General features: G+C 59.3%; 34 protein-coding genes. 18 read left to right on the top strand and 16 right to left on the bottom strand.

The genetic code is table 11. The features are described from left to right. Nucleotides 1–408: 408 nt before the first annotated feature. The 3 genes from BN1117_RS10955 to BN1117_RS10945 form a co-directional block, all read right to left on the bottom strand. Nucleotides 409–1,455 (bottom strand): NAD(P)H-dependent flavin oxidoreductase, encoded by a 1,047-nt coding sequence (locus tag BN1117_RS10955; protein ID WP_040097326.1) that lies wholly within the window; start codon nucleotides 1,453–1,455, stop codon nucleotides 409–411. Beyond that, entirely contained in the window at nucleotides 1,452–1,730 is a 279-nt protein-coding gene (locus BN1117_RS10950; RefSeq protein ID WP_040097324.1) for a Pathogenicity locus, read from the bottom strand. The genes BN1117_RS10955 and BN1117_RS10950 overlap by 4 nt, the downstream gene beginning before the upstream one ends. Before the next feature lie 78 nt (nucleotides 1,731–1,808). Beyond that, on the bottom strand, nucleotides 1,809–2,450 hold the full coding sequence (locus BN1117_RS10945) for a ribonuclease T2 family protein (RefSeq protein WP_040097322.1): 642 nt from the start codon (nucleotides 2,448–2,450) through the stop codon (nucleotides 1,809–1,811). A gap of 196 nt (nucleotides 2,451–2,646) precedes the next feature. Here BN1117_RS10945 and BN1117_RS10940 point away from each other — a divergent pair, with 196 nt between their 5' ends. Beyond that, nucleotides 2,647–3,207, top strand: a complete 561-nt coding sequence (locus BN1117_RS10940; RefSeq protein ID WP_040097320.1) for a gamma carbonic anhydrase family protein — start codon at nucleotides 2,647–2,649, stop codon at nucleotides 3,205–3,207. A 71-nt stretch (nucleotides 3,208–3,278) separates the two neighbouring features. Here the strand turns inward: BN1117_RS10940 and BN1117_RS10935 are convergent, their stop codons facing one another. The 3 genes from BN1117_RS10935 to BN1117_RS10925 form a co-directional block, all read right to left on the bottom strand. Then, nucleotides 3,279–6,317, bottom strand: coding sequence for a cytochrome c peroxidase (locus tag BN1117_RS10935; protein ID WP_040097319.1), 3,039 nt, complete (start codon nucleotides 6,315–6,317; stop codon nucleotides 3,279–3,281). A gap of 205 nt (nucleotides 6,318–6,522) precedes the next feature. Continuing rightward, nucleotides 6,523–8,457 carry a PhoX family protein gene (locus tag BN1117_RS10930; protein WP_244463538.1) on the bottom strand — a complete coding sequence of 645 codons (1,935 nt, stop codon included), beginning with the start codon at nucleotides 8,455–8,457 and terminating at the stop codon, nucleotides 6,523–6,525. Nucleotides 8,458–8,621: 164 nt separating this feature from the next. Then, on the bottom strand, nucleotides 8,622–9,527 hold the full coding sequence (locus tag BN1117_RS10925; protein WP_040097315.1) for an SAM hydrolase/SAM-dependent halogenase family protein: 906 nt from the start codon (nucleotides 9,525–9,527) through the stop codon (nucleotides 8,622–8,624). Nucleotides 9,528–9,790: 263 nt separating this feature from the next. Between BN1117_RS10925 and BN1117_RS10920 the strand changes: the two genes are divergently transcribed. Further along, a complete protein-coding gene (locus tag BN1117_RS10920) occupies nucleotides 9,791–11,032 on the top strand; it encodes a DEAD/DEAH box helicase (RefSeq protein WP_040097314.1) in 1,242 nt (413 codons plus the stop codon). A 60-nt stretch (nucleotides 11,033–11,092) separates the two neighbouring features. Here BN1117_RS10920 and yfbV read toward each other — a convergent pair whose 3' ends face one another. Next, nucleotides 11,093–11,533 (bottom strand): terminus macrodomain insulation protein YfbV, encoded by a 441-nt coding sequence (gene yfbV / locus BN1117_RS10915; protein ID WP_040097312.1) that lies wholly within the window; start codon nucleotides 11,531–11,533, stop codon nucleotides 11,093–11,095. 304 nt (nucleotides 11,534–11,837) lie between these two features. On the opposite strand from yfbV, the gene BN1117_RS10910 reads away from it, so the two are divergent. The 5 genes from BN1117_RS10910 (at nucleotide 11,838) to BN1117_RS10890 (ending at nucleotide 18,593) form a co-directional block, all read left to right on the top strand. Then, nucleotides 11,838–13,040, top strand: a complete 1,203-nt coding sequence (locus tag BN1117_RS10910) for an acetate kinase (RefSeq protein ID WP_040097310.1) — start codon at nucleotides 11,838–11,840, stop codon at nucleotides 13,038–13,040. A 54-nt stretch (nucleotides 13,041–13,094) separates the two neighbouring features. After that, the gene (gene pta / locus BN1117_RS10905) at nucleotides 13,095–15,275 is read left to right on the top strand and encodes a phosphate acetyltransferase (RefSeq protein WP_040097309.1); all 2,181 of its coding nucleotides are present in this window, start codon (nucleotides 13,095–13,097) and stop codon (nucleotides 15,273–15,275) included. Nucleotides 15,276–15,654: 379 nt separating this feature from the next. Continuing rightward, nucleotides 15,655–15,975 (top strand): ComEA family DNA-binding protein, encoded by a 321-nt coding sequence (locus tag BN1117_RS10900; protein ID WP_040097307.1) that lies wholly within the window; start codon nucleotides 15,655–15,657, stop codon nucleotides 15,973–15,975. Nucleotides 15,976–16,070: 95 nt separating this feature from the next. Further along, on the top strand, nucleotides 16,071–16,982 hold the full coding sequence (gene galU / locus BN1117_RS10895; RefSeq protein WP_040097306.1) for a UTP--glucose-1-phosphate uridylyltransferase GalU: 912 nt from the start codon (nucleotides 16,071–16,073) through the stop codon (nucleotides 16,980–16,982). A gap of 213 nt (nucleotides 16,983–17,195) precedes the next feature. Beyond that, complete coding sequence (locus BN1117_RS10890) at nucleotides 17,196–18,593, top strand: peptide MFS transporter (RefSeq protein ID WP_040097304.1); 1,398 nt, start codon at nucleotides 17,196–17,198, stop codon at nucleotides 18,591–18,593. Nucleotides 18,594–18,666: 73 nt separating this feature from the next. Here BN1117_RS10890 and BN1117_RS10885 read toward each other — a convergent pair whose 3' ends face one another. Then, nucleotides 18,667–19,638 (bottom strand): response regulator, encoded by a 972-nt coding sequence (locus tag BN1117_RS10885; RefSeq protein WP_040097302.1) that lies wholly within the window; start codon nucleotides 19,636–19,638, stop codon nucleotides 18,667–18,669. Between the two features lie 242 nt (nucleotides 19,639–19,880). Here BN1117_RS10885 and BN1117_RS10880 point away from each other — a divergent pair, with 242 nt between their 5' ends. From BN1117_RS10880 to BN1117_RS10870, 3 genes are all read left to right on the top strand, one after another. Then, entirely contained in the window at nucleotides 19,881–20,579 is a 699-nt protein-coding gene (locus BN1117_RS10880) for a DnaT-like ssDNA-binding domain-containing protein (protein ID WP_040097298.1), read from the top strand. 71 nt (nucleotides 20,580–20,650) lie between these two features. Then, the gene (locus BN1117_RS10875; RefSeq protein ID WP_040097296.1) at nucleotides 20,651–21,505 is read left to right on the top strand and encodes a DnaA ATPase domain-containing protein; all 855 of its coding nucleotides are present in this window, start codon (nucleotides 20,651–20,653) and stop codon (nucleotides 21,503–21,505) included. Between the two features lie 133 nt (nucleotides 21,506–21,638). Next, complete coding sequence (locus BN1117_RS10870) at nucleotides 21,639–22,274, top strand: SDR family oxidoreductase (RefSeq protein ID WP_040097294.1); 636 nt, start codon at nucleotides 21,639–21,641, stop codon at nucleotides 22,272–22,274. Between the two features lie 110 nt (nucleotides 22,275–22,384). Here BN1117_RS10870 and BN1117_RS10865 read toward each other — a convergent pair whose 3' ends face one another. The 4 genes from BN1117_RS10865 to BN1117_RS10850 all read right to left on the bottom strand — a co-directional run bounded on the left by BN1117_RS10865 (nucleotide 22,385) and on the right by BN1117_RS10850 (nucleotide 27,234). Beyond that, nucleotides 22,385–23,581 carry an ABC transporter permease gene (locus tag BN1117_RS10865; protein WP_040097292.1) on the bottom strand — a complete coding sequence of 399 codons (1,197 nt, stop codon included), beginning with the start codon at nucleotides 23,579–23,581 and terminating at the stop codon, nucleotides 22,385–22,387. Continuing rightward, nucleotides 23,581–24,735, bottom strand: coding sequence for an ABC transporter permease (locus BN1117_RS10860; RefSeq protein WP_040097291.1), 1,155 nt, complete (start codon nucleotides 24,733–24,735; stop codon nucleotides 23,581–23,583). Before BN1117_RS10860 ends, BN1117_RS10865 begins: the two co-directional genes overlap by 1 nt. After that, nucleotides 24,735–25,739, bottom strand: a complete 1,005-nt coding sequence (locus BN1117_RS10855) for an HlyD family secretion protein (protein WP_082032591.1) — start codon at nucleotides 25,737–25,739, stop codon at nucleotides 24,735–24,737. Before BN1117_RS10855 ends, BN1117_RS10860 begins: the two co-directional genes overlap by 1 nt. Nucleotides 25,740–25,812: 73 nt before the next feature. After that, nucleotides 25,813–27,234: a TolC family protein gene (locus BN1117_RS10850; protein ID WP_040097289.1), complete on the bottom strand. Its 1,422-nt coding sequence runs from the start codon at nucleotides 27,232–27,234 to the stop codon at nucleotides 25,813–25,815. A 292-nt stretch (nucleotides 27,235–27,526) separates the two neighbouring features. Here BN1117_RS10850 and dusB point away from each other — a divergent pair, with 292 nt between their 5' ends. The 3 genes from dusB (at nucleotide 27,527) to BN1117_RS10835 (ending at nucleotide 30,751) form a co-directional block, all read left to right on the top strand. Beyond that, entirely contained in the window at nucleotides 27,527–28,492 is a 966-nt protein-coding gene (gene dusB / locus BN1117_RS10845; protein ID WP_040097287.1) for a tRNA dihydrouridine synthase DusB, read from the top strand. Nucleotides 28,493–28,518: 26 nt separating this feature from the next. Further along, on the top strand, nucleotides 28,519–28,815 hold the full coding sequence (fis, locus tag BN1117_RS10840; RefSeq protein WP_005309538.1) for a DNA-binding transcriptional regulator Fis: 297 nt from the start codon (nucleotides 28,519–28,521) through the stop codon (nucleotides 28,813–28,815). Between the two features lie 511 nt (nucleotides 28,816–29,326). After that, a complete protein-coding gene (locus tag BN1117_RS10835; RefSeq protein WP_040097286.1) occupies nucleotides 29,327–30,751 on the top strand; it encodes a DASS family sodium-coupled anion symporter in 1,425 nt (474 codons plus the stop codon). A 104-nt stretch (nucleotides 30,752–30,855) separates the two neighbouring features. Here the strand turns inward: BN1117_RS10835 and cphA are convergent, their stop codons facing one another. Then, nucleotides 30,856–31,620, bottom strand: a complete 765-nt coding sequence (gene cphA / locus BN1117_RS10830; protein WP_082032590.1) for a CphA family subclass B2 metallo-beta-lactamase — start codon at nucleotides 31,618–31,620, stop codon at nucleotides 30,856–30,858. Nucleotides 31,621–32,184: 564 nt separating this feature from the next. Here cphA and BN1117_RS10825 point away from each other — a divergent pair. Beyond that, the gene (locus tag BN1117_RS10825) at nucleotides 32,185–32,943 is read left to right on the top strand and encodes an anion permease (protein ID WP_342027635.1); all 759 of its coding nucleotides are present in this window, start codon (nucleotides 32,185–32,187) and stop codon (nucleotides 32,941–32,943) included. A 280-nt stretch (nucleotides 32,944–33,223) separates the two neighbouring features. On the opposite strand, the gene BN1117_RS10820 is transcribed toward BN1117_RS10825, so the two are convergent. Further along, a complete protein-coding gene (locus BN1117_RS10820) occupies nucleotides 33,224–34,681 on the bottom strand; it encodes a DUF2235 domain-containing protein (protein ID WP_040097283.1) in 1,458 nt (485 codons plus the stop codon). A gap of 671 nt (nucleotides 34,682–35,352) precedes the next feature. Here BN1117_RS10820 and BN1117_RS19460 point away from each other — a divergent pair. Together BN1117_RS19460 and BN1117_RS10815 are read left to right on the top strand one after the other, a co-directional pair. Continuing rightward, complete coding sequence (locus tag BN1117_RS19460) at nucleotides 35,353–35,724, top strand: hypothetical protein (protein WP_156129956.1); 372 nt, start codon at nucleotides 35,353–35,355, stop codon at nucleotides 35,722–35,724. A gap of 69 nt (nucleotides 35,725–35,793) precedes the next feature. Then, nucleotides 35,794–36,306, top strand: a complete 513-nt coding sequence (locus BN1117_RS10815; protein ID WP_040097281.1) for a DUF2971 domain-containing protein — start codon at nucleotides 35,794–35,796, stop codon at nucleotides 36,304–36,306. A gap of 86 nt (nucleotides 36,307–36,392) precedes the next feature. Here BN1117_RS10815 and BN1117_RS10810 read toward each other — a convergent pair whose 3' ends face one another. Together BN1117_RS10810 and aguA are read right to left on the bottom strand one after the other, a co-directional pair. Next, the gene (locus BN1117_RS10810; protein ID WP_040097328.1) at nucleotides 36,393–38,096 is read right to left on the bottom strand and encodes an amidase; all 1,704 of its coding nucleotides are present in this window, start codon (nucleotides 38,094–38,096) and stop codon (nucleotides 36,393–36,395) included. Between the two features lie 281 nt (nucleotides 38,097–38,377). Further along, nucleotides 38,378–39,475 carry an agmatine deiminase gene (gene aguA / locus BN1117_RS10805; protein ID WP_040097279.1) on the bottom strand — a complete coding sequence of 366 codons (1,098 nt, stop codon included), beginning with the start codon at nucleotides 39,473–39,475 and terminating at the stop codon, nucleotides 38,378–38,380. 155 nt (nucleotides 39,476–39,630) lie between these two features. On the opposite strand from aguA, the gene BN1117_RS10800 reads away from it, so the two are divergent. Both BN1117_RS10800 and BN1117_RS10790 read left to right on the top strand, forming a co-directional pair. Beyond that, complete coding sequence (locus tag BN1117_RS10800; protein WP_040097277.1) at nucleotides 39,631–40,584, top strand: LysR family transcriptional regulator; 954 nt, start codon at nucleotides 39,631–39,633, stop codon at nucleotides 40,582–40,584. Nucleotides 40,585–41,853: 1,269 nt separating this feature from the next. Beyond that, nucleotides 41,854–42,189 (top strand): endonuclease domain-containing protein, encoded by a 336-nt coding sequence (locus BN1117_RS10790; RefSeq protein ID WP_040097274.1) that lies wholly within the window; start codon nucleotides 41,854–41,856, stop codon nucleotides 42,187–42,189. Nucleotides 42,190–42,368 lie beyond the last annotated feature (179 nt).

Genomic DNA, 42,368 nt, shown 5'->3' with positions numbered 1-42,368 from the left:
TTAAAGAGCGACGCAACAGTGTGTTGCTGCGGGAGTGGAATTCTACTCAACCGCCTTCTCGAGTCAAGCCTTATTTTCAAGGGCTTTTCGAGGTTACCGACGAGGTTGTTTGCGTTGCCGCTTGCCCTGTCGATGGAGGCGCATTATAGGGATCCAGCTCACATTGGCAAGGCTTTACCGCAATAAAATTGCAAAAAACAGCACTTTTTTAGTTATTCATATCAATACACAACCTTTGTACAGACTTATCCACAACCAAGGGTGGAGTGAGGACGTTTTACACCGGATAAATGCCTTACAAGGGTACTGGCTTGGCACTCATCCACCATTGCCGCACTGTCGCGTCTAACGCGCAGCGCCCTCGACATCTTCTATATAAGAAAGCGTATGAGGCATATATAGAAGCGCTTATCCCAATCCAGCCTCTTTGACCCAGCACGCTATCATCTCGCTGGCAGGAAGATCCCGGCAGCCAGAGACATTCTGCCCAGCCCAGAGCGGAGAGAAGCCACTGTCCCCCGCCTTTTCGGCGGCAACGCGCAGCGGTGCCAGTGCGCCACTGGCATAGGGGAAGTGAGGGGCAAGATCCGAGAGTGGGCCCAACTCCCTCATCAGACGGTTGACGATACCCCGCGCCGGACGACCGCTAAACAGATTGGTCAGCGCAGTCTGCTGGCCTTGGGGCGAGTGGAGGACAGCGCGATGCAGCGCCGAGGTGGTCGCTTCATGGCAGCAAAGAAAGGCGGTCCCCATCTGTACGGCATTCGCTCCCATTGCCAGCGCATTGGCGATCCCCTTGCCATCGACGATACCACCAGCGGCAATCACCGGCAGATTGGTCGCTGCCAGGATCTGCGCCAGCAGGGTCAAGGTGCTCTGCTGTAAGACGAGATCATCAGAGAGAAAATGACCGCGATGACCGCCCGCCTCCAAGCCCTGGGCGATGATGGCATCGGCACCGTGGTGATCGAGCCATACAGCCTCCGCCACCGTAGTGGCGCTGGCAAATACCTTGGCCCCCGCCGCTTTCACTCGGGCCAGCAGCTCGGGCGCGGGCAAGCCGAAGTGGAAGCTGACCACCGCCGGTCTGAACTCGGCCACCATGGCGGCATGCACCTCATTGAAAGGGGCACGGCTTGGCGCCGTCGTAACAGCCGAAGGCTCCAGACCAAACTCTGCGTAGTAGGGTGCAAGGCGCTGCTGCCAGCGGGCCAGTGCGACGGGATCCGACTCCCGTTGCCGATGGCAGAAGAAGTTGATGTTAAATGGCCCAAGACCACTTTGCGCAAGACGCTCCAGTTCGCCGCGCAGCTCCGCAGGCGAGAGCATGGCGGCAGGCAAGGAGCCCAAACCGCCCACACCGGTTACAGCCAGCGCCAGTTCGCTGCCCTGCACACCGGCCATCGGCGCCTGAATAATGGGATAACGCATCCCCAGTTCGCTAAAGAGACTCATCCATTCACCCCACTTGTCGCATCGGCGGCCAGATGTGCACGGGCCAGTGCGAGGGCGCCGTCGATGGCACTACGCGCCTGGGGGCTATTCTGCCAGCAAGTCGAGCCCAGCATGCTGGCCACCAGCTGGACGATGTGGCTGGTGTCGGCCTCGGCCAATCCGGGCAAGGTATGGTAGCCAAGCTGTTCAAGCCGCCCGATAACGGTCGGCCCCACCCCTTTCACCGCGAGCAGCATTGCCCGCTCTGTCGGGACAAACCGGTTGTTGTCATCCATCTATCAGACTCCTTTCCAATAACAGTGGTTGCACATCAGGCCCGCAAAGGGCCCGATGAAGATGAAGAGGGTGAAAACTTAACGCACGCTGCGCAGCAGGAAATCCGGCTGACCGCAGGAGCGGCGCTCGCGCTTTTGCATCTCGGCGGAGCAGGTGACGGCATCTATTCCCTCCTTATTAACGCAGATATAGATCTCCCGCAGGAAGCGGCCACCATCGGCGCAAGCCACCGTGATGTTGTCGGGAGCCAGCCACTCATTGACGTTCGCCAGATCGGCCTTGAGTTGGAAGCTGGTTTTGCGCAGCGGCTCCTCCGGGGATTGGTAGGCCGCCGGGATCTTCACCTTATTACGCAGATCGCTGGATAACTGATGATATGCCTGCTGGCTCAGCCCGGAGCAGGTACCATGTTTTTGCCACTCATGACGATAGAGAAAACGGCTGGGATAGAGGTCGGCAAACTTGCTCTCCATATCGGGCTCGAACCGTTCGCGGGTACAGTTGCTGGGGTAACTGCGATCGTACTGGGGCCAGAGCCCGTGCAGCACGAACCCCAGCTTGCGGGAACACTGGTCCCGATCCGCCGGTTTGACGGCGCAATGCTCGGGCGACCAGGAGAGCGCCATGGCATAATAGTCAAACGCCCCTGCTACCCCTTTGGCCTGCACGGCCGAGGAGAGCAACAAACCACCCGCCAACAGGGCAATCATCTTCTTCATCTTTACATATCTACCTAACGCGACTCGGGATGACGGCCATGCTCCCATATTCCGACAGGCGGAAATAGCGATCTCACCAGGACTTGCGACAGGGGTCAGACCACTTAAGGGTTTCCTCGGGTAATAACGAGGCGTAAGCTGGCCCCCTGGCGCTGTGTACGCCCCCGTATCATTTCAAGTAACCACAGGATGTAACATGATCCGCAAAAATCCCTCAGGCCATCTGCCTGTCATCGACGAATCCGCCTATATCGACAAGACTGCCATCATCTGTGGCAAGGTGATCATCAAAGAGAATGTCTTTGTCGGCCCTTACGCCGTGATCCGCGCAGATGAAGTGGATGAAAGTGGCGATATGGAGCCCATCATCATCGGCGCCAACTCCAACATTCAGGATGGCGTAGTGATCCACTCCAAATCAGGCGCAGCCGTTACCATCGGCGAATTCAGCTCCATCGCGCACCGCTCTATCGTGCATGGTCCCTGTGAAGTGGGCAACCGGGTCTTTATCGGCTTCAATACCGTTCTTTTCAACTGCCATATCGGCGATGGAGCCGTGGTGCGTCACAACTCGGTAATCGACGGCTGCGACGTTCCGTCCGAGTTTTATATCCCCTCCACCACCCGTATCAGCCAGCAGAGCGATCTGGCCGACATCCCCAGAGTGTCGGTGGATGCAGCCGAGTTCTCCGAGGATGTGGCCCACACCAATATCGATCTGGTCAAAGGGTACAAGGCGCTCTCCAACGAGTTTTGATCCCTTTCTTTATTACCAGACAACAAAACGGGCGCCGAGGCGCCCGTTTTTCATCTGACTCTATATTAAGGCTAGATTGCCCTGACGCAAGTGGCGGCATGGGCCTCATCCGCCAGATCCCACAGCGGATCACCAGTGCTCAGGTCGAGCAGCGGCAGCTCACCATCGTCATTGGTAGTCCCATCGCTGCTCCAGTAGCGGTTGTAGAGCGGCCACCCCTGCTGCTGAAGCAACTGCTCCGTCGCGCCATCCTTGTTGTAGGCAGCAAACAGCGCCTCCAGCTCGGCCCGGGTCGGCAGACGCCAGTCATCGTGGCCGCGAGCCACCAACTGCTGGCAGTAATCCCGCGCCCGCGCCTGCCCCATGGTCACATACTCCAGCGGGAAGGGATTGTAGTCACCATCGCTGTCACTGCTCACACCGTCATAGGAGATGGACAGACGCTCCGCCTCGTCCTTGGTCAACTGGCAGACAAAGGCAAGCTTGCCCGCCACCAGCTCGGGTTGACGACAGCCCCGGGCAAAATCGGGCTGGGCATCCACCACCTGCACCGTCACGGTCAACGTGTGACGAGCCGTGGTCGCCACCAGTCGTGCCGTACCGACCGCCACACCGCGTAACTCGCCCTGCGGACTCACGGTAGCGAACTCCGGCTGTTCGCTGCGCCACTCTACAGGCCCATCGAGCGGGCCGAGAGAGCCATCGCTCAGTTGCCACTGCAGTTGCAGAGGAAGCGTCCGCCCCATTTCCAGCTGAGGCTGGGCAGGCAGCACCGCCAAGCCGGTGATCACGGCTCCCACCGGAGTAGGGTCATCCACCTCACTCACCCCCAGCTCAGCAACCGTGGCCGGGGTGCGGCGCGGCTCGGCCGAAGCACTGCGCAAAAACTCGCCAATGGCATCGAGCTCGTCATTGCTGAGGCCAAGAGCATGCAGGTGAGCGGAGGCTTTGGGGAAGAAGGGATCATATTGATCCGCACCGGTCGGGAAGCCGACCCCGCTGCTCCACTTGGTCACGCCAAAGTTGTACATGGCCACCACCCCCTGCACCGAGCCGCCGATACGTTGGGCCAGGATCGGGAAGATGCCGTTGTGCATATAGGGGCCGGTAAAGGCGACGTCCCGCAAGCTGGGGGTCTTGAAGCGACCGATGTCTGCCTTGTTGCGGGTCTGCAGGAAGCGCCCGCGATCTTCCAGCTTGCCACGACCGTAATAGGTGAGCCCCACACTCTCGAACCCGTGCTGACTCAGCAGCGGGCCGGAGTGGCAGTTCATGCAGCGGCCATCGGTGCGGTAGAGGTGCATCCCCCACAGCGCCTTGTCACTGAGTGCCTGACTATCCCCTTTGACGAAGCGCTCAAAATCGCTGTCGCGGCTGATGATGGTGCGCTCGAAGGTGGCGATAGCCTTGGCGATCCGCTCCAGCGTGATCCCCTGATCGCCAAAGGCGGTGGCAAAAGCAGCCTGATAGTCGGGGCTGGCCTGCAAGCGGGCCAGCAGTTCGTCATGACTCAGCGCCATTTCGATGGGGTTCTGGATCGGGTGAAGCGACTGCTCCTCCAGCGTGGCGACCCGCCCATCCCAGAACTGGGTAGAGCTGAAGGCGCTGTTGAGGATGGAAGGAGCATTGCGATTGCCCTTCTGGCCCAGATGACCGACCGAGACACTCAGGCCGTCGCTCCACCCCTTTTGCGGATCGTGGCAACTGGCACAGCTGATATCTCGCCCCTTGGAGAGCTGTTTGTCGAAAAAGAGCTGCTGACCCAGCACCACCTTGGCCCGGCTATAGGGGTTGTCGGCCGGGAAGGGAACCGCCGGCAGCGGCCCCAGCTCCTGCCATTCCACCCCTTCATCCACCCGGGCGGCAGGCCATTGGGCTGGCGCGCCGCTGTATTGAGCGCGCAGGGCCGCCATGTCTGGCTTGCTGCTGTCGCGCACCACGGAGGGGCGCACCGGATAGGGAGCCAACGCATACCAAAGCAGACTCCCCTCTCCCTCATCCAGCCAGATTCGGGTCGCAAGTTGATAGAGACGGGGTTGACCCGCACCATCCTGCAGCCAGAGCTGGGCGGGCAGGCCAACAGCAAAGGTATTGGGATAGCGCCATGCCGACTTGTCACTGCTCAGCAATCTCTCGAACTCGGTGAGGGTCGGCAGGCGCCAGTCGCTGCGGCCGCAAGCGGTCAGCCCCGCGGCCAGTTGTGGCTGGCTGGCGATCTTCAACCCACTGGTGTCACTGCCATAAAGCCAGTACTGGCTGCCCTTGACCCCGCTGACCGTGCGCACATCGTGCAGGCACTGCCAGGGGCCACGCACCACCAGCAGCCCCTGCTCATCAAGGCGCAGCAGATCCGCCGTCTCCGGCTCGTCCGGCTGGCTGGGATTGGCGGGATAGAGCTGGGTGCGGGCGGACTGGATCTGGGCACTGTTGCTGCGCTGATACCAGCTGCGCGCCTGCTTGTCATCGCGCAGGGCCAGCAGCATCTGCCAGCTGTCGGCATAGTCGAGCACGGCACCCGGCTGGCGCTGGGCCAGCAGGAAGGCAGCGTAATCCTGAAGAGCCACCTGTTGTTGCAGGCGGATCTCCTCTGCTCTACCCCACTCGACCTGACTGAGGGAACCATCTCCGCTCTGATCCGCCAGCAGGAAGAGCGCCGTCTCCTCCTCGTTCAAGCCCAACCGCGGCACGCTGTTGCGGCGCGCCAGAGTGATCCCGGCCGAGATATCCGCCACCCGCACCGATACCGCACGCAGCAGATAGCCCTCGTCACTACCGAGCAGCTCCAGTGGCTGATCCAGTTGCAGACCTGCTGGCAAGGTGATGCTTACAGGTTGGCCCGGTTCGATGGCCCGTTGCACGCGGATCCCGGTGGCGACCTGTCTCACCTCGAGCTGTGCTCCCGCCCCTAGCCGATCGGCCACATTCACCTCTATGGTCAGGGGAACCCGGGTATGAGTTTCCGGCGGTACTATTGGCGGCGTGATGGGCGGTTCGGTCGGCTTGACGACCGGTGGGGTCACATCGGGTGAGGGGGTCACCGACGTATTGCTGTGATTGTCATTGCATGCTGTCAGAGCCAGCAGGCTGAGCAGTAAAAGGCTGGTTTTCATTCGGTATGGTTGAGTGATCAGACAAGTGCACGATTATCCAGTCAAACAACAATCATTATCAATCTCATTTAATTGATGTGTCTTTTGACAACAAGCACTTGTTACACAATGAGAGAGGGCAGCCATCCGGCTACCCTCTAGTGCGGCACCATAGTCGGTTCGGCAAGTCAGCTTTTGGCTCAACTCACCCAAGCAGGACACAACATCAGGCCCCTATGATGCCACCATCCTCTCGCGTGATACGCAGCACGGCGGAGCGGGGGATGGTGGTGCCGCCGTCCGGGAAATGGGATGGAGCCCCCTCCTCCCCCGGGTGCTGCACCCCGACGAACATGGTGCGCCAGTCCAGCGTGAAGGTGAGGCCCGTGATCTCGCAGGCCACCGGGCCGGTCAGGAAGCGGCGCACCTCGCCGCTGGCGGGATCGGCGCACAGCATCTGGTTGTTGCCCATGCCGGCAAACTGCTTCTCGTTGGAGTAGTCGCCATCGGTCTGGATCCAGAGCCGCCCGGCCCCGTCGAAACCGATGCCGTCCGGGCTGTTGAACATATTGTCCGGGTGGATGTTGGCACTCCCTCCCATCAACCCCTCTTTGTGGATGGCGGGGTTGCCCGCCAGCAGGAAAAGATCCCACTCGAAGCTGTCACTGCCGTGATCGTCCTCGGCCGGACGCCAGCGGATGATCTGTCCATAGGGATTCTCGGCCCTGGGGTTGGCACCATCCAGAGGCTGGTTCTCCTTGAGGCCGCGGTTTTTGTTGTTGGTGAGAGTGCAATAGACCTCGGCACGATCCGGGTGCACGGCCACCCATTCGGGCCTGTCCATGGTGGTGGCACCAAGCCGGGTCGCTGCTTCCCGGGCGAAGATGAGCACCTCCCCCTGGTCGGCGAAGCCGTTCTCCCGAGTCAGGCCGTGCTGGCCGTGCACCAGGGGCAACCAGGTGCCGGTCCCCTTGAGCTCCCCCTCCCTGGCCTCGAAGCGAGCCACATAGAGGGTGCCCTCGTCCAGCAGATCCCGGTTGGCTGGGTCATTACCCGGCGCTACCTTGTTCTTCGAGACGAAGCGATAGATGTGTTCGCCCCGCTCGTCGTCGCCAAGATAGACCACGGCACGGCCATCCTTGTTGATGGTCAATGCCGCATTTTCATGCTTGAAACGGCCAAGGGCGGTGCGCTTCTTCGGGGTGGAGGCGGGATCCTGCGGATCGATTTCCACCACCCAGCCGAAGCGGTGCGGCTCGTTGGGGTGTCTGGCAAGATCGAAGCGCTCGTCAAAACGATGCCAGCCAAAGCCCGCATCCTCGGCGGCCAGGCCGTAGCGGGCGGCCCGCCCATCCAGCACCGGCTTGCCCGCACTACCGAAGTAGCTGTTGAAGTTCTCCTCGCAGGTGAGGTAGGTGCCCCAGGGGGTCTGGCCGTTGGCGCAGTTGTTGAAGGTGCCGAGGGCGGTGCGCCCCTCGGGGTCGGCCTGGGTCTTGAGCAGAGGATGGCCTGCCGCCGGACCGCTCAATGTCATGGGGGTGGTGGCGGTGATGCGACGATTGAGGGCCCCCTTGGGATTAGCCTGCCACTTGCCATCGATGCGCGCCAGCTCCACCAGCGAGACCCCGTGGGCAGCCTGGGCCTTGGCAACGGCGCCGGCATCAAGCTGCTTGCCACCATCCGCAAACAGATATTCGTAGTTGGTGTATTCGTTGTTGACGGCGAGCAGGGCGCGATCCGGGCCCAGGGGGAAGAAACTCATGCCGTCGTTGTTGTCGCCAAACTGGCGTGCCTGGGCCCGGGCGTCGTTGCTCTGGGCAAAGGCGGGAGCATCGGGGAACAAGGCATCTCCCCAGGCGATCAGCACCTCGGCCTTGTAACCGGGCGGCACCACTATGGTATCGGCCACCGAGGCTGGCACCGCTTCAAAACCGAGCAGAGGCTGGGTCGCGGCGGCCACGGCGCGCGCCACCGGGCTCGCGGCGAAGAAGGCTACCATGCTGGCAGCCCCCATTCCCTTCAAGAACCCCCGACGGCTCAGACCTGATTCGATCAGGCGATTGAACTGCGGCTCCTGCTCGCGGGGATGGTTGGCACGGTCTTTTTCATCGAAACGGCTCATCGGCTCTTCCTTGTTATCGCTGCTGACATCAGGGCTCACGGATTTGATCCGGCCACAGGATGGCGACCGTTTATGAAACAATGATGACAATCGCGCCCACATTGATGGTACTAGCCCCCGCGCAAGAGCCGCTGCGACAGACAACCGACGGCGTGTGTAATGCAAAGGGGAGGCATTGCGCCTCCCCCGTTGTTGATCCTTGATCAGCACTTCTTCAGATTGATATGCCAGTTGGCGCCGGACTGCACCTGATGCTTGGCGGCGAAGCTCTCCATGTTCAGCGCCACCGACACCTGCAACAGGCTGTTGAGGTAAACCAGCGGCTGCCCCTCTGGCACATCACCGAAGCTGCTGACGTAAGGGGCCTTGCCCTCATATTTGACCACATCCCCTTCGCGGATCTTGATGCAAGCTGTATCCCCCTTGTTGATCCCCGCCTTGGTCAGCAGGGCATCGCTGATATTGGTCCAGACGTTGCCGTACTGCACATCAAGGATAGGGATGGTGCCCTTGAGGGTGCCATCTTGCTCGGCGACCGCCGGTTGATAGGGGATCTTTACCACCTCGGCGGGCAATTTCGGGCCGACCTGCTCGAAACTGATGGCGCCGGAGGCGAGCCGTGCGCCAGTGTAGGCATACACATCGCGGCCGTGGAAGGTATAGGATTTCTCGGAGCCCTTGAGGCGGTTGGTCTTCTCGTCGATCTGGCGCACCGCCTCGATGCCGAAGTGCTCGGCCAGCAGGGTCAAGGTGCCGTTATCCGGGCTGACGATGTAGTGGCCGCTCTTGGTCTTGAGCACCACTGACTTGCGCTCGGTGCCGACACCGGGATCCACCACACTGACGAAGACTGTGCCCTCGGGCCAATACTGCAGGGTCTGGTAGAGGCGGTAGGAGGCTTCCCAGATGTTGTAGGCCGGGATTTCGTGGGTCAGGTCATAGAGCGGCAGGGTGCGATCCACCCCGAAGGCAACCCCCTTCATGGCCGACACGGCGCCATCTTTGAGGCCGAAATCGGTCTGGATCACCAGCGCTTCGTTGGCGTTGGCAATACAGCCGGTCAACATAAGGGCGAGCGCGATGGCGCGGGGAGCGGTACGAATATCCATATCTGAACTCCTGGAACGGTGTAAATAAGTGGTCAACCCTACAAATTAGCCATCTAGACTGCCACGAATGATGTTTTTTGCAATGTATTTAACCCATTGTGGCCACTGACATAACAAGCCCTGCATTGTCTCGGTATGGTTACGGTACCCTGTACTTGTTCCTCACCATCTTCTGCCGTTCCCCCTGCATCTGTTACCATCGCGGCCACGATCACTCACTGCATCGTGGCCGCAGGCCGCGATAACCCCGACTGGTGCCTTCTATGTCCATTGCCTCCTTTGCCGAACTGGCCCTCTCCCCCCGTCTGCAGCAGACCCTGACCGAGCTGGGCTATGCCGCGCCGACCCCTGTGCAGGCCAGCGCTATCCCCGTCATTCTGGCGGGGCGGGATCTGATGGCGGGCGCCCAGACCGGCACCGGCAAGACCGCCGCCTTTGTGCTGCCGCTGCTGGAGCAGCTGATGCAACAGCCACAAGCAGAGCCCCGCCCGATCCGGGCACTGGTGCTGGTGCCAACCCGCGAGCTGGCGGTGCAGGTCGCCGAGAGTGTGGCGCGCTACGGTCAGGGCACCGGTCTCACCAGCACGCAAGTCTACGGCGGGGTGAGCATCGCGGCGCAGGTGGAGGCACTTCAAGCCGGGATGGATCTGCTGATCGCCACCCCGGGCCGGCTGCTCGACCATCTGCGTCAGGGGGCATTGAGCCTTGAACACCTCCGCCATCTGGTGTTTGACGAGGCGGATCGCATGCTAGACATGGGCTTTATGGACGAGATCAAGGCGCTGCTGAAACAGATCCCGGCGGGCCGCCAAACCCTGCTCTTCTCCGCCACCTGCGACGACAACCTGTTTGCCCTCTGCAAGGTGCTGCTACGCGACCCCGAGTTGATTGAAGTGGCACCGCGCAACACCACGGCGGCCGAGGTGGAACAGCGGGTCTACACGGTGGACAGCGATCGCAAGCTGGCGCTGGTCGAACACATGCTGAAGGTGAAAGGGTGGGCACCGGCGCTTATCTTCAGCCGTACCCGCCAAGGGGCTGACAAGCTGGCCCAGCAGCTTGGCAAGGCGGGCATCAATGCGCTGGCCTTCCACGGCGACCTGTCGCAGTGCGCGCGGGAGAAGGTGCTGCTGGCGTTTCGCGCCGGCACTCTGCAGGCGCTGGTTGCCACCGACGTGGCGGCCCGCGGCCTCGACATCACGGATCTCAACTATGTGATTAACCTCGAATTCCCCTTTGTAGCCGAGGATTACGTCCACCGTATCGGTCGCACCGGACGCGCCGGCAACAAGGGGCTAGCCATCACATTGTTCAGCCCGGAAGATGCACCGCTACTGGAGAAGGTGGAAGCGGTGCTCGACACTCGCCTGCCCCAGCAATGGTTCCCGGGCTTTGAGCCGGATCTGACCCGCTTCGAGCCCGAGCCGCGCCGCAACAGCAAGGCGGCCCAGAAGCAGCGAGCCAGAAAGCAGGCGCTCGCTGGCAACAAGCGTGGCAAGCGCTAAGCCGCGCCTGCGCAGCCAATAAAAAAACGCCCGACCGGGCGTTTTTACATATGAATCAGATTATTCATAGAGAAAGGATTTATCGAGCAGCTGGAAAGCAGCCTTGAGGGTATCGGCCAGCTCTTCATAGCGCGGTTGTGACACCAGCTGACGGCGACCACCCTGCTCGTTCATCTTGCCGTTGATCTCCCGATACCAGCTCGCCAGCGAAGGGGGCAAACGGGTGTCGGCACGCTGACCGAGCCAGTAGTAACCTTGCAGCGGCAAACTGAGTAGAAACAGTACGGAAGTAATGACAGAGGGCCAGTAGTGCAGCTCGCCAAACTGAAACTGCAGCATCAGGCTGAGTACCGCCAGCGCAGGGATCACCTTGAGAGCGAACTCGGTCGCCTTGATCACCCGATTTTCAGGAAACATCGAATTGAGCTCGGGACGGCGCGGCCAAAGCATCATATAATGGCGGCCTTGCTGTAACTTAGTTCCAAAAATGTTCATGCTCATACTACCTCCGAGCGCTTTTTGAACGTACTAACGGCAAAACCTCGACAAAATTTGATGCAAAGTAACAAAGGTTGAGGATGACTTTGTTATTTTTCAACAATCGGGTTATCCTTTGTACGCCCATTTTTGCGTCAAAAGCTTCTTGCTATTGACCTGTCAGGGACGTCTGGATTTCGGGTCTTGTATCACTATACAAGGGGCAAGCAACAGATTGCCAACCCTCATAAGGATAAGTTGAAAGTTTTTGGCCGCACCGCGTCCAACGCATCCGCCTACACAACCCAATCTGCGATAGGATTTATTCATGAGTAAGCTGGTTCTTGTTCTTAACTGTGGCAGCTCTTCCCTGAAGTTTGCCGTCATTGACGCAACCACCGGTGATGACCTGCTGTCCGGCCTGGCCGAGTGCTTCAACCTCGACGACGCCCGCATCAAGTGGAAACTGAATGGCGAGAAAGGCAGTGCCGATCTGGGCGCGGGTGCCGCTCACCAGGAAGCGCTGGACTTCATCGTCAACAAGATCCTGCCGCTCAATCCGGAACTGTCCAAGAACCTGATCGCCATCGGTCACCGCGTTGTTCACGGTGGCGAGCGCTTCACCTCTTCCGTGGTCATCTGCGAAGACGTGATTGCCGGCATCGAAGCCGCCGTTCCGTACGCGCCGCTGCACAACCCGGCTCACCTGATCGGTATCCGTGAAGCTCGCCGCGTATTCCCGGCGCTGGCTGACAAGAACGTGGCCGTATTCGATACCGCGTTCCACCAGTCCATGCCGGAAGAAGCCTTCCTGTACGCCCTGCCGTACAAGCTCTACAAAGAGAACGGCATCCGTCGCTATGGCGCTCACGGCACCAGCCACTACTACATCAGCCTGGAAGCTGCCAAGCAGCTGAACAAGCCGGTTGAAGAGCTCAACATCATCAACTGCCACCTGGGCAACGGCGGTTCCGTCTGCGCCATCAAGAACGGCAAATCTGTTGATACCTCCATGGGTCTGACCCCGCTGGAAGGCCTGGTGATGGGCACCCGCTCCGGCGATCTGGACCCGGCTATCATCTTCTTCCTGCACGACAAGCTGGGCATGAGCGTGGCCGATATCAACACCATGCTGACCAAAGAGTCCGGCCTGCAGGGGCTGACTGAAGTCACCTCCGACTGCCGTTTCGTTGAAGACAACTACGACAGCAAAGAAGAAGCCAAGCGTGCTATGGACGTTTACTGCTATCGCCTGGCCAAGTACATCGGCGCCTACGCTGCCGCCATGGACGGTCGTCTGGACGCCGTTGTTTTCACCGGTGGTATCGGTGAAAACTCCGCCCCGATCCGTGAAATCACCCTGAACAAACTGGGTCTGCTGGGCTTTGACGTTGATCACGACGCCAACCTGAAGGCTCGTTTCGGCAAGGGTGGCGAGATCACCAAGGCTGGCTCCACCAAAGCTCTGGTTATCCCGACCAATGAAGAGTGGGTTATCGCCCACGACGCGCTGGAACTGGTCGGCGCTTAATTGACGCAGTAACTCGAGGCCGCCCACAGGGCGGCCTTTTCCTGATCCCAAAAAATGAACAAGGGGTATAAAGTGGCACGCACTATTATGCTTATCCCGGTCGGCACTGGTGTCGGCGTAACGTCCGTGAGTCTTGGCGTTGTTCGCGCCATGGAGCGTCACGGTGTCAATGTCAGCTTCTTCAAACCGGTTGCCCAGCCGCGTCCAGGTGAAACCGGCGCCGAGCGCTCAACCGCCGTTATCCGCGCTGCTGCCAACATTAATCCGCCCGAGCCGTTCACCCTCTCCTACGCCGAGAACATGATCAGCTCCAGCAACACCGATATCCTGCTGGAAGAGATCGTTGCCCGCTTCGAAGAGCACGTGAAATCCAGTGGTGCCGAAGTGCTGGTTGTCGAAGGTATGGTGCCGACCGACAAGCAGCCCTTTGCCAACAAGCTGAACTATGACGTCGCCAAAGCGCTGGATGCCGACATGGTATTCGTGACCCACCCGGGCCATGACTCCAGCCAGAAGCTGAAAGAGCGCATTGAGCTGGCCTGCTCCAACTTCGGTGGTGTCAACAACCCCCGTATCGTTGGTTGCGTGATCAACAAGGTTGGCGCGCCGGTTGACGAGCATGGCGTAACCCGCCCTGACCTGACCGAGATGTTCGAAGCCCATCACCACGGCTCAGACTCCGCCCACAATCTGGAAGTGCTGCAAGTGTTCGGCAAGAGCCCGCTGCGCATCCTGGGCTGCATCCCCTGGAACACCCAGCTGATCGCCCCGCGTGCCAAGGATCTCGCCAAGCATCTGGCCGCCAAGATCCTGCACAAGGGTGAGCTGGACAGCCGTCGTCTGCAGACCGTGACCTTCTGTGCCCGCTCCATCCACAACATGGTTGAGCACTTCCGTCCGGGCAGCCTGCTGGTCACCTCCGGCGACCGCTCCGATGTCATCGTCTCCGCCTGCCTCTCCGCCATGAACGGCGTCAAGCTGGGCGCCCTGCTGCTGACCGGTAACTACCATCCGGAGCCGCAGGTCATGGCGCTGTGCCAACAGGCCATGGCCACCGGCCTGCCGATCATGATGACCGGTACCAACACCTGGCAGACCGCCGTCAGCCTGCAGAACTTCAACGTCGATATTCCGGAAGATGACCGCGAGCGTATCGAGCTGGTGCAGGACTATGTAGCTGGCCACATCGACAAGCACTGGATCGAGTCGCTGACCGTCAGCTCTACCCGTTCCCGTCGCCTGAGCCCGCCGGCATTCCGTTATCAGCTGACCGAGCTGGCCCGTCAGGCCAACAAGCGTGTCGTGCTGCCGGAAGGCGACGAGCCGCGCACCATCAAGGCTGCCGCCATCTGTGCCGAGCGTGGCATCGCCCGTCCGGTGCTGCTGGGTAACCCGGACGAAATCCGTCGCGTTGCCGAGCAGCAGGGTGTAGTTCTGACCGATCGTGTCGAAATCATCGATCCGGCCGTTGTGCGCGAGCGCTATGTGCCGCGTCTGGTCGAGCTGCGCAAGAACAAGGGCATGACCGAAGTGGTTGCCCGCGAGCAGCTGGAAGACAACGTGGTACTGGGTACCATGATGCTGGAGCGCAACGAAGTAGACGGTCTGGTATCCGGCGCGGTGCACACCACTGCCAACACCATCCGTCCGCCGATGCAGATCATCAAGACCGCGCCGGGCTCTTCCCTGATCTCCTCCATCTTCTTCATGCTGCTGCCTGACCAGGTACTGGTCTACGGTGACTGCGCGATCAACCCGGATCCCACTGCCGAGCAGCTGGCCGAGATCGCCATCCAGTCCGCCGACTCTGCCGCCGCGTTCGGCATCGAGCCGCGCGTTGCCATGATCTCCTACTCTACCGGCACCTCTGGCGCCGGTGCCGATGTAGAGAAAGTGCGTGAAGCGACCGAGCTGGCCAAAGCCAAGCGCCCCGACCTCATCATCGACGGCCCGCTGCAGTACGACGCGGCCATCATGGAGAACGTGGCCAAGTCCAAGGCACCGAACTCACCGGTTGCCGGTAAAGCTACCGTGTTCGTGTTCCCGGATCTGAACACAGGTAACACCACTTACAAAGCGGTCCAGCGTTCCGCTGACCTGGTCTCCATCGGCCCGATGCTGCAAGGCATGCGCAAGCCGGTCAACGACCTCTCCCGTGGCGCCCTGGTTGACGACATCGTCTACACCATCGCCCTGACCGGTATCCAGGCAGCTCAGGCTGACGAACAAGCTTAATCAGCGCCTGTCTGAAAAAACCGATCACAAAGGCTGCTCACCCCAGGTGAGCAGCCTTTTTTATTGGTTCTCTTTTGAAGACCAGTGAAAGCTGCCATCTGTGCCATTTTTCCGCAGAATAATGTCATCAGCCCCTCCCGTAACAAGGGGGCGATAGCATGTCGGGGCAAGCGAACTTTCCATCGCAAAGCTTTATGTAAAACACATTAAATATCAGAGCATTAATTACAAGTTGGCATTCGTAATGGGGCGCTTATAGCAGACCTGTCCTTCTTGCCCTGACAATTTGACCTGTCAAAAAATGCAGTAAGAAAGACCCGTTCGATACGCTATTTCTCAATGTGCCACTCGGCACAATCCACATCACGGAGGAATGGAAATGCTGATAAAGAAACTCTCAGCCATCATGTTGCTGACCTGCTTACCCCTGTTCAGCCAACCCCTGTTGGCCGCAGATAAAGTCGCACCCAAACAAACCACCACAACAGAGGCCGCCAAGGACGACGGCAAACTGAATCTCAATACGGCCACCCTTGCCGAACTCACCAACCTGAAAGGAATTGGCGACAAGAAGGCACAAGCCATCGTCGACTATCGGGAAAAACAGGGAAAGTTCACTTCGATCGATCAGCTGGCGGATGTTAATGGCATTGGTCCGGCCACGCTGGAAGCCAACAGGGACATGATAATAGTCAAATAAAGTCGAATGGATCAGTTGCAAATGGGGCAGCTTGTGGCTGCCCCATTTTTCTTGGGGTATGATTGCCGCACTTTAATCCCGCTGGATAGTTTTCCATGAAAAAGACTCCTCTTGTTGTTCGCAAGGCCGTGCTCCCGGTAGCCGGTCTGGGTACCCGTATGCTGCCAGCCACCAAGGCCATCCCGAAAGAGATGCTACCGGTGGTCGACAAACCGCTGATCCAGTATGTGGTGCGCGAAGCCATCGCAGCCGGGATCAAGGAGATCATTCTGGTCACCCACTCAAGTAAGAACTCGATCGAAAACCACTTCGACAAGAGCTTCGAACTGGAAGCGACCCTCGAGAAACGGGTCAAACGTCAGTTGCTGGAAGAGGTGCAACAGATCTGCCCGAAAGATGTCACCATCATGCACGTCCGTCAGGGTGAGGCCAAAGGGCTTGGCCACGCAGTACTATGCGCCCACCCACTGATCGGGGACAACCCCTTCGCAGTGCTGCTGCCAGATGTGCTGATCGACGAAGTGGCCAGCGATCCGAAAAAGGACAACCTGGCCGAGATGGTGCACATGTTCGAAGAGAACCAGATCAGCCAGATCATGGTGGAAGCGGTGCCCGAGAGCGAAGTGGACAAGTACGGCATAGCCGACATCAAGGGCGAGGCCCTGAGCGAGGGGATGTCCCTGCCGATGCAGGCCATTGTCGAGAAGCCGCCCCGTGATGAAGCCCCCTCCAATCTGGCGGTGGTGGGTCGTTACGTCCTCTCCTCCAATATCTGGCCGCTGCTGGAGAAGACCCCGGCCGGAGCCGGTGATGAGATCCAGCTGACCGATGCCATCGCTATGCTGATGGAGCGGGAGCAGGTCAACGCCTACTTCATGAAGGGCAAGAGCCACGATTGCGGCAGCAAGCTGGGCTATATGAAAGCCAATGTGCAATATGCTGTACGCCATCATGAGCTGAACGGTGAATTCATTGGCTGGCTGAAGCAGTTCGTCAAACAGTTGTAATCACTAATAAATCTGTTTTTTATAGACGTATTCAAGGAGCATAAAATGATGCTCCTTTTTCATTTTTGCAACAAAAAATCAATCACCGATAAATAAATCCTCAGCAAATCATAATGTTGTAATTTATTAACGCATGCTCTATAAGGATTAAGGCGTGTTTCTCGCCCTTGCATAAAAAACTCAAAAAAATATAAGACACAGGTGGAAGTTCCAATGAATAACCCGTCAAAAGGGACCTTTTTAGGTCACCCTAAAGGGCTTTTTTTGCTCTTTAGTACCGAACTGTGGGAGAGATTCTCCTATTACGGCATGCGTGCCGTGCTGGTGCTCTATCTGACCGACCTGACAGCCAACGGCGGTCTGGGCTGGAGTCAGGCAGACGCCCTCAAGCTTTACGGTATCTATACCGGTCTGGTTTATATCACTCCGCTGATCGGCGGTTGGCTGGCTGACACCTTCTTGGGTCAACGTCGCGCCATCCTGATCGGTGCCGTGCTGATGGCCGCAGGCCAATTCACTCTGGCGCTGCCCCATACCATGTTCCCGGATATGGTCATCACCATGTTCTACGCCGGCCTCGCACTGCTGATCGTGGGTAACGGCCTGTTCAAACCGAACATCTCCACCATGGTGGGTGATCTCTATAAAGAGGGCGATCACCGCCGTGATGGTGCCTTCACCATCTTCTACATGGGCATCAACCTGGGTTCCCTGCTGGCCGGCGTAATCTGTGGTGCTGCCGCTACTGCCTACGGCTGGCAAGCAGCCTTCGTTAGCGCCGGTATCGGCATGCTGCTCTCTCTGGTGATCCAGGCCACCATGGCCCAACGTTTCCTGGGTGATATCGGTCGCGTCACCGCCGCCCAGCGTGCTGCCGCCCTGCGTACGCAGGAGCAGAAAGCACCGTTGACCAAGCAGGAAGTGGATCGCATCAAGGTCATTCTGGTACTGGGTCTGTTCACCATCATCTTCTGGGCCGGTTTCGAGCAGGCCGGTGGTCTGATGAATATCTACACTCAGGAGTATACCGACCGGATGATCGGCAGCTTCGAAGTGCCGACCGCCTGGTTCCAGTCCCTCAACCCCTTTTTCATTATCACCCTGGCCCCGATCGTCGCCGCTATCTGGATCAAACTCGGCAAGAAAGAGCCGAACTCCCCGGTAAAATTTGCCATGGGCCTGCTGTTCCTGGCTGTTGGCTTCCTGTTCATGGTCGGCGCAGTGCTGCAGCAAGGTGGTGACCAGACCGTCAAGACCTCCATGTTCTGGCTGGTAGGTGCTTACCTGTTCCACACCCTGGGCGAGCTCTGCCTCTCCCCGATCGGTCTCTCCATGGTGACCAAGCTGGCCCCGCTGCGTCTGGCCTCCTTGATGATGGGTGCCTGGATGGGCTTTATCGCCATCGCCAACTATGCTGCCGGCTTTATCGGCTCTATCGTTGGGGAAGCAGGCCCGATCGCCATCTTTGGCGGTATCGCCCTGGCGGCGGTACTGAGTGCCCTGATCCTGCTGGCCATGGCCAACCGCCTGGTTTACTGGATGCACGGTGCCGAAGGTCCGGCCAAAGAGCCACAAGTTCAAGAGCAGAAACTGCAGTCCGCCACCGCCTAAACGGTCAGGATTGTAAAAACAAACAGGGCGCCTATCGGCGCCTTGTTTGTTTTGGCCTGTTGATCAGGCGAGATCAGTGATGTCGCACCTGCACATCCAGTGAGCCGCCGCTGTCGCTGCGAAACTGCAGGGCAAACGGTTCATGCCAGCTGCGTTTGTGCAGCGCATAGTGGCTGCTGCGCATCAGGCCAAGGGGCAGGCCGCCGGATCGCATCAACCAGTGGGGAGAGGTAAGGCCGGCATTGGCAAACACCAACCCATCGTGCTGATCAAACAGCAGCGCCGCCATGGCAAAGGAGTGGCGCAGCCCGGACTCGATCAGCTGATGGTTGAGGTAGTCGAGCAACCTGTGTGGCTGGCTCAGCAGGCGGCTCTCATGCCGCTGAAACTGGCGGTAGGGGACGTTCATCAAGGATCGCACCAGTGCGCCACAAAACGCCGCATCCGTCCCCATGATCGGCAGCTCCATCACCAATACCAGCAGCTTGTCCTCCACCTTGAAGGTATCGGGAATAAACAGCTGCCCCAACCCCTTGAAGGTGACCTGCCAGGGGCCCCACTCCTGCAAGCCAGGTGGCTTTAACCCTGCCAACAGACGGCTGGCCGCCCTGTCGTGGGCACTGAGATAGTCGATGTGCGCCATCAACTCCAGCTGCTGCGCCCGGTTGCCGCTGCCGTTGAGACACTGTTCGATGCTGCGCTCGACCTGCGCGTAATCCTCGAGGGGTTTGAGCAGATAATCCCGCGCACCGGCCCGCAAGGCGCTGGCGACCGCCTCCATGGTGCTCTGGGCCGAAATGACGATAACCGGAATATGGGGATAGCGCGTAGAGAGGCAGGCGATCACCTCGTGGCCATCCATATTGGGCATATTGAGATCGCACAGCACCACATCGGGATGGTAGAGGGCCGCCGCCGATAGCCCCTCAATGCCATCTTCGGCCTGAAACACCGTTGCCCCGTCCCGTGCGAGGTAACTCACTAACGAGTGGCGAAAAACAGCTTCGTCCTCCACCATCAGGATCCGTAGCCCGGCTCTTAACATCTTGATAAAGCTCTTATGAGTCAATTGGTTATTTAGGTATTAAGACTAGCTCAAAAGTGCGATATCAGCGGCAACGATGTGTCAAAAATAGACCTTGGTCAGATTCTGAAATACAGATTGCTCTATTAACAACCACATAGCTGCCCCCCCCCCTCTCCCCACCATGTCGCCACCTCCACGCGAATTGTGCAAGCCCCTGCCATAGGAGATAATGGCCCCCACTCCAGCCCGTGAAGAAGACCATGACCCCAGCCGAATACAGCGCCCTTGCCCACCCCAGATTGTCCCATCCGGCACGCAGTCTCTATACCCTGCAGTTGCGCCGACTGGTGCTGGAGAACCACGCAGCTCAACTCAACTATCCCGAGCTGGGTCGGGCGCTGGCGGTGGTCGATCCGGGCGATCCCAGCGGCTTCTCGTTTCAGGTCAATGCCCGCCAGCTCACCGAGCTGTTTGATGAGCTGATGGAGGCGGGCCTGCTGCAGGTCGAGGTTCAGCCCGACAGTGAGCACTACCATCAGTGCCCGTTTCAGTTGCCGCTGCTCACCCAGAAACAGCGCAGCCCGCTGCCGGAGCGCCCCTTCCAGATGCATCTGCAGTGGCGCCCGGACGAAGAGCTGCCCGCCCTCGCCCGTCTGTGCGGGGTGATCGATGCCAGCTACAGCGAAGAGGATCTGGGGGAGTTTATCGCCTACTGGCTGGGGCGCCCCGAGGTGTTCGACTCCCAGCATCAATGGATGCTCAAGTTTATTCGCGCCCTCAAGACCCGCCGCTATACCCGTCGTAAGCCGATGGAGGTGCAGGGCTACCAGCAGGTGACGCCGGCCCCGGCAGAGTCGGGCCCCAGCAAACGGGCCCAACAGATGATTGAAGAGGCCAAGCGGCTGGCCCAACAGCAGACGCAAGAGCCCGCAGCGCAGCGGGAGCCGGATAATGATTGATAGCGGCCCCCGCCTGCAGGCAGAATCAACCCCTTGTCTACCCATCCCTGATCGAGCAGAAGGAGCACTCCATGACTGACCCGCAAGATCCCCTGCGCCAGGAGCTGGAAGAGATCGAAGCCAAGCGCCAGAAGATCGCCAAGGCCAAGCAAGACACCCGTGTTCACGACCCGGAATTGAGCCGCCACGTAGGTGGTCTGCTGGAGCGCATTCGTCGCCTGCAGCAAGAGACCGGTGGCGGCCAGTATGACTACGAGACCCTGCGCAAGGAGTACGACGCCAAGGCCAACGCCGAGGTGCGCGAGCTGCAGAAGGCAGCCCGTCAGGAGCGGATCCAGAAGCTGATCGCCCAGGCCGACCTCAACCCTGACTGGGTATTTGACAAGATGGATGCCACAGACCCGGCGCTGCAATACCCCATCGAAACCGCCCGTTACTTTATCAGCGGCTTCGAGCACTGGGAGAAGAGCGGTGGCGGCTGCATGCTGATCTACGGCGACTACGGTACCGGCAAGTCGACCCTGGCAGGTGCGGTGGCGCACGAGCTGATCGCCCGTCACCAGAAGTCGGTGATCTTCCAGCAGTGGGCCTCCATCGTCGATCGCCTGTTCTTCAACGTGATCCCCGATCAGGATGAGCGCAACCAGTACCGCCGCGCGCTGGAAGAGGTGGATCTGCTGATCATCGATGAGGTATCGGCCAACCGCGCCAAAATGGCGGAGAGCCAGTCCAGCTTCCTCGGCCACTTGCTGCGCCGTCGTCGCAACCTGTCAAAGAGCGTCATCATTATCACCAACCACACACCCCAGAGCCTGCATCAGGCGATCGGTGATTTCAGCTATGAGGCGATCAAGGCGTTCAATCCGGTGGATATCCACCTGAGTGGTCCCAGCCGTCGCCCCAGCATCGGCAACTACAACGGTTGATCCCTCTCAAAGAGTGCGAGTCGCTGGCGGCTCGCACTCTCTCCTCCCTGCCAGCTCACAAATAGAAACAACTCTCATTTACAGCAAGCGAACAAGCCACTAGGCTAGCCCCTTTTGCCAAGGGAGCTCAGCTATGCCAACCACACTGATTTTCGGAGCCAGCCGCGGGCTGGGCCGCGCCTTTACTCACCACGCCCTGAGCCAGGGTCACCGGGTCGTTGCGCTGGTGCGCAGCCCCGAGATGGCCACGGAACTGGGTACACTGGGAGTTGAGGTGATCGAGGGGGATGCGCTGGATCAAGCGGCGGTGCAACAAGCATGTGTTCAGGCGGGGCTAGATGCACAGGTCGTCTCTACCCTCGGCAGCTTCCGTCAAGCCGCGCCGGTGGACTATCAGGGCAACCGCCATGTAATCGATGCCATGGAGCAGGCTGGCCTGAAACGGCTGCTGCTGGTCACCTCCCTCGGCTGTGGCGACAGCTGGCAATATTTGCCGCAGCGGGCCCGCACCGCCTTCGGTCATGAAGTGCGTCTCAAGAGTCTGGCGGAGAGCTGGCTGCAGACCAGCGCCCTCGCATGGACCATTCTGCGCCCGGCGGGCCTTCAGGATGGCGACGCCACCGGCCGCGCCGAGCTGAGTCAGGGCAAGGAGGTACACGGACTGGTACGCCGCGCCGATGTGGCCGCCCAAGGGCTGCGCCTGCTGGCGGATGAGACGGCAGTGGGGCAGATCTACGCCATCGGGGATCCCACGCTCCAGCGCGGCTAAAGCAGCAGTAAAATCGCTCATACCCACCACATACCAAAACGGTCAGCCCAAGGGCTGACCGTTTTCGCTTTACCGCACACGCTATCTCACGGGCGCTTGCCCTATCCCGCTTAACCGGCAGTCGTCTCACTCTGTACGACCGGCTGACTGGCCACCGGCAGTGACTGCTGCCGCCAACGCAGCAACAGGCAAGCCAGCACGCCGTAGAGCAGCGCCAGTCCCCATAGCTGCCACCAGTAGCGGGCAACCTGCGCGAAGTCAGCCCCCATCTGGTTGAGGCGCAGAAAACCCTCGATACCGGGGATAGTGGGCACCCACTGAGCCAGCCAGTTGAGAGGCGCCGGGATCAGCTCGAGCGGCCAGATAAAGCCCGCCAGAAAGACCAGCGGCAGAGAAGAGATGAGCACTACCTGAGTCGGCAGATCCCGCCGGGTAAAGATCGCCCCCAGCACAATCCCGAACCAGCAGGTCGCCAGCAGGAACGGCAGGGCGAACAGCCACAACTCCAGTGGGTCAGCATGGCGAGCGATGTTGTAGTGATCGAAGCAGAAGCCGAGGAAGTAGCTCACCGGCAGCAGGAACAACCCCGCCAGCACCAGGGTTCTGGCCAGCAGCAGCGGCAACACAGGCGCGCTTTGCCAGTAACCATGCTCGCCGCGGCAGCTGCGCTGGTTCTGGGTCGCCCCCAGGATCCCCGCACCCATCAGCAACACCTGATGGAGGATCAGCACGAACACCGCCGGCACCACGTAATTCACATAGCCCATGGTGGGGTTGAACACCGGCACCACGTTGAGGGCCACCGCATTCCAGCCCATGGCCGCTTGTGGCAGCGCCTCGCCGTGGCTCAACAGCCGCGCCACCTTCACCTGGGCGGCGAGAGTGCCGCCAGCCTGCGCCAATCCCTCGGCAATGGTACCGTAGACCAGAAAGTAGGAGGCATCACCGGCATAGCTCAGGGTGACGCTCTTGCCCAGCATCAGATCCCGATAGAAGTGGTTGGGGATATGCAGGATGCCGCTCGCCTCCCCGGCCATCATCAACTGACGCGCCTCGGCCAGCGAATTGGCTCGCGCCACCAGCTTTACCTGCGGCGTGGCATCGGCCATAAACTCCAGCTGACGCGACAGCTGACTGCCATCGTCGTTGACCACCACCACCGCCTCTTCCCGCGGCAGCTGATGCAGATAGGGCTGGGGATAGAGAAACGAGTAGAAGATCACCCCGCCAAACAGGGTCAGCATGATGGCGCGATCCGCCAGCAGGGTGCGCAGCTCTAGGCGCAACAGATCGACAAATCCCAGCATCACTCAGGCTCCTTTTCGGCGCTCGCCACTGCGGCTGATTGACGGGCCAGCTCGGCCTGCTGCTTGTAACGACGTACCACCAGCAGCAGGGGGAGCAGGAACAGCAGCAGCGCCCCCAGTTGCGGCAGCGCCGATGCGAGGGGCAGACCGTAGTTGCTCTGACCAATCTGTAGCTCCACATAGTGAGAGACCGGCAACAGGCTGCGCCAGAAGCGGGCGAAATCCCCCATGGCACTCACCGGAAAGGTGACTCCCATAAAGGCAAAACCGGGCGCAGTGTAAGCCCCTGCCAACGACAGGGCGCGCGCCGGATCCCGGATAATGCCGTAAAAGAAGGCCCCCATGGTGACGCAGGCAGCCGAGGCCAGCCCCAGGCCCACCACCAGCACCAGCCAGCTGCCGTGCATGGGGTAGGAGAAGCCCTTGAACAGCAGCTGCGTCCAGACTATCCCCCAGCCCCAGCCAATCAGCATGTGGGGCAGCAGGGTGCGCCAGAGGCCAAACCAGACCCCGCGAGTGGTCCAGTCCAGTCCCAGCCGATCGGTACGGGCCAGCGCATTGAGGCCGAACAGCACCACCAGGATCTGCCACACCGCGGGCAGAATGGCGCTCAGCAGAAACTGGGCGTAGCTGGAGTTGAGGTTGTAGAGCGCAGTGACCTGACTGCTGATGGGCACTGACTGTCCAATCGCACCGGGCAATGCCTTGCCGTCAGCCATCGCCTCCAGCACGCCCACCTGACCGTTAAGAGTGCCTACCACCTGCGCCAGCGCTGAGTTAACCAGCTTGGCGATCAGGATGAACTGGCCGTTGTTGAACACCGTCACCTGCGGCTGGGTGCCCTGACGGGCATCCCGCTCCAGATGGTTGGGGATCACCACCAGCGCATAGATATCGCCACCGCGCAGGGCTCGGGCACCGGCATCGATGGAGTCAAACTGTTGCGCCACCTTGAGCCCGGCCGAGCCATCCAGCGAGAAGGCGAGCTGGCGCGACAGCATGCTGTTATCGAGATCCACCAGCCCCACCTTGAGATCGCGGGCCAGCCCTGCCGAGAAGGTCCAGCAGAGGATCCCCATCAGCAGCAGCGGTACCCAGCTCATCAGGGCGCGGCTGAACGGGTCCTGCCATAGCAGCCGAAATTCACGTCCCATCAGAGTTCAACCAGCACACTCATGCCAACCCGCAGCCCCTCAACCGGTTGCAGCGGGCGAGCCTCCACCTGGAAGCTCTTCATATCGAAGCCCTGGCGGGTATCGGTGGCACGCCAGGTGGCGAAATCACCCATCACGGCCACATGAGTCACCTTGAAGCGCACCATCTGATCGCCAAGGCCCGGGATGCGGGCATCAAACTCGGCACCAAGGGGGAAGCGGGGCAGCAGATCCTCGCGGATATGGAACTGGGCCCAGGCATCGCTCATATCGAGCAGGGTCACCACAGGGAAGCCTTGTGGCGCCAGCTCGCCGCTGCGCAGCAATACCTGGCTTACCTCGCCGGAGTGAGGGCTAACGATGCGAGTGTCGGCCAGATAGGCCTCTACCTCGGCCACCGAACCCGCCGCCATCTTGGCCTTCTCGCGAGCGGCGATCTTGGTCTCTTCCCGCGCCCCTTCAAGTGCCATCTGGTACTGCTGCCACGCCATTCCTTCGCTGTAGCGAGCGGCTTGCCAGGCGGTCCAGGCCTCGTCGCGCTTTTGCAGCGGCATCACGCCATCCCGGTGCAGGCTGGCGACCCGCTCATAGGTCTTGCCGCGCAGTTGGGCGGCGGCTTTGGCTTTTTGCCACTGATCCTTGGCAGCGGCGATCTGCTGGGCTCGCGCCCCCTTCTCCGCCTCCTGCGCCAGTGCGCCCGCGGCCGCTTCACCGGCCTTGGCCTGGCTCAGCTTGGCCTCAATCTCGGGGCTCGCCAGGGTAAAGACCAGTTGATCCTTGGTCAGCTGATCACCCTTTTTCACCAGCACCTCGTCGATGCGCCCCGGCACCTTGGAGGAGACCGAGTACTGCTGCGCTTCGATCTGCCCTTGCAAACGGACCGGCTCCGGCTGGTAGGCGAGCCAGAAGCGCCAGCCGAGCCAGACCACCAGGATCACCAGCGCCAGCGGCAACAACAGCGGTTTACCCTGGCTCATCTTCTTTTTGATGGGGGGATGGCTCATCACTTCACCTCGACAAACGGGCGACCCTTGGCGGTCGAAACAGACATGAAAAAAGGAACAGACAGGGCCGGCATCATGAGCTCACCTCGATCACCTGACCATGCTGATATTGATTGAAACTGTTCATCTGGCCGGAGAGGGCCAGCAAGCGGGCCAGCGACACCACATATTGATAGGCCGCCGCCGCACGCTGAGTCTTGACCCCCGCCAGCTGGTTGCGGGCATCCACTACATCAAGGGAGGTCGAGAGCCCCTGGCCGAAGGCTTTGTCACGCAGCAGCACGTTCTCCTCGGCCAGCGCCTGGGTGGAGGAGAGGGATTGATACTCTTCAAGCCCCTGCGCCGCTTCGCGCCAAGTCTTCTCTACCAGCAGCTCCAGATCCTGACGGGTCTTGGCCTGCAGCAGATTGACCTGAAGTTCGGCGCTCTTGGCCGCCTGCACCGTCTCGGAGCGACCGTCACGGCTCACCAACGGCATGCTGACCCCCACCCCCACCAGCCAGTCCGGCGTGGTCTTGGAAGCGATCGAATCATCTTCATAGAGGTTGTAATTACCGAACAGGAATACCTCGGGGGCATATTTGCCCTGTTCGACCCGGATCAGCCCCTTGGCCTGCTCCTTCTTGGCGTTTAACAACTTGAGGCCGGGGTGCACTTCCAGGGTCTGGCTTACCAATCCCTCAAGACGCGGTAGCTCCTTGTTGACGAACAGACCATTGCCCGGCTGGGCATCCGGCAGCTTCAGCATACGGCCGAGGGCCAGCTCGGCGATCTCGAGGCTGCGGCGCGCCTTCTGGGTATCGATGCGCGCTCTGTCATAGGCTGACTGGGCGGAGAGACGCTCCACCCTGGCGATCTGCCCCTGGGCTTCCAGCTTCTTGGCGTGATCCAGATGGTGGGCCAGTCCCTCTTCGATCTCCTGTTTGGTCTGCACCACCTGAGCGGCCAGCACCACGCCGAAATAGGTCTGGGAGAAGCTCTCGAAGGTGGCTTGCTGCTTGAGCACCAGCAGCTGCTGCGCCTCGCTCACCTGCGCCTGACGGATATCCTGCGCCGCGTCGATGCGACCACCGGTAAAGAGCGGCCAGAGCATCTTGACCGAACTGGTCACCACATTTTGTTTGGTCAGGGGGGTAACAAAGTCATTGGCTGATAGATGAGGGAGAGGTATTGGCAATTGGCCCAGTATGCCCTGCAACGCCGTGATCATCTCCGGATGGCTGGCAATGGGGTTGAGATCCATCATGTCCAGCTCCATCGGCTGATCGAGGTGGGTATAACTGGCCCCCACATCTATCTTGGGCAGATACATGGCCTTGGCGGCCTCCCGCAGCTGCTTGGCCCGCTCCACCCCGGCCTGCTCGGCAGCCAACCCTTCATCCTGCTGAATGACCCGGGTCCAGGCTTCGCTGAAGCTGACGGTCTGCGCCTGCGCCGACCCCAGCACAGCCCCCAGCAGACACGGCCAGAGTGATGTAATGAACCTTGACGTCATAGATCCCCAATCCGCTTTTGTTGCATAAATGTTTGGAGCATTTGCTCGACTTAAGCCCGCCATCATAACGCAAAGCGGGCCAGCAAGTGGACTGACAATTATGCAGCCGTCCGACCCGAATGGTACAGCGCTCCGCCCCCGGCAATCTGGCCGTTTTTCAACAACTCCAGAATTTGCAAGCCTTGGCGCGACGTTTTTTTCAGAAAAAAATGGCTGACGCTCAAATACTAACCTTTTCTCCTGCCTAAAAAATGCGTAATATACGCCGCCCTAAGCCGATGGTAACCGTGGAATGCAGATAGGTCCCCACACGCTTGAAACTCCCTTGATTGTGGCCCCCATGGCCGGTGTAACTGACCGACCATTTCGTGAACTTTGTTTGCGCTTGGGGGCTGGCATGGCCGTTTCCGAGATGCTGCTGGCCAACCCGGATGTCTGGGATACCCAGAAAACCCGGATGAGGATGGATCACTCTGCAGAAGGCGGATTGCGATCGGTCCAGATTGCCGGAGCCGACCCCGAGATGATGGCGTTTGCTGCCCGCTACAACGTGGAGCAGGGCGCACAGATCGTCGACATCAACATGGGATGTCCGGCAAAAAAAGTGAATAAGAAGTTGGCAGGTTCTGCCCTGCTGCGTGCCCCCGATCAGGTCAAAGCAATTTGCCGGGCCGTGGTGGATGCCGTGGAGGTGCCTGTCACCTTGAAGATCCGCACAGGATGGGATCCAGATAACCGCAATGGCGTGGAGATCGCCCGAATCGCCGAAGATTGCGGTATCGCGGCCCTCGCCGTGCATGGTCGTACCCGTGCCTGCCTCTACAAGGGCGAAGCGGAGTACGACACGATTAAGGCGATTAAGCAGGCCGTATCGATTCCTGTTGTCGCCAATGGCGACATAGACAGCCCGGAGAAGGCCCGGTATGTCCTCGACTATACCGGTGTCGATGCCGTGATGATCGGCCGAGCTGCGCAAGGACGACCCTGGATTTTCCGGGAAATCCGTCATTTTCTTGAGACGGGCACCAAGCTGCCGCCTCCCGAGAGGGATGAGGTTCGCACCCTGATGAACGAGCATGTAACCAACCTGCACCGGTTTTATGGTGCATTTCTGGGAGCGCGCATAGCCCGTAAACACGTGGGCTGGTATCTGGATGAAGAAGAGACGGGCCGAGAATTCCGTAAGCACTTCAATGCCCTGGATTGCGCAGACGCGCAACTTGAGGCACTCGAAGCGTATTTCGATGGATTAGGTTAACAAGATAACTAAAGAGCCGACCGAATATGTTCGAACAAACCCTGACTTCTGATGCATTGGTAACAACTACTCACAATCACGCTGCCGAGCCAACCCAGCGCCCCCTGCGTGACTCTGTGCAACAGGCCCTGCGTAACTACCTGGCCCAGTTGAACGGTCAGGAAGTGATTGATCTGTACGATATGGTTCTCTCCGAAGTCGAAGCGCCGATGCTGGACGTGATCATGCAGTACACCCGTGGTAACCAGACTCGCGCCGCCGTGATGATGGGTATCAACCGTGGCACCCTGCGCAAGAAGCTCAAGCGTTACGGCATGAACTAAGCCATAACCACTAAGCTATTGAAAATAAAAGCACCTCCATTTTCATGGAGGTGCTTTTTTAGTTTTGAACCAATATTTAAACCCACGCCTGCCCCTGGCACAGAGCGCGCGAAGACCCGTGTTCAATCGCGGGGAAGGGTTGCATCAGCGACTATGGTCATTACGTAAGATGGCCAGACAATCGGGGAGTTGCCCTCAGGAATGGCTACCCGCCGTTGCCCGAGCCTGCATCGAGAAAAGGCATTACCCCATATCTGCCGAGGTGTCTACATCACCCACCTGCCAGTGAACAGTTATCCTGAACAGCCTTAATCTTTGGGCCCCTAAGAGCACAACCTGACCTCCTCCCCCTCCTCTTCGTCAACCTGAACCCGCAAAGGAAAAAAAGTCGCAATTAATCTAATGCCCACTTGGTGTAATTGATGCATTTGGCATCCACTATTACCCCTTTTATAGTAGGAGCGATGCGCCCTAAATCGCTCCTACCCCACTCATTCCGGATAGGGAACTTATGAAAAAACTCACACTGCCCCAGCTCGCCGCACTCGTGATTGTGCTGCTGGCCACCCTCTGCTGGCAGCTGCCAGCGCCGAGCGGACTCGCTCCAGCGGCCTACCATACCGCCATTCTGTTTATCGCCACCATTCTGGTCATCGTCACCAACATAGCCCCGACTGGCTATATCGCCATCCTCTCCCTCGGGCTCTACGCCGTGCTCCATGCCGGCGGCGAAGCGACCCCCAAGGCGGCCATCGAAGGGGCGCTGGTCGACTTCAACCACCCGCTGATCTGGCTTATCGTCATCGCCTTCATGATCGCCAGCGCCTTTGCCAAGACCGGCCTTGGCAAGCGGATCGCCCTGCTGCTGCTCAGCCGCTTTGGCCAGTCCACCCTGCGCTCCGCCTACTGTCTGGCGGTTGCCGACTTTATTCTGGCCCCCGCCACTCCGAGCAACACGGCTCGCGCCGCCATCGTCGCCCCCATTGCCGACTCGCTGGCCAAGACCATCAACAAGGATGACCGCAAGCTGGGGCAGTTCCTGCTCTCCAGCGTCAGCGCCATGAACGACGCCTCGGCGGTCGCCTTCAGCACCGGCTTTGCCGGCAATCTGGCGCTGGTCGGCATTGCCGCCAGCGTCGCCGGGTTGACGATCGGCTTTCGCGAGTGGGCGCTCTATCTGCTGCCGCCCGCCATCGGTCTGCTATTGCTCATTCCATTAGTGCTCTATCTGGTGATAAAGCCCGAGACCCGAGATACCCCGGATGCCCCCCGTTTCGCCCGCGAGGAGCTGGCCAAAATGGGCCCCCTCTCCCGCCATGAAAAGAGCCTGCTCGGGGTCTTTGTCGGTCTGGTGGTGCTCTGGGTTGGCGGCAGCAATCTGGGGCTGGATGCCACCACGGTTGCCTTTCTCGGTCTGGCCGCCCTGCTGCTGCTCGGCGTGCTGAACTGGAACGATGTGAAGGGCAACAGCGCCGCCTTCGATACCCTGATCTGGTTCAGCGTGCTGATGGGGATGGCCGACAACCTGAAGCGGGTCGGCTTTACCGGCTGGCTGGGGGATGAACTCTCCGTCTTTATGCACAGCACCCTCGGCGGGCTCGGCACCATTCCCATGCTGCTGGTGGTGATGGGGCTCTACCTCTTTACCTCCTACGCCTTCGCCTCGGCCACCGCCAAGGTGGTCGCGCTGGCGCCGGTGATTGCCGGAGCCCTGCTGGCGGTCGGCGTACCTGCCGAGCTGGTTATCTTCAGCATCGCCGCCATCACCAACGTCGGCTGCAACCTCGCCACCTACTCCCACGCCCGCATCCCGCTGCTGATGGGGATGGGCTATCACACCAGCGCGGAGTGGATGCGCATCGGTCTGGTGATCGCCATCGTGGGCTTTGCCGTGGTGATGAGCATCGGCCTCACCTGGTGGCAGTGGCTGATCTGATAACAAAAGGGCCCATAACGGGCCCTTTTGCATAGAGGGTGTGCAGCGTTCCATACCGGCGCTGCGCTTGCCGCAAGCGGCGGCATTGTTAAAAACAGCGCGGGTCAGCTCTGCGGCACCGCCTTGATCAGCGCCTCGTAGTGATCAATCAGCTCGGGGCCGTGCAGCGGCGAGTCGTGCCCGCCAATCACCGTCTTGATCGGCAGCTTCATCGCTTTGAGCCGCTCGATGGTCTGCGGATAGGCCTTCACATTGGCAAAGCTCAGGTTGCCCAGCTTCTCCTTGAGGATGCAGTTGCCATAAAGCACCTGCTCGTCAGGGAAGTAGACAAAGATGCCGTCCGGCGTATGGGCCGGGCCCGCATAGAAGGCGCGCACCTTGCCCTCTTGCAGGGTGAAGTCACCATCGTGCACCACGTTGGGCAGCACCAGCGGCAGATCCGGGTACTCCGGCAGCCCCTTGCGGGTAAAGGCGACAATCTCGGCCCAGTCGCTCTTCATCAGATCCCGGGTCTGGCGCGTCGCCACCACCTTGGCCCCGATGGACTTCCAGTAGGCATTACCACCCGCCCGGTCGGTGTGGTAGTTGGTGTTGATCACCTCCAGCACCGGCTTGCTGCTGACCCGTTTGATCAGCTTGTGCAGCTCGCGGGCAGTATCCGGCGTCCAGGTCGCCCCCACCACCGTCACTCCCTTAGCCCCGAAATAGACCATGGAGTTCTCTTTGACGTAGTAGTTGTCCTCCACCACATACACCGGGCCGCTCACCTGCTTAAGGGAGATCCCCGCCGCCCGCACGCTGCCGCCCCAGAAACTCGCCATCAGCACCACGGCCCCGGCCAATGTGAACTTTATCCAACCTTTCATCATCTTGCTCCCTCGAACCAACCGCCCCTCGCCACCCCTGTGGCAAGCCGGGCCTTTTAAGCAGTGGGCAGAAGATACGGGGGATTTGTGAGGGGAAAATGAGGTTGTGTGAAGAGAAAGTGAAGTCTGGGGGAAGTAAGGGGGAAGTCCGGAGCAATCAGCAGCGACCTCCTGTTCGCGAACGTCCGAATACGCTTCGCTATTCGAACCTGCAACACAGATAGCAGCCCCTCACCCTAGCCCTCTCCCGAGGGAGAGGGGACGGCCCGTGCCAATTCCAAGCCACGCATATTCACCCGCACCACAGAGCCAACACACAACCAGCGGAGCCTATTTGCTCCCTTCTCCCACTCTTGATCACAAACAAGGGGAGAAGGGCTGGGGATGAGGGGAGGTAACAATAAGCCCCATCATGTAGGGTCGATTAGCGTAGCGTAATCGTCCACATACCGCCGAGCATCGAGTCATGGCAAGGCCAACAGGAAACTCTGAGTATCACCTGCTTATCGGCCACGACCTGTTCGCGATCGTCCGAATACGCTTCGCTATTCGAACCTACGGCCCTATCTGCTGCCGCCCGCCATCGGCCTGTTGCTGCTCATGCCGCTGGTGCTCTATCTGGTGATCCGCCCCGAGACCCGCAACACGCCAGATGCCCCCCGCTTCGCCCGCGAGGAGCTGGCCAAAATGGGCCCCCTCTCCCGCCATGAGAAGAGCCTGCTCGCGGTCTTTGTCGGTCTGGTGGTGCTCTGGGTTGGCGGCAGCAATCTGGGGCTGGATGCCACCACGGTCGCCTTTCTCGGTCTGGCCGCCCTGCTGCTGCTCGGCGTGCTGAACTGGAACGATGTGAAGGGCAACAGCGCCGCCTTCGATACCCTGATCTGGTTCAGCGTGCTGATGGGGATGGCCGACAACCTGAAACGGGTCGGCTTTACCGGCTGGCTGGGGGATGAACTCTCCGTCTTTATGCACAGCACCCTCGGCGGGCTCGGCACCATTCCCATGCTGCTGGTGGTGATGGGGCTCTACCTCTTTACCTCCTACGCCTTCGCCTCGGCCACCGCCAAGGTGGTGGCGCTGGCGCCGGTGATTGCCGGAGCCCTGTTGGCGGTCGGTGTACCTGCCGAGCTGGTTATCTTCAGCATCGCCGCCATCACCAACGTCGGCTGCAACCTCGCCACCTACTCCCACGCCCGCATCCCGCTGCTGATGGGGATGGGCTATCACACCAGCGCGGAGTGGATGCGCATCGGTCTGGTGATCGCCATCGTGGGCTTTGCCGTGGTGATGAGCATCGGCCTCACCTGGTGGCAGTGGCTGATCTAACGCCAAAGGCAGCCATGACGACAGATCCTGTGCAGAGATCCCCGGCCCCGGCCGGGGATTACTTTGTACTTCGCGCTCTTTTCGTGACCTGTACTTTCCATCATCCACTATCCAGCGTCTACCATGCCCCTCACCCAACAGAGGCACAGGCACAGGCACAGTTGAACCACACACCCGAATCGAGGATGCGAATGATTGTCCCGGATTCAGGTCAAAAAGGCGGGGAGACAACATGAAGGCAAAGATGGATGTCCCAGACCTCCCGTGATCTGACGAATGCTCACTCTCGACTGACGGTCAGGGTCACAAAGCCGCGATTGTTCCCGTAAAAACCCCAGGCATCATTGGCAAAGCAATAGAGGTAGCCACTCTTGCTCGGTGTCCAGGTCGTCTCTTTGCCGATGATAAAACGGCTGTGTGGTACTGGCGTGCCGTCCGGTTTCGGATTTCCACCATCGGCAATCACCCCGATCAGGGCAAACCACTGTGCCCCTTCCACGCGCTTGGTCGCGGGGATATTGGCCTGGTTATTACGGGTCAGGTTGCCGTAAAAACGCTCGATCTTGCCAAGGGCATCGCCCAGAAGATGTGCCAGCGCCTTATATCGCACCCCCTCGGGGCCAGCTGGAACATGCGAGTCCAGCCACTCCCCCTGCGCCTTGAAGCGATAGCGGCGACCCGCCTCCAGGTAGATCCCCGTCCAATACCAGGGGTGACGCGCATAAATATCGAGGGTGAGCGGCCCCGCATCTGGCCACGCCCGTGTCACCAGGTAAGGAAGCTGGTTAATGGGGGAGAGCTTGCGCCGTATCGCCACTGATGGATGGATCTCGGCTGAATCGAGTTGCGGCAGACTGCGCGGCGAGCTCAACAACAGCTTCATCAGACCGATGTGCGAGTCATGCAGCAGCCCGACAGGATCGGGGCGAAGCTGTGCATCGACGCCCTCCCTGAAGGCCAAGCCACACAGTGCCGCCTCCTCCATCATCCATGCCAGGGTAATGTCGGAGAGTCCCCGCTCCTTGTAACCGCCCCCCACATCACTATGCACCCCGACAAACCAGCGCTGCACTATATCCCGCCCGGGGTCAGACTCCCACAAGGTGGGGGTAAAGCTCCCCCGCTTCTCGTCAATGGCAACGGCATGGCGCGCCGTCTGGATATGCAGGCCCAGCTTAAGGTCGTGAAACCGGTAGCGATCGGGGCGATCGAGCAGGTTCAGTAACCCTTTGTCATCGGGAATACCCAGCGCCCCGACCGTATCCCACACCCCAATAAAGCGAATCGCTTGCGAGCCGGGATAAAAGGTCAAATCGGTCAGGGGCTGCTTTTTGCGATAACCCTGGTCGTAGATCCGCGCAACCAGCTCGCTCATCCTCTCATCGGCACCAAATTGGACAATCCCGCATTGCCCTATCATGCCCCCGAGACTGCGCGCGGTAAAAGCACCCCGGCTGAAGCCGAACAAGAAGATCTCATCCCCTTCCTTATAATGGGTGGCCAGCCATTGGTAGCAATCACGGATATCTTCGCTAAGGCCAAAACCGACAGCGCCTCCCATCACCTTGTCGACCAGCCCCCCACTCCCGACCCCGCTCTGGTAGCGGGTCAGTTGATGCTGATCACAGATCAACGCATTGAAAAGTTTGAATACATTGGTTGGCGCCAACACGCCATCATCCTTGTTATTCTCACTGTTCCAGGTGCCATCGCAGCACACAACCAATTTTTTAGCCATCACAAGCTCCTTGTATGGCAACCCCACATCCAATATGACGCCGCAGTGCGCCTCACCACAGCCTCACCCCGCAGTACGACCCTAAAAATAGACCCGAGTTTCGAACGTAGATGTGTGGCATGACACAAAACGGTTAACAGAAAGAGACTGTGAAGCGGTGAGCGCGGCACTCCATTTCCCGCGCCAGTAACAAAGGTGGGTGCCCCAGATTTATCCGCGAACCTACAACACAGATGGCGACCCCTCACCCTAGCCCTCTCCCGAGGGAGAGGGGATGGCCTGTGCCAATTCCACGCTACTCATATTCACCCGAACCACAGAGCCAACACACAACCAGCGGAGCCTATTTGCTCCCTTCTCCCACTCTTGATCACAAACAAGGGGAGAAGGGCTGGGGATAGGGGAGGTAACAATAAGCCCCATCATGTAGGGTCGATTAGCGTAGCGTAATCGTCCGTTTACCGCGAATAGCCTGATAGCAAGAGAAGCAGGAAACCCTGAACATCAGCGTCACCTCAACGCCCTTACTTTCGCGATCGTCCGAATACGCTTCGCTATTCGAACCTACGGCCCTAAACAATGCTCAATCTATCCCGACAATAGATTAGAAAACAAATATGAAATCATATTATGATGCATGAAATTACTCACTAAAACGTGCAGGCACGGTGATGAAGAAAGAAATTTTCTACAAATACAGGGCAATGAATACTAACCTAATAGAGTCTCTTTGTTGGGATAAAATATTTTATGCTTCACCCGCAACCTTTAATGACCCACTTGACTGCAAAATGTTCTCCATTGAGAATAACTCTTCAATTGAAGAGCTAAGAAAGATATATGCTAGGCTAAAGTTTCCTAGAACACTTAAGAATGCAGAAAATAACATTAGAGGTAAAGACATTGAAGCAAAAATAAAACCCTTACTAGAAGAAATGGCAAAATCTATAGTGATAGATGACTTAAATAGAATGAGTTATAACTCAACCGATCCAGAGTATACCTGTACACCGGAGAATGCTGAAACTGGAATATTAACTTAAAATATACTTTCAGAATTAAGGGGACATTACAGTAGAGGTGTTTTCTGTTTTTCGAAAGATGAGAAAAATATGCTAATGTGGAGCCATTATGGTGATGAACATAAAGGTATCTGTATTGGATATAGCAATAATAGAAAGCCTATTCCTGATATCAAGCCTGTGATATATGGCAAGCATGGCGTGATAAAAACATCATCACTTTACAATGCATTTGTTAAAAATGATAAAGATGAACAAACCATCATAGAAAATGAAATCCTCTTAAAGAAAAGCAGAACGTGGAAATATGAAAAAGAATACAGACTAATAAGTAACATTGGTCTTCAAGACTCTCCCCTAATGTTAGAGGAAATCACGTTTGGCCTCCGATGCCCAGCTGAAATAAGGCATACAATTATAAAAATGCTCGAAGGTCGACAACCAAGTATAAAGTACTATGAAATGGTATTAACAAACAAAAATGCAGACCTGATTAAGCAACCTTACAACGAAAATTGCGAGTGGAGCGTCCACTTACCCAAGGTAGCATATTCAGGCGTGGAAATTTTTGGTGAACATAAGATGGAAATGCCGAACCAATAACACATTTAAATAAAAACCACCCGCCATGGCGGGTGGTTTTTTTATTCTCTCAGAATGACTCCGAGATATTTAACTCACAATACAAATCAAATCAACGGCGGCGTGCGTGGCGGCACCATACGCTTGCTGCCGGTGGACTCGAAGGCCGAGGCGAAGCGCAGCAGGTTGTTGTCGTCATAGGCGCGACCGGCGAAGGTCAGCCCCACCGGCATACCGATATCGGCCATCACGCCCATGGGGACGGTGACGGTCGGCACGCCGAGGTGGCGAATGGCGAGGTTGCCGTTGGCAACCCAGATGCCGTTGCTCCAGGCGATATCGGCGGAGGCCGGATTCACATCCGCATCAGCCGGAGCGACGTCCGCGACAGTGGGGAACAGCACGGCGTCGAGCTTGAGCCCGTCCATCCACTCTTCCAAGTCCAGCTTGCGGGTCTTTTCCAGAGCGCGCAGGCCGTCCGGCACTGTGGCGATCTCGTCCCAGGATTTCAGGCCGCGCTTGGCCATATTGACGTACTCGTCCATGCCCGCCGCCAGATCGCCCTCGCGGTTCGGCAATGTGCCCGGATCGTGGGGGAAGATCTTCGGCCCATCGACGTCCTCAAGCTTATTAAGTTTGGGATCGCCGTTGGCGCGCAGGAAGTCGTCGAACGCCCAGCCGGAGAGCTCCCACAGTTCGTCGTTGAGAAACTCCGGACTCACGATGCCGCGATTGAACACGGTCGGCGCGCCGGGTCGGTCACCTTCGCAGTTGGAGACCAGCGGGAAGTCCACTTCGATAACTTCTGCGCCCGCGGCTTCCAGCGCCTTGCGCGCATCTTCCCAGAGCGCAATCACGGTCTCGCGGGTATGGATGCGCTGACCGGTCGGGCCGCCGATACCGGGGTTTTCGCTGGTGCCGGCCAGTTCATCCTTGTTGATAAACATGCGCGGCACGCCGAGGCGCTTGCCCTTGAGGGCATCGGCCTTGGCCGCCAGTTCCAGATAGGAAGCCGGACGCACCTCGGAAGCCTTGGGCAGCTGTACCCAGGGTTGCATGCGCCACAGATCGCCACGGGTATCGGCATCGTCGGCCACCACTACGTCGAGCACTTCCAGCAGGTCGTTCATGGTGCGGGCATAGGGCACCACTACATCCATGGTCGGGGTCAGCGGCCAGTTGCCGCGCACCGAGATGACGCCACGGGACGGGGTGTAGGCACACAGACCGTTGTTGGAAGCCGGGCCACGGCCGCTCGACCAGGTCTCTTCCGCCAGACCAAAGGCGGAGAAGCTGGCGGCGGTGGCGGTACCGGCGCCGTTGGAGGAGCCGGAGGCAAACGGCGCGGTCAGGTAGTCGGCATTGTAGGGGCTCTCGGCACGGCCATAGACGCCGCGCTGCATGCCGCCATTGGCCATCGGCGGCATATTGGTTTTGCCAAGGCAGATGGCACCGGCAGCGCGCAGGCGCTCAACGGTAAAGGCATCGCGCTGGGCCACCAGATCCTTGAAGGCTGGGCTGCCGGAGGCGGCAGTCAGCCCCTTGACCAGATAGCTGTCTTTGGCGGTGTAGGGGATGCCGTCGAGCGGCCCCAGGGTCTCGCCACGGGCGCGGCGGGCATCGGAATCTTGCGCCTCTTTCAGCGCATCGGGATTGGCGACCACCACGGCGTTGAGTTTGGTGGCAGTCTCGGGGCCGTTGTAGGCCTCGATACGGGCCAGATAGGCCTTGACCAGTTCGACCGCTGTGGTGCGGCCTGCTTCGAGCGCGGCACGCAGCTCGGCAATGGAAACCTCGGTGACATCTACCATTTTGGCGATCATTTGGATCTCCTGTAAAAGGGTGACTGTTTGTCATGATGATCGCCGCATCAGCGCCTGCGACCATCACACTATTAAGGGATAAAACCCCACGGCGTGGGGTTTTGAATACTCACTGGAACCGGTTTACGACCCGTCGCGAGAGGCCGTCAGCAAGGTGAAGAGCAGCGCAGGAACCGGAGTGTATGTGAATACATGAGCCGTTTGTTCCACATAAGCGAGCAGCACATGAGCCTTGATCACGGCTTCGCAGCAGGATCGTCATCCGGTTCTTATTTGCCGGAAGGGATCTGCTGGGTAATGCAGTGAATATTGCCACCGCCCAGCAGGATCTCGCGAGCCGGCACGCCGACCACTGTGTGATCCGGGAAGATCTCTTCCAGAATGCGCTGGGCTTCGCCATCGGTGGCGGCATCCAGCAGCGGGTAGACGATGCGATCGTTGGTGATGAGGAAGTTCACATAGGAACCGGCCAGACGGCCTTCTGCCTCGCGCGGCACACCGCTGCCGCTCTCGACACCGGCAGACTCCTCTTCAGTGCAGAACAGCGGGCCCGGCTGGGGCAGCTTCCACACTTTCAGCTTGCGACCCTTGGCATCGACTGCCGCTTCCAGCACCTTGAGGGCGGCCACGGAGCGGGTGTACTGGGGATCGTTCTGATCGTCAGTCCAGTGCAGGGCCACTTCACCCGGACGCACGAAGCAGCACATGTTGTCGATGTGGCCGTCGGTTTCATCCATGTAGACGCCTTCGTCCAGCCAGATAAAGCTGGTGACGCCCAGATAGTCGCGCAGGTGAGCTTCGATCTGCTCTTTGGTCAGGTGCGGGTTGCGGTTTTCGTTGAGCAGGCACTCGGCGGTGGTCAGGCAGGTACCTTCGCCATCGACGTGGATGGAGCCCCCTTCCAGAATGAGCGGCGCGTCGTAACGAGCCATGCCGTGCTGGGCCAGCATCTGGGCAGCAACCTCTTCATCCTGATCCCACGGGTAGTAGAGACCGCCCTTGTGGCCGCCCCAGGCGTTGAAGCCCCAATCCACCCCACGGCACTCGCCGGCAGCGTTGGTAACGATGGTCGGGCCGGTATCGCGGGCCCAGCAGTCATCGCTGTTCATTTCAACCAGAGTAACGTGGGCGGGCATGATGGCGCGGGCCTGCTCCATAAACTGGGCCGGTACCCCCATAAAGACCGGCGTGGCGCCACCGATGGCATCGGCCACCTTGGCGAAGGTCTCTTGCGCGAAGCGACCGGCTACGCGCCAGTTGTCCGGACGAAACGGCCAGATCATCCAGACGGCCTGCTGGTGCGCCCACTCGGCGGGCATGGTGAAGCCGTCTGTGGCTGGCGTGGAGTTAATGGTCTTGATGCTCATCGCAAGGCTCCTTGCATGGATTGAGGCCCCCGTTTACGCCCGATGCGGCGCGGGAACCCGGAAAAATAAGAGTGGGTCGCAGATTAAGACGTTGCGCCCCCATCCATCAAATGAATAGGATGGATTGTCCCATAAACACTGCGAATAATCCCCCCATGAAACTGCACCAGCTCGACCTCAATCTGCTGCTCGCGTTTGACGCCCTGATGACGCAGGGCAGCGTCACCCGCGCCGCCGAAGCGCTCTTTATCAGCCAGCCCGCCATGAGCCACTCCCTTAACCGGCTGCGCACCTTTCTCGGCGACCCGCTGCTGGTGCGCACCCCGCAGGGGATGCTGCCGACCCCGCGCGCCCAGCGGTTGCATCTCGGGGTGCAGCAGGCGCTGCGGCTGCTGGAGCAGCAGCTCACCGAGGAAGAAGAGTTCGAGCCGAGCCAGTCGAAGCGGCGCTTCGTGCTCTGCACCACAGATTACGTGGAGTGCGTGCTGATCCCGCCGCTTATTCAGCGGCTCAGAGGGCTGGCGCCGGGGGTCACCATCGAGATCCGCATCCTGCGCGACACCCTGCCGGAGGCGGAGCTGGCAAGTGGCGAGATCGATCTGGTGCTGGGCTTTGACGAGTACATGCAGGTGCCGGGGTATCTGGGCAAGGAGACCTGGCTCACCGAGCCGCTGGCCGGACTGGTGCGCGCCGATCTGCCGATGACCGCCCCAGCGCTCGCTGAGAGTGGGGATGACCCGACGCGGCAGCCCGAACGCATCAGCTTGTCGCAACTGATCGAGATGCCCCATGTGTTCCACTCGCCGCTGGGCACCTCGGAGGCGAGCCTAGACCGCTATCTGAAGAGTCAGGGCTTTAGCCGCACCATCTCGGTCAACAGCCAGAGTTATATGTCCGCCGCTGCCATCGTCAGCCAGAGCGATCACCTGCTGGTGCTGCCCAGCATGGTGGCCGAGCTGCTCGCCAGCCACTGGCCGCTGAAAAGCCTGCCGCTGCCCGAAGACGTGCCGGATTATCACCTCAACTGCGTCTGGCATCCCGTGCACGCGCAGCAACCGGCGCTGGTATGGCTGAAAGATTTGATGAAAGAGTTGGTAAGCCCGAAGTAAGGGGGCGGCGTCTGGCATACCCCATCGGCGCATATGCAATAACCAGCGCAGGTGTGGCTCAAGGATTGCGTGAAGGAGCTTGTTGACCGACCCCGATGCCCAAACCGAACCTCGATCAGTTCCCTCTCCCTTTGGGAGAGGGTTAGGGTGAGGGCTGCTCCCTCCCCCTCATCCCCAGCCCTTCTCCCACAAGGGGAGAAGGGAGCCGTTACGCTACAACTTGCAGCATCGCGGACAACCAGTCAGCCAGACTCCCAATAGATTTGGAAAGTTATCGCCATCTGCTATCACCCAATCCAGCTTCCCCAGCTCGAATAAGGCAATAAACACAGGCTGATCAGCCCAATCCCGACTGCACCTCGATCTGTTCCCTCTCCCTTTGGGAGAGGGTTAGGGTGAGGGACGCTCCTAACTCCTGCTCCCCCTCATCCCCAGCCCTTCTCCCGCAAGGGGAGAAGGGAGCCGTTACGCTGCAACTTGCAGCATCGCGGGTAACCAACTAGCAGGGCAATGCCCATCAGCTTGTCAGCTTGTCAGCTTGTCAGCTTGTCAGCTTGTCATTACCAAAATCCAGCTATGGCCCATTGTGGTCAACCAAAGATCAACAGCACCTCGATCTGTCCCCTCTCCCTCTGGGAGAGGGTTAGGGTGAGGGACGATCCTAGCTCCCCCTCATCCCCAGCCCTTCTCCCGCAAGGGGAGAAGGGAGCCGTTACGCTGCAACTTGCAGCATCGCGGACAACCATTCAGCCAGCCAAACTGATTCCCAATAGATTTGGAAAGTTATCGCCATCTGCTATCACCCAATCGAGCTTCCCCAGCTTGAATACGGCCATAAGCACAATGCTGATCAGCCCCATCCCGACTGCACCTCGATCTGCCCCCTCTCCCTTTGGGAGAGGGTTGGGGTGAGGGACGCTCCTAGCTCCTGCTCATCCCCAGCCCTTCTCCCGCAAGGGGAGAAGGGAACCGTTACGCTGCAACTTGCAGCATCGCAGACAGCCAGCCAGCCAGCCAGCCAGCCAGCCAGCCAGCCAGCCAGTCTGGCTGATTCCCAATAGATTCGAAAAGTTATCGCCCTCTGCTATCACCCAATCCAGCCTCACCAGCTCGAATAAGGCAATAAACACAGTGCTGATCAGCCCCATCCCGACTGCACCTCGATCTGTCCCCTCTCCCTCTGGGAGAGGGCTCGGGACGCAATATTCAGCCGGTAAACACCGGGGAAGCTGGCTATATCTATAGGGCCAAACAGAACTGGAGCGCGTTATGGAGAGCAACCGCTTTGCCAAGCGGCTGAGACGTGATGCCACGCTGGCAGAGCAAAAACTGTGGCAACAGCTGCGCAATCGCCGTCTGGCGGGAGTGAAATTTCGCCGCCAAATGCCTATCGGCCCCTATGTGGTGGATTTCATCTGTCTTGAACAGGGATTGATCATCGAAGTGGATGGTTCGCAACATGGAATACAAACGAATCAGATGCATGACAAGGCTCGAACGGCCTATCTCAATCAGCAGGGATTTCGGGTGATACGAGTGTGGAATAACGATGTGCTGAGTCGGATGGAGGTCGTACTGGCCCATATTTGGCTCTCATTGCGCTGAGCAGAGCCCTCCCCCTCATCCCCAACCCTTCTCCCGCAAGGGGAGAAGGGAGCAAACAACCCGGCGGCGTGTGGCATCCCCGGAAACAACCATGGCTCCCGCAAGGGGAGAAGGGAGCAAACAACCCGGCGGCGTGTGGCATCCCCGGAAACAAACATATCTCCCGCAAGGGGAGAAGG

The sequence above is a fragment of the Aeromonas australiensis genome (genome assembly GCF_000819725.1).
GTDB classification, from domain to species: Bacteria; Pseudomonadota; Gammaproteobacteria; order Enterobacterales; family Aeromonadaceae; genus Aeromonas; species Aeromonas australiensis.
The sequence above is the reverse complement of the archived record's forward strand: the minus strand, read 5'-3'. Positions and strand labels throughout refer to the sequence as shown.

Bases quoted from the DNA above. Each gene is read 5' to 3' on its own strand.
- BN1117_RS10850 (WP_040097289.1), bottom strand. From the start codon at position 27,234: ATGACGTCAAGGTTCATTACATCACTCTGGCCGTGTCTGCTGGGGGCT.
- BN1117_RS10925 (WP_040097315.1), bottom strand. From the start codon at position 9,527: ATGGATATTCGTACCGCTCCCCGCGCCATCGCGCTCGCCCTTATGTTG.
- BN1117_RS10860 (WP_040097291.1), bottom strand. From the start codon at position 24,735: ATGGGACGTGAATTTCGGCTGCTATGGCAGGACCCGTTCAGCCGCGCC.
- BN1117_RS10815 (WP_040097281.1), top strand. From the start codon at position 35,794: ATGCTAATGTGGAGCCATTATGGTGATGAACATAAAGGTATCTGTATT.
- cphA (WP_082032590.1), bottom strand. From the start codon at position 31,620: ATGATGAAAGGTTGGATAAAGTTCACATTGGCCGGGGCCGTGGTGCTG.
- BN1117_RS10955 (WP_040097326.1), bottom strand. From the start codon at position 1,455: ATGAGTCTCTTTAGCGAACTGGGGATGCGTTATCCCATTATTCAGGCG.
- BN1117_RS10820 (WP_040097283.1), bottom strand. From the start codon at position 34,681: ATGGCTAAAAAATTGGTTGTGTGCTGCGATGGCACCTGGAACAGTGAG.
- galU (WP_040097306.1), top strand. From the start codon at position 16,071: ATGAAAAAGACTCCTCTTGTTGTTCGCAAGGCCGTGCTCCCGGTAGCC.
- BN1117_RS10790 (WP_040097274.1), top strand. From the start codon at position 41,854: ATGGAGAGCAACCGCTTTGCCAAGCGGCTGAGACGTGATGCCACGCTG.
- pta (WP_040097309.1), top strand. From the start codon at position 13,095: ATGAACAAGGGGTATAAAGTGGCACGCACTATTATGCTTATCCCGGTC.
- BN1117_RS10940 (WP_040097320.1), top strand. From the start codon at position 2,647: ATGATCCGCAAAAATCCCTCAGGCCATCTGCCTGTCATCGACGAATCC.
- BN1117_RS10885 (WP_040097302.1), bottom strand. From the start codon at position 19,638: ATGTTAAGAGCCGGGCTACGGATCCTGATGGTGGAGGACGAAGCTGTT.
- BN1117_RS10835 (WP_040097286.1), top strand. From the start codon at position 29,327: ATGAAAAAACTCACACTGCCCCAGCTCGCCGCACTCGTGATTGTGCTG.
- BN1117_RS10920 (WP_040097314.1), top strand. From the start codon at position 9,791: ATGTCCATTGCCTCCTTTGCCGAACTGGCCCTCTCCCCCCGTCTGCAG.
- BN1117_RS10800 (WP_040097277.1), top strand. From the start codon at position 39,631: ATGAAACTGCACCAGCTCGACCTCAATCTGCTGCTCGCGTTTGACGCC.
- BN1117_RS19460 (WP_156129956.1), top strand. From the start codon at position 35,353: ATGAAGAAAGAAATTTTCTACAAATACAGGGCAATGAATACTAACCTA.
- BN1117_RS10865 (WP_040097292.1), bottom strand. From the start codon at position 23,581: ATGCTGGGATTTGTCGATCTGTTGCGCCTAGAGCTGCGCACCCTGCTG.
- BN1117_RS10890 (WP_040097304.1), top strand. From the start codon at position 17,196: ATGAATAACCCGTCAAAAGGGACCTTTTTAGGTCACCCTAAAGGGCTT.
- BN1117_RS10945 (WP_040097322.1), bottom strand. From the start codon at position 2,450: ATGAAGAAGATGATTGCCCTGTTGGCGGGTGGTTTGTTGCTCTCCTCG.
- dusB (WP_040097287.1), top strand. From the start codon at position 27,527: ATGCAGATAGGTCCCCACACGCTTGAAACTCCCTTGATTGTGGCCCCC.
- aguA (WP_040097279.1), bottom strand. From the start codon at position 39,475: ATGAGCATCAAGACCATTAACTCCACGCCAGCCACAGACGGCTTCACC.
- BN1117_RS10950 (WP_040097324.1), bottom strand. From the start codon at position 1,730: ATGGATGACAACAACCGGTTTGTCCCGACAGAGCGGGCAATGCTGCTC.
- BN1117_RS10870 (WP_040097294.1), top strand. From the start codon at position 21,639: ATGCCAACCACACTGATTTTCGGAGCCAGCCGCGGGCTGGGCCGCGCC.
- BN1117_RS10810 (WP_040097328.1), bottom strand. From the start codon at position 38,096: ATGGTAGATGTCACCGAGGTTTCCATTGCCGAGCTGCGTGCCGCGCTC.
- BN1117_RS10935 (WP_040097319.1), bottom strand. From the start codon at position 6,317: ATGAAAACCAGCCTTTTACTGCTCAGCCTGCTGGCTCTGACAGCATGC.
- BN1117_RS10880 (WP_040097298.1), top strand. From the start codon at position 19,881: ATGACCCCAGCCGAATACAGCGCCCTTGCCCACCCCAGATTGTCCCAT.
- BN1117_RS10875 (WP_040097296.1), top strand. From the start codon at position 20,651: ATGACTGACCCGCAAGATCCCCTGCGCCAGGAGCTGGAAGAGATCGAA.
- fis (WP_005309538.1), top strand. From the start codon at position 28,519: ATGTTCGAACAAACCCTGACTTCTGATGCATTGGTAACAACTACTCAC.
- yfbV (WP_040097312.1), bottom strand. From the start codon at position 11,533: ATGAGCATGAACATTTTTGGAACTAAGTTACAGCAAGGCCGCCATTAT.
- BN1117_RS10910 (WP_040097310.1), top strand. From the start codon at position 11,838: ATGAGTAAGCTGGTTCTTGTTCTTAACTGTGGCAGCTCTTCCCTGAAG.
- BN1117_RS10900 (WP_040097307.1), top strand. From the start codon at position 15,655: ATGCTGATAAAGAAACTCTCAGCCATCATGTTGCTGACCTGCTTACCC.
- BN1117_RS10855 (WP_082032591.1), bottom strand. From the start codon at position 25,739: ATGAGCCATCCCCCCATCAAAAAGAAGATGAGCCAGGGTAAACCGCTG.